Source organism: Streptomyces sp. NPDC001544 (genome assembly GCF_042894285.1).
In the GTDB taxonomy this organism is placed as follows: domain Bacteria; phylum Actinomycetota; class Actinomycetes; order Streptomycetales; family Streptomycetaceae; genus Streptomyces.
Genome location: NZ_JBIAVN010000005.1, coordinates 1 through 47097, shown reverse-complemented (window position 1 = coordinate 47097; position 47097 = coordinate 1). Strand labels below are relative to the sequence as shown.

General features: G+C 71.7%; 42 protein-coding genes and 1 pseudogene. 21 read left to right on the top strand and 22 right to left on the bottom strand.

Annotation, left to right across the window (positions count from 1 at the left end; translation table 11 throughout):
- Window positions 1-116 precede the first annotated feature (116 nt).
- Window positions 117-782, bottom strand: coding sequence for a CBS domain-containing protein (locus ACFY0F_RS15255; RefSeq protein ID WP_388793308.1), 666 nt, complete (start codon window positions 780-782; stop codon window positions 117-119).
- A gap of 16 nt (window positions 783-798) precedes the next feature.
- A complete protein-coding gene (locus ACFY0F_RS15250; RefSeq protein ID WP_388793306.1) occupies window positions 799-1257 on the bottom strand; it encodes a cyclic nucleotide-binding domain-containing protein in 459 nt (152 codons plus the stop codon).
- A 274-nt stretch (window positions 1258-1531) separates the two neighbouring features.
- Here ACFY0F_RS15250 and ACFY0F_RS15245 point away from each other — a divergent pair, with 274 nt between their 5' ends.
- Together ACFY0F_RS15245 and ACFY0F_RS15240 are read left to right on the top strand one after the other, a co-directional pair.
- Entirely contained in the window at window positions 1532-2410 is an 879-nt protein-coding gene (locus ACFY0F_RS15245) for a universal stress protein (protein WP_388793304.1), read from the top strand.
- Window positions 2411-2492: 82 nt separating this feature from the next.
- A complete protein-coding gene (locus ACFY0F_RS15240) occupies window positions 2493-3185 on the top strand; it encodes a helix-turn-helix domain-containing protein (RefSeq protein ID WP_388793302.1) in 693 nt (230 codons plus the stop codon).
- 422 nt (window positions 3186-3607) lie between these two features.
- Here the strand turns inward: ACFY0F_RS15240 and ACFY0F_RS15235 are convergent, their stop codons facing one another.
- Window positions 3608-4060 carry a universal stress protein gene (locus ACFY0F_RS15235; protein WP_388793300.1) on the bottom strand — a complete coding sequence of 151 codons (453 nt, stop codon included), beginning with the start codon at window positions 4058-4060 and terminating at the stop codon, window positions 3608-3610.
- A gap of 259 nt (window positions 4061-4319) precedes the next feature.
- Here ACFY0F_RS15235 and ACFY0F_RS15230 point away from each other — a divergent pair, with 259 nt between their 5' ends.
- The 4 genes from ACFY0F_RS15230 to ACFY0F_RS15215 all read left to right on the top strand — a co-directional run bounded on the left by ACFY0F_RS15230 (window position 4320) and on the right by ACFY0F_RS15215 (window position 11049).
- Window positions 4320-5219 carry a universal stress protein gene (locus ACFY0F_RS15230; RefSeq protein ID WP_388793298.1) on the top strand — a complete coding sequence of 300 codons (900 nt, stop codon included), beginning with the start codon at window positions 4320-4322 and terminating at the stop codon, window positions 5217-5219.
- Window positions 5220-5292: 73 nt separating this feature from the next.
- The gene (locus tag ACFY0F_RS15225; RefSeq protein ID WP_388793296.1) at window positions 5293-6201 is read left to right on the top strand and encodes a carbamate kinase; all 909 of its coding nucleotides are present in this window, start codon (window positions 5293-5295) and stop codon (window positions 6199-6201) included.
- A 311-nt stretch (window positions 6202-6512) separates the two neighbouring features.
- Window positions 6513-8942 (top strand): SpoIIE family protein phosphatase, encoded by a 2430-nt coding sequence (locus ACFY0F_RS15220; protein WP_388793295.1) that lies wholly within the window; start codon window positions 6513-6515, stop codon window positions 8940-8942.
- Window positions 8943-8982: 40 nt separating this feature from the next.
- Window positions 8983-11049, top strand: coding sequence for a SpoIIE family protein phosphatase (locus tag ACFY0F_RS15215; RefSeq protein WP_388793293.1), 2067 nt, complete (start codon window positions 8983-8985; stop codon window positions 11047-11049).
- Here ACFY0F_RS15215 and ACFY0F_RS15210 read toward each other — a convergent pair.
- Window positions 11046-11441, bottom strand: coding sequence for an SRPBCC family protein (locus ACFY0F_RS15210; protein WP_388793291.1), 396 nt, complete (start codon window positions 11439-11441; stop codon window positions 11046-11048). The genes ACFY0F_RS15215 and ACFY0F_RS15210 overlap by 4 nt on opposite strands.
- A gap of 85 nt (window positions 11442-11526) precedes the next feature.
- A complete protein-coding gene (locus tag ACFY0F_RS15205) occupies window positions 11527-12642 on the bottom strand; it encodes an AI-2E family transporter (protein ID WP_388793289.1) in 1116 nt (371 codons plus the stop codon).
- Window positions 12643-12819: 177 nt separating this feature from the next.
- On the opposite strand from ACFY0F_RS15205, the gene ACFY0F_RS15200 reads away from it, so the two are divergent.
- From ACFY0F_RS15200 to ACFY0F_RS15190, 3 genes are all read left to right on the top strand, one after another.
- Window positions 12820-13596, top strand: a complete 777-nt coding sequence (locus ACFY0F_RS15200; RefSeq protein ID WP_388793287.1) for a hypothetical protein — start codon at window positions 12820-12822, stop codon at window positions 13594-13596.
- 80 nt (window positions 13597-13676) lie between these two features.
- Window positions 13677-15071 carry a protein kinase gene (locus tag ACFY0F_RS15195; RefSeq protein WP_388793285.1) on the top strand — a complete coding sequence of 465 codons (1395 nt, stop codon included), beginning with the start codon at window positions 13677-13679 and terminating at the stop codon, window positions 15069-15071.
- A gap of 82 nt (window positions 15072-15153) precedes the next feature.
- A complete protein-coding gene (locus tag ACFY0F_RS15190; RefSeq protein ID WP_388793284.1) occupies window positions 15154-16044 on the top strand; it encodes an SDR family oxidoreductase in 891 nt (296 codons plus the stop codon).
- Between the two features lie 355 nt (window positions 16045-16399).
- Here the strand turns inward: ACFY0F_RS15190 and ACFY0F_RS15185 are convergent, their stop codons facing one another.
- The 3 genes from ACFY0F_RS15185 to pip all read right to left on the bottom strand — a co-directional run bounded on the left by ACFY0F_RS15185 (window position 16400) and on the right by pip (window position 20806).
- Window positions 16400-17878, bottom strand: a complete 1479-nt coding sequence (locus tag ACFY0F_RS15185) for a glutamate--cysteine ligase (protein ID WP_388793282.1) — start codon at window positions 17876-17878, stop codon at window positions 16400-16402.
- A gap of 177 nt (window positions 17879-18055) precedes the next feature.
- A complete protein-coding gene (locus ACFY0F_RS15180; RefSeq protein ID WP_388793280.1) occupies window positions 18056-19633 on the bottom strand; it encodes a carbohydrate-binding protein in 1578 nt (525 codons plus the stop codon).
- Window positions 19634-19825: 192 nt separating this feature from the next.
- On the bottom strand, window positions 19826-20806 hold the full coding sequence (pip, locus tag ACFY0F_RS15175; protein WP_388793278.1) for a prolyl aminopeptidase: 981 nt from the start codon (window positions 20804-20806) through the stop codon (window positions 19826-19828).
- Between the two features lie 208 nt (window positions 20807-21014).
- On the opposite strand from pip, the gene ACFY0F_RS15170 reads away from it, so the two are divergent.
- Entirely contained in the window at window positions 21015-21965 is a 951-nt protein-coding gene (locus ACFY0F_RS15170; protein ID WP_388793276.1) for a hypothetical protein, read from the top strand.
- A 648-nt stretch (window positions 21966-22613) separates the two neighbouring features.
- Here the strand turns inward: ACFY0F_RS15170 and ACFY0F_RS15165 are convergent.
- Together ACFY0F_RS15165 and ACFY0F_RS15160 are read right to left on the bottom strand one after the other, a co-directional pair.
- Window positions 22614-24146, bottom strand: coding sequence for a CHAD domain-containing protein (locus ACFY0F_RS15165; protein ID WP_388793274.1), 1533 nt, complete (start codon window positions 24144-24146; stop codon window positions 22614-22616).
- Window positions 24147-24200: 54 nt separating this feature from the next.
- Window positions 24201-24599 (bottom strand): DUF4440 domain-containing protein, encoded by a 399-nt coding sequence (locus tag ACFY0F_RS15160; RefSeq protein WP_388793272.1) that lies wholly within the window; start codon window positions 24597-24599, stop codon window positions 24201-24203.
- 104 nt (window positions 24600-24703) lie between these two features.
- On the opposite strand from ACFY0F_RS15160, the gene ACFY0F_RS15155 reads away from it, so the two are divergent.
- Window positions 24704-25549: an RNA polymerase sigma factor SigF gene (locus ACFY0F_RS15155; protein WP_388794046.1), complete on the top strand. Its 846-nt coding sequence runs from the start codon at window positions 24704-24706 to the stop codon at window positions 25547-25549.
- A gap of 89 nt (window positions 25550-25638) precedes the next feature.
- Here the strand turns inward: ACFY0F_RS15155 and ACFY0F_RS15150 are convergent, their stop codons facing one another.
- Complete coding sequence (locus ACFY0F_RS15150) at window positions 25639-25785, bottom strand: hypothetical protein (protein WP_388793270.1); 147 nt, start codon at window positions 25783-25785, stop codon at window positions 25639-25641.
- A 371-nt stretch (window positions 25786-26156) separates the two neighbouring features.
- Between ACFY0F_RS15150 and ACFY0F_RS15145 the strand changes: the two genes are divergently transcribed.
- Window positions 26157-27002 carry an SGNH/GDSL hydrolase family protein gene (locus ACFY0F_RS15145; RefSeq protein WP_388793268.1) on the top strand — a complete coding sequence of 282 codons (846 nt, stop codon included), beginning with the start codon at window positions 26157-26159 and terminating at the stop codon, window positions 27000-27002.
- A 19-nt stretch (window positions 27003-27021) separates the two neighbouring features.
- Here the strand turns inward: ACFY0F_RS15145 and ACFY0F_RS15140 are convergent, their stop codons facing one another.
- Window positions 27022-27474, bottom strand: coding sequence for an SRPBCC family protein (locus tag ACFY0F_RS15140; protein WP_388793266.1), 453 nt, complete (start codon window positions 27472-27474; stop codon window positions 27022-27024).
- 200 nt (window positions 27475-27674) lie between these two features.
- Here ACFY0F_RS15140 and ACFY0F_RS15135 point away from each other — a divergent pair, with 200 nt between their 5' ends.
- Window positions 27675-27845, top strand: coding sequence for a hydrophobic protein (locus tag ACFY0F_RS15135; RefSeq protein WP_388793265.1), 171 nt, complete (start codon window positions 27675-27677; stop codon window positions 27843-27845).
- Between the two features lie 90 nt (window positions 27846-27935).
- Here the strand turns inward: ACFY0F_RS15135 and ACFY0F_RS15130 are convergent, their stop codons facing one another.
- Window positions 27936-28727, bottom strand: coding sequence for a polysaccharide deacetylase family protein (locus tag ACFY0F_RS15130; protein WP_388793263.1), 792 nt, complete (start codon window positions 28725-28727; stop codon window positions 27936-27938).
- Between the two features lie 228 nt (window positions 28728-28955).
- Between ACFY0F_RS15130 and ACFY0F_RS15125 the strand changes: the two genes are divergently transcribed.
- Window positions 28956-29750 (top strand): SAM-dependent methyltransferase, encoded by a 795-nt coding sequence (locus ACFY0F_RS15125; RefSeq protein ID WP_388793261.1) that lies wholly within the window; start codon window positions 28956-28958, stop codon window positions 29748-29750.
- Between the two features lie 88 nt (window positions 29751-29838).
- Here the strand turns inward: ACFY0F_RS15125 and ACFY0F_RS15120 are convergent, their stop codons facing one another.
- From ACFY0F_RS15120 to ACFY0F_RS15095, 6 genes are all read right to left on the bottom strand, one after another.
- Window positions 29839-31443: an MFS transporter gene (locus ACFY0F_RS15120; RefSeq protein ID WP_388793259.1), complete on the bottom strand. Its 1605-nt coding sequence runs from the start codon at window positions 31441-31443 to the stop codon at window positions 29839-29841.
- 231 nt (window positions 31444-31674) lie between these two features.
- A complete protein-coding gene (locus ACFY0F_RS15115; RefSeq protein WP_388793257.1) occupies window positions 31675-32526 on the bottom strand; it encodes a PaaX family transcriptional regulator C-terminal domain-containing protein in 852 nt (283 codons plus the stop codon).
- 9 nt (window positions 32527-32535) lie between these two features.
- Window positions 32536-33165, bottom strand: coding sequence for a flavin reductase family protein (locus tag ACFY0F_RS15110; RefSeq protein ID WP_388793255.1), 630 nt, complete (start codon window positions 33163-33165; stop codon window positions 32536-32538).
- Window positions 33166-33174: 9 nt separating this feature from the next.
- On the bottom strand, window positions 33175-34377 hold the full coding sequence (locus ACFY0F_RS15105) for a PP2C family protein-serine/threonine phosphatase (RefSeq protein WP_388793253.1): 1203 nt from the start codon (window positions 34375-34377) through the stop codon (window positions 33175-33177).
- A gap of 189 nt (window positions 34378-34566) precedes the next feature.
- Window positions 34567-36180, bottom strand: coding sequence for a cation acetate symporter (locus tag ACFY0F_RS15100; RefSeq protein ID WP_388793251.1), 1614 nt, complete (start codon window positions 36178-36180; stop codon window positions 34567-34569).
- Window positions 36177-36551, bottom strand: a complete 375-nt coding sequence (locus tag ACFY0F_RS15095) for a DUF485 domain-containing protein (protein ID WP_388793249.1) — start codon at window positions 36549-36551, stop codon at window positions 36177-36179. The genes ACFY0F_RS15100 and ACFY0F_RS15095 overlap by 4 nt, the downstream gene beginning before the upstream one ends.
- A 181-nt stretch (window positions 36552-36732) precedes the next feature.
- Here ACFY0F_RS15095 and ACFY0F_RS15090 point away from each other — a divergent pair, with 181 nt between their 5' ends.
- The 4 genes and pseudogenes from ACFY0F_RS15090 (at window position 36733) to ACFY0F_RS15075 (ending at window position 40471) form a co-directional block, all read left to right on the top strand.
- Window positions 36733-36999: a DUF6400 family protein gene (locus ACFY0F_RS15090; RefSeq protein WP_388793247.1), complete on the top strand. Its 267-nt coding sequence runs from the start codon at window positions 36733-36735 to the stop codon at window positions 36997-36999.
- On the top strand, window positions 36986-37213 hold the full coding sequence (locus ACFY0F_RS15085; RefSeq protein ID WP_388793245.1) for a hypothetical protein: 228 nt from the start codon (window positions 36986-36988) through the stop codon (window positions 37211-37213). Before ACFY0F_RS15090 ends, ACFY0F_RS15085 begins: the two co-directional genes overlap by 14 nt.
- A 34-nt stretch (window positions 37214-37247) precedes the next feature.
- Window positions 37248-37799 (top strand): annotated as a pseudogene (locus ACFY0F_RS15080) (DUF2071 domain-containing protein).
- Between the two features lie 353 nt (window positions 37800-38152).
- Window positions 38153-40471 (top strand): Tat pathway signal sequence domain protein, encoded by a 2319-nt coding sequence (locus ACFY0F_RS15075; protein WP_388793244.1) that lies wholly within the window; start codon window positions 38153-38155, stop codon window positions 40469-40471.
- 120 nt (window positions 40472-40591) lie between these two features.
- Here the strand turns inward: ACFY0F_RS15075 and ACFY0F_RS15070 are convergent, their stop codons facing one another.
- Window positions 40592-40789, bottom strand: a complete 198-nt coding sequence (locus tag ACFY0F_RS15070) for a hypothetical protein (protein WP_388793242.1) — start codon at window positions 40787-40789, stop codon at window positions 40592-40594.
- Window positions 40790-41124: 335 nt separating this feature from the next.
- Window positions 41125-42483 (bottom strand): PP2C family protein-serine/threonine phosphatase, encoded by a 1359-nt coding sequence (locus tag ACFY0F_RS15065; protein WP_388793240.1) that lies wholly within the window; start codon window positions 42481-42483, stop codon window positions 41125-41127.
- Between the two features lie 173 nt (window positions 42484-42656).
- Here ACFY0F_RS15065 and ACFY0F_RS15060 point away from each other — a divergent pair, with 173 nt between their 5' ends.
- On the top strand, window positions 42657-43469 hold the full coding sequence (locus ACFY0F_RS15060) for an SAM-dependent methyltransferase (protein WP_388793239.1): 813 nt from the start codon (window positions 42657-42659) through the stop codon (window positions 43467-43469).
- A gap of 66 nt (window positions 43470-43535) precedes the next feature.
- The gene (locus tag ACFY0F_RS15055; protein ID WP_388793237.1) at window positions 43536-44315 is read left to right on the top strand and encodes an SDR family NAD(P)-dependent oxidoreductase; all 780 of its coding nucleotides are present in this window, start codon (window positions 43536-43538) and stop codon (window positions 44313-44315) included.
- Window positions 44316-44347: 32 nt separating this feature from the next.
- On the opposite strand, the gene ACFY0F_RS15050 is transcribed toward ACFY0F_RS15055, so the two are convergent.
- The gene (locus ACFY0F_RS15050) at window positions 44348-44635 is read right to left on the bottom strand and encodes a DUF1905 domain-containing protein (protein ID WP_388793235.1); all 288 of its coding nucleotides are present in this window, start codon (window positions 44633-44635) and stop codon (window positions 44348-44350) included.
- Window positions 44636-44815: 180 nt separating this feature from the next.
- Here ACFY0F_RS15050 and ACFY0F_RS15045 point away from each other — a divergent pair, with 180 nt between their 5' ends.
- A complete protein-coding gene (locus ACFY0F_RS15045) occupies window positions 44816-47008 on the top strand; it encodes an MMPL family transporter (protein WP_388793233.1) in 2193 nt (730 codons plus the stop codon).
- The last annotated feature ends 89 nt before the right edge of the window (window positions 47009-47097 follow it).

Below are 47097 nucleotides of genomic sequence, written 5' to 3'. Positions count from 1 at the left end.
TGGCCCCCGCCCGGCGGGACCCGTACGGGGGGGCCCGGGCCCCCCCCCCCCCCGCCCCCCCCGGGGGGGGGGGGGGGGGGGGGCGGGGCGCCCCCCCCCCCCCACCACCAGCCGGATCAGCGTGGATCGCTGCGTATCGAACCGGCGGTCAGGTCGCACTCGACATCGACCACGCCCTCGACGGCACGCACCATGCGGGCGGCCACCGGTACCAGCGAGGTGTCCCGGATGCGGCCGGTGAGGGTGACGACGCCGTCGTGGACCCCCACCAGGATCGGCTCGACGGGGGCGGGGAAGAGACGGTCGACGATCTCGTGGCGCACCTCGTCGGCGATCTCCTCCTCACCGCGCAAAAACACCTTCAGCAGGTCGCCGCGGCTGACGACCCCTTCGAGCAGGCCCTGGTCGTTGATGACGGGCAACCGCTTGACCTTGCGTCGAGCCATGATGCGGGCGGCCTCGGCGAGCGGTGCGTCCGCGTGCACGGTGACGGCGGGGGCCGACATCAGCTCGCCCGCGCTGAGCGCTCCGGCCTTCGCGAGGTCGTCGAGACGTTGTCGCTGGGTGAACCGGTCCGGGTCGCTGTCCCGGAACTCCTCCTTGGGCAGCAGGTCGGCCTCGGAGACGACGCCGACCACGCGGCCCTCACCCTCCAGCACGGGCAGGGCGCTGACCTTCCACTCGTCCATGAGCTGGACGATGTCCTTGAACGGGGCGTCGCGTCCCACGGCCACGACGGTGTGGGTCATCACGTCGCTGACGGTGTAGGGGCTGCTGGGCATGGTCTCCTCCCGGGTGTCAGGACCGGCTGCCACTGCCGTAGGGGGCGTAGAGGTCGAGGAGCCGGATGCGTGCGGCGTGCAGACGGTGGGCGACCACGCGGCCGACCCATGCGGCGATGGCGCGGCCGAACTCGGGGTCGCTCACGCACTCCGCCCGAACGGCGTCGGCGTCGAACTCCCAGGCACGCACCGGGCTGGTGGCCTCGGCACCGAGCTGCCAGATGCAGGGCGGGAAGTGCCAGGACCAGCCGACGAGTTCGTTGTGGCCGAGGGACTCGATGACGGCGGCGCGGCGCCCGGGTACCCGCAGATCCAGGGCGACGGTCCCGGTCCGGATGATCCAGAACCGGTCGGCGCGCCGGCCTTCCTCGAACAGGCGGGTGCCGATGGGGAAGGAGACCTCGTGGGCGAAGCGCATCAGCCGATCGCGCTGATCGGCCGGGAGGGCCGCGGCCAGGGTGGTGGTGGAGGTCATCGCTCCGGCTCCTTTCGTCGTCACCGCCGGACGGCGGAGGGCTGCTGACTCCAGCCTCCGCAGGAGCGGCGCCCGGCACCACGGGCCGCCCGGTCCTCACGCGGGGGCCGATCGGCCCACACCGGCGAAGCCCGCGCCCGGCCCGCCCGGCCCATGGGCTGAGTGGGCCCGAACCGGGCCGGGTGGCCCTCACCACCGGACCCGGGCACGTGCGACGGTGGGACTGGGAGCCCGTGCTGCCTGCCCGGCGGCCCGACGGAAGGTGGTGAGCCCGATGACGGAACTGCCCCTGGTCGTGGGTGTCGACGGATCGGAGTCCAGCCTGACGGCGATCGACTGGGCGGTGGACGAGGCCGCCCGCCACGGCCTGCCGCTGCGCCTGGTGTACGCCTCCCTGTGGGAGCGCTACGAAGGGGTGATGCCGTCGGATAACCGGGAGCGCCCCTCCGAGCAGGTGATGGCCGAGCACGTCGTCGCCTCGGCGGCGGAGCGGGCCCGGCTGCGCGACCCGGACGTGAAGACCGCCACGGACATCCTCCCCGAGGAAGCGGTGGACGCCCTGCTGCACGAGAGCGAGTACGCCTTCGCCGTGGTGACGGGAGCACGTGGCCGGGGCGAGATCAAGGGGCTGTTGCTCGGCTCGACCGGTCTGGGCGTCGCCGCGCACGCCCACTGCCCGGTGATCGTCGTCCGCGGGGACCGGGCGGGGCTGGCCGGCACGCACGAACGGGTGCTGCTCGGCGCCGGGGATCCGGACACCGCGGGTGAGGCAGTGCGCTTCGCCTTCCAGGAGGCCGAGGCACGCGGATGCGTACTCGACGTCGTACGAGCCTGGCGCAGCCCCGCGCACGAGGCCGCCGCCCACCCCCTGCTGACCGGGACCCCCGCGCACCAGCACGAGCAGCGGGCCTCCGCCCAGCTCGACAGGCTCCTCGACGACGCGGCGGCAGCGGCTCCCGGCCTCCGCGTGCGCCGCACCACGGTGGAGGGAACGGCCCGCAAGGTGCTCGTGGACCGCTCGGCCGCCGCCGACCTGGTCGTCATCGGCGCCCGCCGCCGGCCGGGCCGCTTCGGACTGCAGCTCGGCCGGGTGGCGCACACGCTGCTGCACCACGCCCAGTGCCCGGTCGCGGTGGTGCCGCAGCGGTCGTGACCGGGCCTTCGGCGAGCCGGGGCCGGGAGGACCGGCCCTGGTGAACACATCGAACATTCCGGGACGAGAGGAGTGAGCGGTCATGGCGGAACGGACAGCACGGGAAGAGACGACGGCGACCGCGGCGGACCGGCCTCCCCAGGGCGACCTCGGACGCCGTATCGAGCGGCGGCGCAGGGAACTGGGTCTCACCCGGGAGGAAGTGGCCTTCCGGGCGGGCATGGCCCCCGGCTACCTCGCGCATCTGGAGGAGCACAGCACCGCCGCACCGGATTCCGGGACCCTGCTCAGGCTGGCCGGGGCGCTGCGGACCAGTCTCACGGAGCTCGGCGGCGGTCACATCGACCTGCCGCCCGGGATCGGACACGCCGCGCGCGCCCCACGTCTGAGCGAACTGGGTGAGCAGGAGTGCCGTCGGCTGCTGTCGACACACGGCGTGGGCAGGCTCGCGGTCTCCACCGAGGAGGCGCCTGTCGTCGTACCCGTCAACTACAGCGTCGTCGACGACGCCATCGTCTTCCGCACCCAGCCCGGTTCGGTCTCCATCCGGGGGCTCGGCCACGAGGTGGCCTTCGAGGTCGACCGCGTCGACGACGCGCTGAGCCAGGGCTGGAGCGTCCTGGTGCGCGGACCCGCCGAGACGGTGACCGACCCGGAGACCGTCCGCCGCCTCGCCGAGCGGGTCTACACCACGCCGTGGGCCGGAGGGGAGCGTGATGTCTGGGTGCGCATCGAGATCACCGCCCTCACGGGCCGCCGCATCGACGTGTGGTGACCCACCCACGACGGACACGGCCGGCGTCCTCGCAAGGGGCCGGGTGGATCCCCCGGAAGGACCGCCCGGCCCTCGTGCCGACGGCCGGACGGTGGTTCCATGGTGGTGGCGGAAAGGACCGCCACCAGACGCGGGGAAGCGGCCACGCACCGCGCACCGCGCAATCCGGATCCGCGAGAAGCGGATGGTCCTTTCCGCCTTCTTCGTGCACGAGAGCTTCTGCGCATGACGAGAGCTTCTTCGTGCACGGGAGCTTCTTCGCACACGGGAGGGAGCGGTACCGCGGGGGATGGGTACCGCTCCCAGGTCCACTGTCGAACAGGCCGTCCCCGCGCACCAGTGCCGATGGTCCCTTCGCGAGGGCCGAACGCCTGCCCTTTCGGGCCCGGCGCCCACGACGGTGTGTGCCCGCACGGGTGGGATCAGTGCGCGGGCTCGTGCGCCTGGCGTACCACGACGACCGGGCAGGCCGCGTGCTGGGCGCAGCGCTGGCTGACCGAGCCCAGCATCGCCCGGGCGAACCTGCCCCGTCCACGGCCGCCGACCACGAGGACCTCCGCGCCCTCGGAGGCCCGGATGAGCACTTCCGAGGGATCGCCTTCCACCAGGCACTCCTCCAGGTCGACGGGGCGCTCCTCGGGGAAGACGGCGCGCAGCTCCTGCGCGAACCGCTCCCGCGCCTGCTGCAGATCGAAGTCGGGATCGATCGCGGGCCCGCTCCAGCCCACGTCCGACGGCGTGTCCCAGACGTGGACCGCCTCCACGGCCCCGCCGACCAGCTGGGCGTACCGCGCCGCCCAGCGCAGCGCCGCATACGACGACGGAGAACCGTCCACGCCCACTACCACCCGGGGTACCGGCTCAGGGGGTTGCATGGCCACCTCGCTCAGCAGTCGTTGTCCGTATGTCCACGCTGCCCGCGCCCCCGGGTCCGCGCCAGCCGGGAGCGCCGCGCGGGACGGGCCCGTCGGCGCCGGGCGGTCCGCACATGTCCCTCGGGGGCGTCGACGCCTGCGCCGGGCAGGTACCGGGCGTCCCGGCCGTGGGGGCCGGTCGGCCCCTGGGCGTACGCGTCCACCAGGCGCACGCTCGAGGTAGGAGGGCTGACCGGCCCGGGCACGGGAGGGACACGTCATGGTCCGGAACATCACGGCGGGAGTCGACGGATCCCCCGAAGGCCTCGCGGCCGCACACTGGGCCGCCCATGAGGCGCTGCGCCAGGGCGCCGCGCTGAGCCTCGTGCACGCCTGGCACCGGCATGTGCGTCCGGCGCCGTACGTACCCCTGGACAGCACCGAGCACGACTGGGCCGAGCGCCTTCTGCGGGAGGCGGTCGACAGCGTCCGCGCCGCGCACCCCACGCTGACCGTCGCAGGCCGCCTGATCTGCGACTCCGCGGTCTCCGCGCTGCTCTCGGCGGCCGCGGGGGCCGAACTGCTGGTCCTCGGGTCACAAGGCCTGGGCACCACCGCGGGATTCGTCACCGGCTCGGTGTCCCAGCGGGTGGTGGGCCGCGCCGCCTGCCCCGTGGTGCTGGTGCGCGCCGGGCGGAGCGCCGCCGACGAGCATCTGCCCGCCGTGGACGGTGTGGCGCCGGACGAGATCCCCGAGACGCCCTACCGTGCCGTCGTCCTCGGCCTGGACGTCACCCACCCCTGCGACGACCTGATCGCCTTCGCCTTCGACGCCGCCCACCGCCGGGACACCGAGCTGCGGGTGATCCACGTCTTCAAGGCGGCGCCCGCCGAGGGCGTCTCGCCTGCCGCCCCCGGTCCCGAGCGGCTCGCCGACCGGGAACACGCGGTCGTCGCGGCTCTGCGCCCCTGGGCCGAGAAGTATCCGGGTGTCCCCGTGACCGAGACCGTCGTCGAGGGCCGGGCGGCCGGCGAACTGGCGCGTGCCGCCACCGGCGCCGGGCTCGTCGTGGTGGGCCGCCGCACCGGCGCGGGCAGACTCGGGGCCCACACCGGTCCCGTCGCCCATGCCGTTTTGCATCACGTCGGCTGCCCGGTGGCCGTCGTACCGCACGCCTGAGCCGATCTCCGCCCGTCGGCGGCCGGCCTCGCGGACGCCTCCGGCGGGTCCCGCACCCAAAGGACCGACACCCATGCGCATCGTCATCACCCTCGGCGGCAACGCCCTGCTGTGGAGGGGAGAAGGCCCCGACGCGGAGCTGCAGCGGGCGAACGTCGTCCGGGTGGCCACCGCGCTCGCTCCGCTCGCCCACGACCACGACCTCGTCCTCACCCACGGCAACGGGCCGCAGCTCGGTCTGCTCGCCGGGGAGAGCGCGGCCGACCCCGCGCTGAGCGCCCCGTACCCGCTGGACCTGCTCGGCGCCCAAACGCAGGGCCTGATCGGCTCGCTCCTGGCCCGCGCGCTGCGGGACGCGCTGCCGGGCCGCCGGGTCGCCGCACTGGTCACCCACACCCTCGTCCGCGGCGACGACCCGGCGTTCGACCGGCCCACGAAGCCCGTCGGCCGGCCCCGGCCCCGCAGGCCGGCACAGTCGCTCGCCCGCGGGCGCGGCCGGCAGGACACCGGGGACCCGGGCACCGGACGCCGTCTCGTCCCCTCGCCCGCTCCGGAGCGGATCCTGGAGACGGAGAGCATCCGGGAACTGCTGGCGACCGGCACCCTCGTCGTCTGCTCGGGCGGCGGCGGCATCCCCGTGACCGCGGAGGGGGGCCTCCTGCACGGTACCGAGGCGATCGTCGACAAGGACCTCGCGGCGGCCCTGCTCGCCGAGGACGTGAAGGCCGACTTCCTGCTCATCCTCACCGACGTGCCCAACGTCTACGCCCACTACGGCACCCCGGACCAGCGCCCCCTCCTGGACGTGACCCCCGCGGGGCTGCGCGAGGGGCGGTACGCCGAGGGCTCGATGGGGCCCAAGACGGAGGCGGCCGCCCGCTTCGTGGAGCACACCGGCGGCCTGGCCGCGATCGGCTGCCTGGACGCGGCGTACGAGATCGTCCACGGCAGGTCCGGCACCCTCGTCCGCCCCGACATGTAGTCACCGGGCGTCCCTCCGGCCGAAGTCGGGCCGAAGGACCGCGCCGCCCGGAGCCGGGCGGCACCGGCCGGTGCCCTGTCCGGCACTCCCGGCGATCATCCGCCGCGACGGGCATCGGCGAGGGCACAAGGCTCCGGGAGAGGACGCCGTGACGACCGCGCCGGTGGCGCCCGGCAGCCGGACCGCCGAAGCCCGGCGGCACCTCGCCGCGGGCCGGGCGCCCACCGGACGCGACGCGCACCGGCGCGGCGTGGCCCGACCCTCGGTGCGACAATGGGCTCGTGGGGACCCGCCCTGGATGGGACGTGCATATGGGCGTCAGCCGCGCTCTCGGCAGTGCAGATCCGGCCGATCCGTTCGACATCGAGTCCGCGGCCGTGGTGATCACCGATGCCGACCGGCTCATCGTCTCCTGGAGCCCGGGAGCCGAGCGCCTGATCGGCTACCGGGCCCGCGACGTGGTCGGACGTCCCGCGGAGTCCGTCGTCGCGGGCGGGGACCTCTCCGCCGCCGTCTCGGGCCTGCGCCGGACGGAACGCGGCTGGACCGGTGTGCTCGCCGCCCGGCACCGCGCCGGTCACGCCGTCGACCTCTCGGTCCGGACCTGCCCCCTCCTCGGCGCCGACGGGCACCACGGCTGGCTGATCGTCGCGTGCGACGTCAGGGAACGCAGGGAGTTCGAGTTCTTCGAGGCGGTCGCGCGAGGTCTGCTCCAGCGGTCGCCCATGGGCATCGCCGTACTCGACACCGACTTGCGCTGGAAATGGTCCAACCGGGCGCTGGCCGACATGGACGAGGACCGGCCGGCCGAGCAGGAGCCGCCCGGCAGCGGGTCCGACCACGGCGGACCGACGCCCGTGGTGAACCGTCACGCCAGGCGCGCTCTCGTCACCGGACAGCCCCAGGTGACCCTGGACCACGCGCCACCCCGCCACGGCATCCCCCCTCGGAGCCGGGAGCGGGACTTCAGGCTGCGTTCCTTCTTCCCGGTGCGGGACCCCGCGGGGCAGACGCTCGGCATCTGCCTCGTCGCTCTCCACGCCACCGGCCAGGACTCGGCACGCGACCGGCTCACCCTGCTCAACGAGGCCAGCGAACACATCGGGACCACCCTGGACCTCGACCGGACGCTGCAGGAGCTGGCGGAGGTCGCGGTGCCGCGGATCGCCGACTTCGTGGCGATCGACCTCCTGGACGAGGTACGGGCGGAGGCGGACCCGCCCGGGGGACGCCAGCCGGGCGAGGCGATGCTGCACCGGGCCGCCCATCTGTCGATCCAGGAGGACCACCCCGAAGTGGTCGTGGACGTCGGCGCCGCCCCGCACTATCCGGCCCGGTCCCCGCAGAAACGCTGCCTGGCCACCGGCAAGCCCATCCGCGAACTCGTCAGCGCCACGACACCCTGGCTCATCGACGACACCCAGCGCTGGACGAAACTCATCCGGCTCGGCGTGCACACACACCTGGTCGTCCCGCTGCGCGCCCGCGGCATCACCATGGGCGTGGTGACACTGCTGCGCTGGAAGCACCCCGAGCCGTTCGACGAGGACGATCTGCTCCTCGTCGAGGAACTGGTGGCGCGGGCCGCCGTCTGCGTCGACAACGCGCGGCGCTTCGCCAGGCAGCACCAAGCCGCGCTCACCCTGCAGACCAGCCTGCTGCCACCCGATCTGCCCCGGCACAACGCGGTCGAGGTCGCCTACCGGTACCTTCCCGCCGACACCGAGGCCGGGGTGGGCGGCGACTGGTTCGACGTCATCCCACTCTCCGGGGCCCGGGTCGCCCTGGTCGTGGGCGACGTGGTCGGTCACGGGCTGCACGCCGCGGCCAGCATGGGACGGCTGCGCGCCGCCGTCCAGACCCTGGCCGATCTGGACCTGCCCCCGGACGAACTGCTCACCCACGTCGACGACCTGGTCGTCCGCCTGTCCGACGAGGCCGAGGCCGCCGCGCAGGGCCCGCTCGTCATCGGGGCGACCTGCGTGTACGCCGTCTACGACCCGGTCGCCCGCACCATCGTGGTGGCTCGCGCCGGGCACCCCAGTCCGGCGATCGCCCACCTCAGGGAACCGGTGGAGTTCCCCGACATCCCCGCCGGCCCGCCCCTGGGACTCGGTGGCCTCCCGTTCGAGTCGGCCGAGATCGCGGTGGAGGAGGGGAGCGTCATCGCGCTCTACACCGACGGGCTGATCGAGGCGTCGGACCGGGACGTCGACGTCGGCATGGAGCGTCTGTGCTTCACCCTGGCCCACCCCGACCGGCCGCTCGAGGAACTGTGCGACACCATGGTCCGCACCCTGCTGCCGGAACGCCCACGCGACGACGTCGCCTTCCTCATCGCACGCACCCACGCGCTCAGCCCCGACCGCGTCGTCTCCTGGGACGTCCCGGCGGACCCCTCGGCGGTGCACGGGGCCCGGAACAACGCAGTCCGTCAGCTGGCCCTATGGGGTCTGGACGAGATCGCGTTCACCACGGAGCTGATCGTCAGCGAACTGGTCACCAACGCCATCAAGCACGCGTACGGGCCGATCAGTCTCCGGCTCATCCACGAAAGCGCCCTGATCTGCGAGGTCTCGGACGCCAGCCACACCTCCCCGCACCTGCGCGGCGCCCGCATCACCGACGAGGGAGGGCGGGGCCTGTTCCTCGTCGCCCAGATCGCCCAGCGCTGGGGCACCCGCCACACGTCCGACGGCAAGACCATCTGGACGGAGCAACAACTGCCCGACGGTGCCTGAACCCCGCCGGACGCCGATCCCGCGGAAGGGAGGGACCGGGATGACAGCGCAGTCCTCCCAGCCCGGCCGTGACACGTCCGAGCCCGAGGCCGTCCGGCCCACCGGGCTGCTGGACATGCTGAGCGTCGCCGCGGTGGTCCTGGACACCGACGGGCACATCGTCTTCTGGACCCCGCAGGCGCAGGAGCTGTTCGGCTATGCCGCGGACGAGGCGCTGGGGCAGTACGCCGCGCGGCTGCTGATCCGCCCCGAACACCTCAAGTCCGTACTGAGCCTGTTCGCGGACGTGCTGGAGACCGGCCGCAGCTGGGCGGGTGCCTTCCCCGTCCGGCACAAGGACGGCGGCAGCCGCCTGATGGAGTTCCGCACCATGCGGCTGCTGAACGACCTGGGGGACGTCTTCGCCCTCGGCATCGCGGCCGAACACACCGTGCTGCAGCGCGTCGAGACCGACCTGGCCCTGTGCGACCGGCTGATCAGGCAGTCCCCGATCGGCCTGGCCCTGCTGGACCCCGAACTGCGCTACCTCCTGGTCAACCCCGCACTGGAACGCATCGACGGCATACCCGCCGAGGACCACATCGGCCGCCGCCTGCGCGAGACCCTGCCCTTCTCCGACGTGGGGACGATCGAGTCGGCGCTGCGCCAGGTGCTCACCACCGGCACCCCGCTGCTCGACCAGTACCACGTGGGCCGTCCCCCGACCGACCCCGACCAGGACCACGCCTGGTCCCTGTCCTTCTACCGTCTGGAGGACCCCGGCGGGCGGACCCTGGGCGCGGCCGCCTCCGTCGTCGACGTCACCGAGCGGCACCGCGCCGCCACCGAGGCCGACCGGGCCCGGCGCCGTCTGGCGCTCATCGCCGACGCGTCGACCCGCGTCGGCACCACACTGGAGGTCGAGGAGACCGCCCACGAACTGGCCGACATAGCCGTCCCCGACCTCGCCGACGTGGTCGCCGTGGACGTCCTGGACGAGGCTCTGGCCTGCCGCCGCACCCGCAAACCGGCCGGCGGCCCGGAACTCTTCCGCGCGCTCGCCCTCCGCGCGTCCCACCCCACCGTGGCCCTGCGCGCCGCGGACCCTCCGGGGGACCTGGCCGCCTACGACGGGGACCGGCTGGTCACCCTGTGCGTGCACACCGGCCGGCCCGTCATGGTGAAGCACGTCGAAGAGAAGGATCTGCCGCGCATCGCACGCGACGCGGAGGCCGCCACGCTCCTGGCCCGCGCCGGCGTCCACTCCTATCTCGCCGTACCGCTGGTCGCCCACGGCGAGGTGCTCGGCGCCCTCGACCTCAAACGCACCCTGAACCCGCTCCCGTTCGACGAGGACGACGTCGTCCTGGCCGGCGAGCTCGCCAGCCGCGCCGCCGTCGCCATCGACAACGCCCGCTGGTTCCAGAGCGTGCGCAACACCTCCCTCACCCTCCAGCGCAGCCTGCTGCCCGACCACCCGCCGCACCACACCGGACTCGAACTCGCCTCCCGCTACCAGCCCGCCCAGGCCACCAGCGAGGTCGGCGGCGACTGGTACGACGTGATCCCGCTGGCCGACGACAAGACCGCGCTGGTCGTCGGCGACGTGATGGGCAACGGCATCGACGCGGCCGCCACCATGGGACGGCTGCGTACGGCCACCTGCGCCTACGCGGACCTGGACCTGGACCCCGACGCGGTGCTCCAGCACCTGGACAAGATCACCTGCGATCTGGAGCACTACATCGTCACCTGTCTGTACGCCGTGTACGACCCCAGGACGAGGCAGTGCCGCCTGGCGAACGCCGGACACATGCCTCCGGCGCTGGCCCGCCCCGGCCGGCCCGCCGTCCTGCTCGACCTGCCCGCCGGAGCCCCCCTCGGCGTTGGCGGCATCTCCTTCGAGACCACGACCACGCACCTGGACCCCGGCGACCTACTGGTCCTCTACACCGACGGCCTCGTCGAAACCCGTCACCACCCCATCGACGACCGCCTGAACGTGCTTCTCGGTTTCCTCGACGAACCGCACCGGCCCCTGGAGGAGACCTGCGACCTGCTGCTCTACGGCCTGCGCCACCCCGACGACCACGACGACGTCGCCCTCCTGGTGGCCCGCACCCGTTAGCCGGCCCGCACCTGCCGCTCCAGCCGTTCCAGGCTGTTGTCCAGGGCGTCGCGGGCCGCCCGCTCGCCCGGGTCGTGGCTGTCCTCGAAGAACGACAGGTGGACGGTGACCTCACTGGCTCCGCTGCCGATACCGGCGACCTGCAGCCAGCCGGCGTAGCCGCCCTGCTCGCGGGTGCCCCACTCGATGCGCATCTGATCGCGTTCGGTGCGCAGCAGCGCCGAGGTGTCCTGGTCCGAGCGGTCCTCGTGCACGGTGACGGCGGGCGGGTCCTCGGGCCGCACATGCAGGGCGTCCGGCAGCCAGGCGTCGAGCCGGTCGACGTCGGCGGCCCGGTCGAAGACCTGCTCGGGCTGTGCGGGCATCGTGCGTGAACGTTCGTACTCTGCCATGGCGGCACCGTTCCTCGGCTCGACTGCGTACCCCGCACGCGTGCCCCTTCCGGGCCGTCCGAAAAGTCCGGCTCCAATCCGGATCTCACGGCGGAGCCGTCCGCAGGGCGCGCACCACCGACCAGACGACCGAGACGAACGGGACGGCGACGACGGCGCCGATCACACCGGCGACGATGCTGCCCGCGATGACCGACACGGCGACGACGAGCGGGTGCAGGCTGACCGCCCAGCTCAGCACCAGCGGATGCAGTACATGGCCCTCCAACTGCCCGATGACGACGATGAGCACCAGCACGGCGGCGGCCGTGAGCGGACCACGCCCGGCCAGGGCGACCACCGTGGCCACGCCCAGCGCGATCGGTGAGCCCACCAGCGGCACGAACGTGGCGAAGAACTCCAGCAGGGTCAGCGGCAGCGCGAGGGGCACCCGCAGGACGAACAGGACGACACCGACGAGCACGGCGTTGGTGGCGGCCACGATGATGATGCCGCGGGTGTATCCGGCGAACGTCCGCCAGGCCGCGTGTCCCGCCAGGTCCCACCGCGGCCGGGCACCACTGGGCAGGAACTGGTCCCGGGCCCAGGCCCACAGGTTCTCGCCGGAGTGGATGAAGAAGAGGGAGGAGAAGAGCGCGAGCACCCCTGCGGTGACCACTTCGACGATCCGGCCGAGCCCGCTGACGGCGCTGCTGAGCAGTCTCGACCGGTGTGAGTTGACGTAGTCCACCACCTGGCCCTGCAGATCCGTCAGCTTGCCGGGGCTGATCCGGAACGGCGGTCGCCGCAGCCACAGTTCGATCCGGTGGACGCCGCCGCGGAACTCACCCGCCAGTTTCGTCGACTCGCCCGCCACCGCGTTGCCGACGAGGGCGAGCAGCGCGAACAGCAGCAGCATGCTGCCGACGACGGCGACGGCGACGCTCAGCGGCCGGGGGAGCGCCCGGTTCAGCAGGTCGGCGAGGGGCCGCAGCACCGAGGTGACCACGAGCGCGAGGAACAGGGACACGGCGATGAGCTGGAAGCGGCCGAGGACGGTGAAGACACCGTAGACGACGATGCCGACGACGATGAGCCGCCAGGCGTAGGCCGCGGCGACCCGCAGGGACGGCACCGTCCGCTCGGCCGGCGAGAGGAGCGCCGGGTCGGAGCGCGAACGCGGCGGTAGCCGCACGGAGTGCGCCGGGCGGCTGCCCAGCACCGTACGATCCGCCCGGCGCCCGCGGCCCCGCCCGGCCGTTCGCCCGCCCGTATCGGCCACGGTGCCTCCCGCCTCCCCTCCGTTTCTGACTACCGGTCATCTCTGAAGCACGGTAAGGGCAAGCCGGTCGGCCGACGCGACGCAACGCGCGAGGAACGCCTGCCCTATGCTGCGGCCGTGACTGTCAACGCGGCGCTCGCCGACATACTCGACCGTGAGGCCGCCGGGACCGAGGCGGACCAGTTGCTCGCCGCGCTGGTCGACCACGGAGTGTTCGTCCCCGTCCGGGAGAACGGCTCGGTGCTGTTCTTCCGCGGCGAGGACGGCGCCCCCGCCCTGCCCGGCTACACCGGCGAGGAGTGTTGTGCGCGGCGGCTGCCGCAGGCCGGCGCGGCGATCCACTGCGATGTGGTGCGCCTGCTGGACATCATCGAGCAGACCGGCGTCACGTCCCTGGTGCTCCACTCCGACCTGGGCTGGGCCGGCGTACCGGTACCACTGCTGTACCGGACCCTGCGCGGGCGCGGTCGGCGAGCCGCCGGCGAGGAGCTGCGGCTCACCTGGTCCACGCACCCCGTGGCGGTGGCCCTCCGGGACGCGCTGGCCCGCCGGGTGCGTGACTTCCCCGCCGTCCGCACGGCCTGGGTGTCGCAGGCGCGGTGGACCGCCACCGGCGTGGAACACCTGATGCTGCACATCGCGGTCGACGAGCAGCTCCCGTCGGCCTCCGCGCAGCGGCTGATGGAGACCCTGCTCGCCGATGAAGTGGTGCTCGGCGACGACGCCCCCAAGGTGGGGATGCTCGCGCTGAACACCGTCACGCACGCCGAGTCGATCGCCCAGTTGGAGACCCTGGCACTGGACACCGTGCGCCTCGACCACGCCACCGGTCGCGTCGAGGTGGTCTCGCGTGAGTTCGACGGCCCGCGACAGCGCGACGCCCGCCAGGGATAACGTCGCCCGTCCCGGGAACGCGGACGTCTCCGTCCGGATTCACCGGCCGGAGAACACAACCGTCCGTCAGGAGAGATCACATGCCAGTACGCCGATGGTCCGCGGGGCCCGAATCGCCCCTACGGGGCGCGGTGCTGGCCGGTCGTTACCGCGTGGACGCCCTGCTCGGCCGCGGCGGCGCCGCCGACGTCCACGAGGGCTTCGATCTGCAGTTGAGGCGGCCCGTGGCGGTGAAGGTGTTCCGAGTGGGCAGCGACACACAGACGGAGGAACGTTTCGCCGACGAGGCCCTGCTGCTGGCCCGGCTGCAGCACCCGGGGCTCGTCACCGTCCACGACTACGGACGGGACAGGGGCCGTCCCTTCCTGGTCATGCAGCTGCTCAAGGGCCCGACGCTGCGCGCCCGCACGGTTGCGGGGGTGCTGCCCCGGGCCGAAGTGTGCGCCGTCGGCGCGGCCGTGGCCGAAGCCCTCGCCCATGTGCACGCCGCCGGGGTGGTGCACCGCGACGTCAAACCGTCGAACATCCTCATGGACGAGGCGGGCACCCCCCATCTGACCGACTTCGGCATCTCACGGCTGATCGACGCCACCGCGCACACCGCCACGGGAGCGCTGGTCGGCACCGCGGCGTATCTGGCTCCGGAGCAGGTCATGGGCCGCGAGGTGGGGCCCGCCGCGGACGTCTACGCCCTGGGGCTGACCCTGCTGGAGTGCCTCAAAGGACGGCTGGAGTACGACGGTGCCCCGCTGGAGGCGGCGATCGCCCGACTGCACCGCACCCCGGTCGTGCCGGCCTGCGTCGACCGTGATCTCTCCCGTCTGCTGCAGGCCATGACCGCTCTCGACGAGAACGAGCGCCCCGGCGCCGAGGCGTGCGCCGAAGCGCTGGCCGCCCTGCGGCCGGGGCCGGGCGGGCTCGGCGCCGTCCTCCCGGCGGGTACGTACCGCGGTGTCCGGGCGGGCACCATGGATGTCCCCGCCTTCGCCGCCGGCCCCGAGCCGACGGGGACGATGGCGGCCCCGCGGCAGGTACCCGCCGCCCGGCGACGCGGTGGACGGCACCTGGCGACGGCCGGGGCCGCCCTGGCCGCGCTGCTCGGCGTCACCCTGACGGGATCGATCGGTGACCTGGCGGGCTCGGGCAGCACCACCGCCTCGGGCCCGGGCGGCCGCACACCGACCGCTCCCGCCACCGAGCCGTCGCACACCCCCTCGGCACCGGCGGACCGGACGCCACCACCGGTCCCGGGGACCCCGGCCGTGCAGCCGCCGACGGAAACGCCCGGCACCGCTCCGGCGGCGCCCACCACGGTCCTGATCGCGAAGGCGGGCCACGACCGAGGGACGGTGACGACCACGACGACGGTGGCCGACGCGCGAGAGAAGTCCGGGAAGCACAAGCCGCCGCCGAACCGCAAGAAGCCCAGGAAGCCCAAGACGCCGGGCACGGCCAAGCAGGGAAAGAAGCACTGAGAAATCCTGCCCGGGGCTTTCGGCGGACGCGATCCGGGAACCCGGTCGCCTGTCCCGACCGCCCGAGAGACAGGAGGCCGCCGTGACGGATGAGCACAACGCCCAGCAGGATCCGACCACACAGCACCCCCGCCCCGACTTCCCCTCCCAGGATCAGCCGCACCCCGGCTGGACCGGGCCGATGGACCCGCCGCCGGACCACGGCGAGGAGTCCTACCGCGGCTCGGGTCGTCTGGAGGGGCGGAAGACCCTCATCACGGGCGGGGACTCCGGTATCGGACGTGCCGTGGCGCTCGCCTTCGCGCGTGAGGGCGCCGACGTGCTGTTCACCTACCTCGAACAGGAGGAGGACGAGGCCCGTGAGACGTCCCGTCTGGTCGAGGACGCGGGCCGCAAGGCGGTCGCCGTCTCCTGCGACATCCGTGAGGAGGGCAACTGCCGGGCGCTCATCGAGCGGGCGGTCGCCGAGTTCGGACGCATCGACGTCCTGGTGAACAACGCCGCCTACCAGATGTCCCAGCCGGACGGCATCGAGGCGATCTCCACCGAGCAGTTCGACCGGGTCCTGCGGACCAACCTCTACGGGATGTTCTGGCTGACGAAGTTCGCCCTGCCGCACATCCCGAAGGGCGGCAGCATCATCAACACCACGTCGGTGCAGGCGTACAAGCCGAGCCCGCATCTGCTGGACTACGCGACGACGAAGGGCGCGATCGCCACCTTCACCCAGGGACTGGCCCAGCAGCTCGCGGATCGCGGGATCCGTGTGAACGCGGTCGCTCCCGGCCCGGTGTGGACGCCCCTGATCCCCGCGACGATGCCCGAGACGGCCGAGTTCGGCAAGCAGAGCCCGCTGGGCCGCCCGGCACAGCCGGCCGAACTCGCTCCGGCGTACGTCTATCTCGCCTCCCCCCAGGCGAGCTACATCACCGCGGAGATCCTCAACGCCACCGGCGGCACCCCGCTGCCCTGAGCCGGGAGCCGCCCGGGGTGGGGGCGGGCCCGCGGGCCCGTTCCTCCCAGGCGAAGTCCGCCTAAGGTGGCGATGATCGTGATCATCCGCAGCCGCCGGGAGACCGTCGCGGACGGGGTGTCCGCGAGGGTGGCGGGTGGAACGGGGGTCTGGGGCGCGTCGTCCCCGACGTTCATGGCGGCCTCCTCCTGGTCGTGTTCGGACGTCGGGTACCCGACGGGCCGCAAGCCAGGTTCTCACGGGTGCGCACTGCGACGGGCAGCGGTACATCGGGCGCACGGGTACGAGGCCTGCTCGACGGTCACGGACGACTCGGCGCCGAGCCCGGTGATTCGGGCCGTGGGCAGGCCGCTGTTCAGTCGACCGGCCAGGTGTGGGCAGGCGCGTTGAGATGCATGTAGTCGATGTACTGCCGGGTCATCCGCCGCAGGGCCTCATGGCGGCCGGTGTGGGTGGCGGCGTCGATCCGGTGGAACATCTCCTTCTGCCAGACCGCCCCGTTGCGGACGTTGACACACCGCTGCTCGATGATCCCGAGCAGTGGCTCCCGCCACGCCTCGTCCATGCCGGAGCGCATCAGTCCGCGGTGCGCCAGCGGCAGCAGACGCCGCAGGACGAGCTCGGACGCCGGCACCTCGCCCATCCCGGGCCAGTACAGCCGGGCCTCGATGCCGTGCCGCGCCGCCGCGTGCAGGTTGTCCTCGGCGGCCGCGAACGACATCCGCGACCACACCGGCCGTTCCTCCTCCACCAGCGCGCGGGTGAGCCCGAAGTAGAAGGCGCCGTTGGCGAGGGTGTCGGCGACGGTCGGGCCGGCGGGAAGCACACGGTTCTCCACCCTCAGGTGCGGCTTGTCGTGGGCGATGGCGTAGACGGGACGGTTCCAGCGGTAGATGGTGCCGTTGTGCAGCGTCAGCTCGGCCAGTTCGGGGACGTCGCCGCGGTCCAGCGTCTCGCCGGGGTCCTCCTCCTCGCACAGGGGCAGCAACGCGGGGAAGTACCGCACGTTCTCCTCGAAGAGGTCGAAGACGCTGTTGATCCACCGCTCGCCGAACCAGACCCGGGGCCGTACCCCCTGCACCTTGATCTCCTGCGGACGGGTGTCGGTGGCCTGTTCGAACAGCGGGATGCGGGTCTCGTGCCACAGCTCCTTGCCGAACAGGAACGGTGCGTTGGCCGCCAGCGCCACCTGGATGCCGGCGATCGCCTGGGCCGCGTTCCAGTAGTCCGCGAACTCCTCGGGGGAGACCTGGAGGTGGAACTGGGTGCTGGTGCACGCGGCCTCGGGGGTGATCGTGTCCGCGTAGGTCCGCAGCCGGTCGACGCCGTCCACCTCGATCAGCAGGTCCTCGCCCCGGGCCGCGAAGATCTGGTCGTTGAGCAGCCGGTAACGCGGGTTCTCCGACAGGGCGGCCTCGCCCATGTCCTCGTGTCTGAGGGTGGGAAGGATGCCGATCATGATCAGCCGGGCGCCCACCGACCGGGCGCGTTGCTCCGCGAGGTTCAGCGCGGCGCGGATCTCGGACTCCCAGGCGTCGGGCCCGCCCGCCGTCAGCCGACGGGGCGGGATGTTGATCTCCAGATTGAACCGGCCCAGCTCGGTGGCCCAGGCGGGATCCGCGATCGCCTCGAGCACGTCGACGTTGCGCATCGCCGGTTCCGCCCGGTCGTCGACCAGGTTCAGCTCGATCTCCAGGCCCACCTGGGGCCGCTCGGACTCGAACCGTGACTCGCGCAGCATCTGCGCGAACGCGTCGAGGCACTCCTGCATCTTGGCCCGGTACCGGCGGCGGTCCTCTCGGGTGAAGACCAGCGCCGGGACGTCGCGTCCCATCGGCCCTCCCGGCTTTCCCCCTCGGACACCTCTCCATCCAGCGTCGCACCAGCGGGCGCCCCGGACCAGGCGGGCCGCGCGGCAATCCGCCGGCGCGGCGGCCACCACGGTGTCGGAGACGCTGCCGCCGCCTTCCCCGGCGGCCCGCCCGGGTCTCCAGGGCGGGCCGCCCGCGGGCTACGGCGTCACCGGAGTGCCGCCGAAGGTCACCACCAGGTGGCCGTCCGCGGCGAAGGACCAGCCGAGGGCACCGCCGTAGGAGGAGCACCGGGAGCCGTTCGAGCCGGTCCAGAACTGGTTCGAACTGTCGGCGTCGCCGATGGTCTTGTCGTTGGACCCGCTGACACCGAACCGGCACGAGGTGTTGTTCCGGAACACCGAAGTGCCCGCGTCGAACGAGAAGTTGCGCTGGGCGTTGTCGATGCCCACGTTGTTCGAGACGGTGATCCTCCCCGGGTTGCTGTTGTAGGTGAACCCGTGATGACCGTTGTGGTAGGCGATGCTGTGCTGGACGACGTGGTCGACCGCGATGTCGTCGCCGCCGAGCTTGTATCCGTTGCGGTCGCCGTTCTTGTTCACGGTGCCGTCGGTGAGGGTGCCGTTGTTGTAGGAGAGGGAGTACTCGATCGTCACCGGGCCGATCGCACCCGTGTCCTTCTTGGTGAAGAGGTCCCAGCCGTCGTCGATGTTGTTGTGGGAGACGTCGTAGCGGAAGACGTTCCCGGTGCCGGTGGTGAGCTTGGCCGCGAAGCCGTCGGCGTCCTCGCCGTCGGAGTCGGCGTTGTCATGGGACTCGGAGCTCAGGATCAGGTTGTCGGACGGCCACTGGCTGCTCGGAGTGCTGGAGGCGATCCGGCCGAGCTGCAGTCCCGTGTCGCGGTTGTACGCCGTCACCGTGCGCTCGATGACGTTGTTGCTGCCGCCGACGTAGATCCCGTTGTCACCGGCGTGCTCGACGGTGAGGCCGTAGACGTGCCAGTACGAGGCCATCAGCTGGAGCCCGCGGTGGGCGGGACTCTCGCTCTGGGCCGAGAAGTTCAGCACCGGAATCTCGCCAGGGTAGGCGGACAGGGTGGTGCGGGCGCCGGAGGTGCCGTCGGTGCCGGCCGGGACGGTGACCGTCGAGGAGTAGTTGTACGTGCCGCCGCGCAGGTAGATCGTCCCACCGGGCGCGACCCGGCTGATCGCCGAAGTGAGGGTGGTCGGCGCGGACTGCGTCCCGGCCGCGCCGTCGGTACCGTTCGGCGCCACGTACAGCGCGCCGCTCGTCGGCGGGGTCGTGGCGCCGCTCGTCTCCACGTCGAGGTAGTCGATGTTGGGCAGGCCGCCCGAGGCCGTCGGGTTCAGGCGGATGGTGTTGCTGCCCGCCTTGAGTGACACGGTCAGGGTCTTGGTGGCCCAGGTCGACCAGGCGCCCGTGGCCTCGAAGGACGGGCTCTGCACGGTGGATCCGTTGACGACGAGGTCGACGGGGCGCGCGGCGGTGGCACCGTTGGCGAAGCGGACGTTCAGGGCCGCCGTGCCGGCGGTGGCGGCGTTCACGGTGAACTGCGCGTAGGCACCGGTCGCGTTGGTCCCGTTGCAGAATCCACTGCCGGAGTATCCGGCCCAGTCGGAGTCGACGGTGCCGGTGCAGACGGACGGTGAGCTCTCGGCCTCGTAACGCGCTGACGCGGCCTGCGCGGTGGTGCCGGACAGCGCTGTGAGGGTGCCGGCCAGCAGGCCGACGGACGCGATGACTGGTCTGAGGTGCATCGTTCGTCTCCAGGTTGTGTGCGGCAACATGGGTCTGTTCGAGTGCGTGAACGCGTCCTGCGGCCGGATGCCCCGTTACTCCGGGCAGAAAGCGCTTTCCGGAGACGTTAGGGAGACGTCATGCGCGCGTCAATAGACCTGCACGTGATGTGGGTTCATGATGATGAACAGCGGGCTGGGGTGGCGCAGGGCTTACCGACCGGGGGCGGGCCGCCGGCGGGCGTACCGGTCCGTCGCCGCCACCAGGGCGTCCACCACACCTGGTGCGCCCATCGTGTGCCCGACCTCGTCCACCACGACCAACTCGCTGCCGGGCCACGCGTGATGGAGGCGCCACACGGTGCCGAGCAGGTTGCCGAAGTCGAGGCTGCCCTGGACCAGGGTGCTGGGGATGCCCCCGAGGAGGTGGGCGTCCCTGAGGACCACCCCTTCGTGGTTGCCCGCGCCGAGGAAGTGGTCGTTGCCCCAGTAGTGGGTGACGGTCCGCGCGAAGCCCGTGCGGAACAGGGGGCCCGCGAAGCGCGCGACCGAGCGCGGCGGCGCCGGGATCGTCGCCGTCTCCCAGTCCGTCCAGGACCGCGCCGCGCGGGCCCGCACCACCGGGTCGGAGGACTCGATCAGCCGGTTGTACGCGGCCGCGAGGTTGCCGTCGCGTTCCCCCTCCGGCAGCTCGGCCAGAAACCTCTCGAACGCCTCGGGAAAGATCCGGCCGAGCCCTCTGGTCAGCAGGGCGACCTCGGCGTTCGATCCGGTGCCGACCGCCGCGAGGATGAGTTCGGACACGGCCCACGGATGCGTCTGCGCGTACCGCAACCCGAGGACGGACCCCCATGACACGCCCCACACCAGCCACCGCTCGATTCCCAGGTGCCGGCGGAGCAGCTCCAGGTCGGCGAGGAGATGGGCCGTCGTGTTGACGCTCATGTCGGTGTCGTACGCGCCGGCATGGGGAGTGGACCGCCCGCAACCGCGCTGGTCCAGGAGCACGATGCGGTAGGCCGCCGGGTCGCAGTACCGTCTGAACGCCGCGTCGCACCCGGAGCCCGGGCCGCCGTGCAGCATGAGCGCGGGCTTGCCGTGCGGGTTCCCGCAGACCTCCCAGTGGACGCGCTTGCCGTCACCGACGTCGAGCATGCCGCTGTCGTACGGCTCGATCTCCGGGTAGAGGCCCATGGGAACCCTCATGGTGAGTCAGCGGCTGGAGCCGGTCCGGGGGAGCAGGCCCAGCCGCCACGTCGGATTCGGGCCATGGCGCAGGTACTGCGGCTTGCCGGAGCTGCTCGTCGGCGTCTGATCACAGCCCGCGCGGATCATGTGCTCGTGTCGTCCCGCGCCGCTTCCTGACTGTCCGTTACGATCGGTTTCCGACCAGGCGCCCGGCGTGCCGACGGAGGGCGAACCGGCCGTGATCGACCGTGAACGCGTCATCAGAACGCTGACGTTCTGGCTGCGCCCCGCTTTCCTTCTGCGCGTGGTCTACCGCTTCCAGCGGATCGTCGGGTTCGATCGTTCGATGGCCCTGGCCTCCAGCGCCCTGACCGCCCTGATCCCGCTCGGGATCCTCGTCGGCGCCGTCTTCGGCAACGCCCTGGGCCAGGACATCGCGGACGGGATCATCGGGTGGTACGGCCTCACCGGTGACGGCGCCGAAGCGGTACGGGATCTTTTCTCCCCGGCCGGGGGCGAGTCCCAGAGCATCGGCGCCATCGGGGCCGTGTTCCTGGTCATCTCCGCTCTCAGCTTCGCGCGCGCGGCACAGCGGCTGTTCGAGCAGGCCTGGGAGCTCAGGCCGCTCGGTGTGCGCAACACGCGCAACGGCCTGGGGTGGCTCCTGTCCGTCAGCGGCTACATGGCGGTCAGCGGGTGGATCTACGCGGCCCTGTCCGGCGGTCGGCTCGGTCTGGCGGCCGCGGTGTGCGAGGTGCCGGTGACCGCCGGCTTCCTCGTCTGGAGCGGCTGGATCCTCTCGGCGAAGCGGATCGGCGGCAGGGCCCTGCTGTCCTTCGCCGCCGTCGCGGCGGTGCTGATCGCCGTGTATTCGCTGGGGACCTCCGTCTACCTGCCGCACCTGTTCAACACCTACGCCGCGCGGTACGGAACCGTCGGCGCCGTCTTCGCCATGATCTCGGCGCTCTTCGGGGCCATGCTCGTCATCGTGGCGTCGGCGGCGGCGGGACGGGAGGTCCGCGACGAGCTCGCCCGCATCCGGCAGGGGGCCAGACCGTCGCAGAACGAGATCCGCCGGGAGTGGGACAACGTGGTCCAGCACACCCGGTCACGCTGGCAGAGCGCACGCGACCAGCTTCCCCGCCCCCGCCCCCGGCACCAGTGACCTGGGCCGTCCGATGGCATCCGGCCACTGCTGCACCTCGCGCGGCACACGGGTCCGAGGCTCGCCCTCGGCCTCGGGGGCGGTGGCCCCGGGGCGGGTCGCGGGTCGGCTTCGGCTCGGGCATCGGCGCTCCGGCCCTCAGGGGGCGCCGACGGTCACTGCTGTGCCTTGCCTGGGGCGCTTTCGGGGCGCGCGTCCGGTTTCGGGCCGATGGGCCGGGCGGCGTTCGGGGCCGCTGTGTCGTGGGCGGGAACACGTCCGAGGGCGCCCGGTCCGGGGCCGCCGGCGTCGGCTCCGGACCGCCTCCGGTGGGCGCAGTGCCTTGCGGGGACGTGTTCGAGTGGCCCGGCCCGGCCCGGGCGCCTCGTGACCCCGGTTCTCAGGGCGTGTCCGGTGGGCGCAGTGCCTTGCGTGGGCGTGTTGGCGTGGCCCGGTTCGGTCCGGGCGCCCTGTGGTCCTGGTTCTCAGGGCGTGTCCGGTGGGCGCAGTGCCTTGCGTGGGCGCGTTCGCGTGGCCCGGCTCGGCCCGGGCGCCCTGTGGTCCCGGTTCCCAGGGTGCGTCCGGTGGGCGCAGTGCCTTGCGTGGGCGTGTTTGCGAGGCTCGGCTGGTCCGGGCGCCCTGTGGTCCCGGTTCCCAGGGTGCGTCCGGTCAGCGCAGTGCCTTGCGCAGGCGCGCTTTGGAGGCTCGGCGCCAGATCTCCGGCAGCTCCTGCTCCCGCGCATGCGCTGTGGCCCGCTCCTGACCGTGCAGCAGTCCCCAGGTGAAACCGGGCTCGCCCGCCGCGTGGGCCGCGACGGCCAGCCGGCGCAGCGCGTCCCGGGCCACGGCGCTGTCGTGGTGATCGCCGCACACCTTCTGCACGGCCTTGACGCGCCTGCCGAGACGCCGGGCCGGCTTGCCGAGGGCGGGGCCGGCCGTCTCGGCGGCGTAGCGCAACCGCTTCGCGGCCTTGCGGGCCTGGTGCAGGGCGGCGTCGCGGTCCGGCCCGGCAGGGAGCGCCAGAGCGCGGTCCATCCGCTGCCGCAGTCGCTCGAACTCCTTCACAAGCGCCTTGGCCATCATCTTCTTCGGTTTGCGGGCGGCCTTGGCGCGCAGCGGCGGACGGTCGCTCAGCTCACCGAGCCGCTCCAGCAGCGCGAGGTAACGTGCCGAGGCCAGTGCGTCGAGGGTCCGATGGCGGGCCGTGTCCGCTCCCGCCACGTCCCAGGCCCGCAGCCGCGCGGCGACCGGACCGAGGACGAGCTCGTCGGGCAGCTCCCGGACGCCCGTGTCCAGGCGCTCGGCCAGCACCTCGTGGTCGCGCTCCGCACCCAGCTCACCGGCCAGCCACCGCAGCTCCCCGCGGAGCGGGTCGACCGTCTCGCGGTCCAGGACGGAGCGGTGGACGCGCAGAGCGGCGCGCAGCCGGCGGCACGCGACGCGCATCCGGTGCACCGAGTCGGGCGTGCCACGACGCACCGCCGGGTCCAGATCCACCAGTGCCCGCACCTGCGCAACCAGATACCTGGACACGTGCTCGCCGGCCGAACCGCGGACGGCCTCCGTGCGCGGCTCCCGATCGGTGTACCCCGCCGGCGCCGTCTCGGTCAGTGCGCGGGCGAGCTTGGACGGCGCGGACGCACGGTCCACGCCGTTCTCGCGCAGCACCTTCTCCACGTCGTCCAGGAGAGCGGGGTCGCCGCCCTCGGAGAGCTCCACCTCCATCTCCGTCCACACGGCGTGCCCGCCCCCCTCGATGAGGGAGTCGGCTCGGACGGTGTCCATGCAGATCTCGGCCAGCACGCCGCCCTCGGCGTCGGCGAGCTCACGCACGGAACGGGTGGTGCGGATCCGTACCACCGGACGCAGCGGCGCGCCGCGCGTCCGGGACAGCACCAGCTCGCGCAGTTCCTCCGGCACCTCGTCGGCCGGCGGACAGCGGATCTCCTCGCGGCTGTCACCGGCCAGGGGCAGCTTGAGATGCCACCCGGCGTCCGTGCCGCCCGTCCTGTGCCGCAGTGTCGCCGAGCTGCGGGCAAGCCGCAGGTCGGTGGTGTCGTAGTAGACGGCGTCCAGGTCCTGGATTCCGCGGTCGATCAGCGACGCGGCGCTGTTCACACCAGCCAGGGCGGACAGCCACGACATGTCGTCCGCAGCCGGTGCCGCGTACTTGCGTTCGATCTCTCGTGTCGACTGGCCCATACCCTCCGCGTTGACGCGATCGACCACGTCAAACCCGAGGGCCCAGCACAGGGCTCACGGATGGTCGTACCAGGCGACCGCCGAGATCCGCCAGCCCGCCGAGGTGCGGACGAGCTGCAGGGACTTGGTGCCCCCACCCTCGAACGCCGCACCGTCCAGCCGTCCGGACTTGCGGTACGTACTGAACCGCGAGGCGACGTCGCCCGCGATCCTCGTCTCCTCGGACGTCTCCCACTCGCGGAACTCGGCCAGACGGCCCTCGGCCAGCAGACGCCGGCGAGGCTCGATGAACTCGTCGACGGTGTACACCGCGAATTCCGGGCCGGTCTTGACGATCACACCGGTCGGCAGCATCAGCCGGCGTATCCGGGCCACGTCGGCCGTCCGGCCGCCCCGGTTGTCGAAGGCGGCGAAGAAATCGGCGGTCACCAGGTCGATCTCGGGCTTGGACATGGCACGAGTCTAAAATCCGGTGCATATCCGGTGCGGGTCCGGGTAGCCGCGGCTCATTGGCAGTACGCACACACGTCGGACACTTCGGCATGGGGAGGGGCATGATGACGGCCGCGACGGTCAGGAACACCGGTCGGCAGACAGTGGTCGAGGTGCCGGAGGTCGCCGATCCGTCGGCCGTGGCGCCCAAGGACGCCCGTGAGCTCTCCCGGCTCTTCTTCGACCGGCTGGCGGTCCTCGAGGAGGGCACGCGCGAGTACCAGCACGTGCGCAACACGCTGATCGAGATGAACATGTCCCTCGTCCGCTACGCGGCGGGCCGGTTCCGCAGCCGCGGGCCGGAGGAGATGGAGGACATCGTCCAGGTCGGCATGATCGGACTGATCAAGGCGATCGACCGGTTCGAGCTGTCCCGCGAGGTGGAGTTCACCTCCTTCGCCGTGCCCTACATCGTCGGCGAGATCAAGCGGTTCTTCCGCGACACCTCCTGGGCCGTGCACGTGCCCCGGCGGCTGCAGGAGGCCCGGGTGCAGTTGGCGAAGGCCACCGAGGAACTGCGCAGCCGCATGGGCCGTACGCCCACCGCCAAGGAGCTGGCGGAGCTGATGAGCCTCACGGAGGACGAGGTGATCGAGGCCCGGCTGGCCTCGAACGGGTACAGCGCCTCCTCCCTGGACGCCGCGATCAACAGCAGCGAGGACGGCGAGAGCGTGCTGGCCGACTTCATCGGCGCGGAGGACGCGACGCTGGGGCTCGTGGAGGACTTCAACTCGCTGGCTCCGCTCATCGCCGCGCTGAGCGAGCGCGAGCGGCAGATACTGCACTGGCGCTTCGTCGAGGAACTGACCCAGGCCGAGATCGGCGCCCGCCTCGGCTGCTCCCAGATGCACGTCTCCCGCCTGCTCTCCCGCACGTTGGCCCGACTGCGCGAAGGGCTGCTCGGGTCGTAGGGCCGTCCGCCGGACGTCGGGCCGGTCTCCGCGGGAATCGTCCCGCCGGAGACCGGCCCGTTCTCGTTCCGCGCCGGCCGTGGCCTGCGTCAGCCACGGCTCCGCAGTTTGCCCAGCAGCCGCTGGGCCTGGGCCCGTCGCCGGGGGTCGGCCGCCGCACGGCGTACCTGCTCGGCCGTCCGCCGCCCCTGGGGGCTCCTGGCGAATTCCTTGATGCGCTCCAGCACGCCCGGCATGACTTCTCCTTCTCGTACTGCGGACTTTGCCTTTCCGTGAACCTCGATTACCCCGCGAAGGGGCGCGTAGCCCCGTCACTCCTCACGTGCGGCATCGAAGAAGTGCCGTCGGCAGCGTTGACGCGGTGTCCCGCCGGCCGCACATTACGAATCGGTAGGACCGTGCGGTCACCCCGCGCACCGTTCTCCGCGGTCGTCGGCGTGCGCGCTCTGTCCCCACGGCACGGCCGTCGGCACTTTCCCTGCTCGAACCGCTGAACTCTCGCCACCAGCACGCCCGTCGGCACGCCCTTCGGGTATCGCCGTGCCCGCACCAGCCGCGTCCGTTTCCGAGAAGAGAGCACACGCCGATGCATCCCCTTCGTAATGTCATGACCGCGACAATAGCGGCCGTGGGTGCCGTCGCACTCAGTCTCGCGGGCCCCGCCGCACACGCAGCCGCACCTCTGGAGTACGCCGCCCTCGGCGACAGCTACAGCGCCGGTTCCGGCGTTCTGCCGGTGGACCTCACCAATCTGCTGTGCCTGCGCTCCACGGCGAACTACCCGCACGTCATCGCCGCCCGGACCGGCGCCGCCCTGACGGACGTCAGTTGCGGTGCCGCGCAGACCAAGGACTTCACCGGGGCCCAGTACCCCGGAGTACCGCCGCAGCTCGACGCCGTCGGGCCGGACACCGACCTGGTGACACTGACGATCGGTGGAAACGACAACGGCACCTTCATCAACGCCGTGCTCGCCTGCGGTTCTGCGGGGGTCCTCAGCGGCGGACAGGGCAGCCCCTGCAAGGACCAGCACGGCAGCTCGTTCGACGAGCAGATCGACGAGGACACCTATCCCGCGCTGCGGACCGCACTGCGCAACGTCCGGGCCAAGGCGCCGAACGCCCGTGTGGCGGTACTGGGTTACCCGTGGATCGTGCCCGCCGACGCCGACCCCTCCTGCTACGCCAAGCTGCCGGTCGCCTTCGGCGACGTGCCCTACCTGCGCGGCATCCAGGCGCACCTCAACGCCGTCGTCGAGCGAGCGGCCGAGGAGACCGGTGCCACCTTCGTGGACTTCTCCCGGGCGTCCGAAGGCCACGACGCCTGCAAGCCGCTCGGCACCCGGTGGATCGAACCGCTCCTGTTCGGCACCAGCATCGTCCCCGTCCACCCCAACGCCCTCGGCGAGTCGAGGATGGCTCAGCAGACCCTGAGCATCCTCGGACTCGGCTGACTCCGATGGGCCCTCAGGTTCAGACCTCTCCGCGCCACGCACCGGTCTCCAGGCCGCCGCGCTCTTCGATGAACCCCTTGAACCGCTTGAGGTCGCCGGTGACCTGCCGCTTGACGAAGCCGAGCTTGTCACCGACGGTCTCGGCCACCCCCTCGGGGGCCACCTCCATCTGCAGCATGACCTTGGTGCGGTCCTCGCCCAGCCGGTGGAAGGTGACCACGCCGGCCTGCCTGGCCTCGCCGCCCACGGTGGTCCAGGCGACGCGTTCGTCGGGGATCTGCTCCGTGATCTCCGCGTCGAACTCCCGCTGCACACCGCCGACCTTGGTGACCCAGTGGGTCAGCGTGTCGCTGCGCTGCTCGATGCGCTCCACACCGTCCATGAACTCGGGGAAGGTCTCGAACTGCGTCCACTGGTTGTAAGCGGTGCGGACCGGGACGTCGACCTCGATGGACTCTTCGACCTGGGACACGATGGTGTTCCTCCTTCGACTGTCGTGGACCGACCGGGTTCCTGGCTGCGCGCCGGATATGCCTGCCGATCGAAACGGGCATCCCGTCACTTCCGTGAGGGAACTCCACCCGGTGCCCGCCGAATCGGTGAAGAAACCCGGTAAATCGACTGTGTGTTCACCCCATTGCCGGGCACCAGGAGCGGCGGAGGTTGATAAACATGGTTCCCCTGCTACTCGTTCTGCTGCTGGCTCTGATCCTCTTCGGTGCGGGTTTCGCACTGAAGGCACTGTGGTGGATCGCGGTGGTCGTGCTGGTCGTCTGGCTGCTCGGCTTCGTCGTCCGCACCGCGGACACCGGTGGCCGCAAGGGCCGCTGGTACCGATGGTGACCCTGCGCATCAGCGCATCCCGACCGTGGGCCCCGGAAACGTCCGGGGCCCACGGTCTGTCGTGTGACGGCCGGTCAGCCGGTCGACCGGTCAGCGCACGGGAAAACCGAAGGAGCGACCCTGCCGCTTCAGCCAGGGCAGGATCTCGCGCAGAGCGGCGACGGTCTGGGAGCGGTCGCCGCCCGCGTCGTGGAACAGCAGAGTCGGACCGTTGGACATCTCGTTCCTGACGGTGGTGACGATCGCGTCCGTGCCGGGACGTTCGAAGTCCTTGGAGTCGACGTTCCAGCCCAGCGGCCGCATGCCGTGCGAGGCGGCGAGGTTGCGGCTGTAGGGGGTGAAAGCGCCGCCGGGGGCCCGGTAGTACATCGGCCGGACACCACCGGAGGCCTCGGTGATCATGCGGTCGGCGGCCAGGATCTCCTGCGACTGGTAGGCCTCGGACTTGGTGTCCATGGTGGTGTCGTGGGACACCGTGTGGTCGCACAGCCGGTGACCGGCCGCGACCACCGCCTTGACCAGATCCGGGTGCGCCTGGGCCTGTGTGCCCACCATGCAGAACGTGGCCTTCACACCGTTGTCCTTGAGTACCTGCAGGACCTGCGGAGTCCACGTCGGGTCCGGGCCGTCGTCGACGGTGATGTTCACACCGTGCGCGCCGCGGTCGGAGGCATGGGCGATGTCCACGGACACCCGCGCCGCCACGCTGCCGCGGGGCACCGCGTGCGTCGATGCGTGATGCGACACGCCCGCGCGCGGCTCCTGCGCACCGACCGACCCGGCCTGCGCGGTCCACGCGGAGGTGGCGGCGGCCAGCGCCGTCACACCGACCGCCGCCGCGAACACCCGACCGTGCCATCCCCGTGCGCCACGCCGTCCCATGTCGTACCCGTCCTCGCCATCCGCGCCTTCATCCGTGCACCCGTCAGGACGGAGGAAACGCACCGAGGGATGCGCCTGTTACCAACCACGGACAATTCCGGGCGCCTTCGGCTGCACGCCGACCGACCGTACCGCGAACTGCGCCCGTCCGCCGACAAGTTGATGTGGGAAACTCCCAGGACCCGTCAGCGGTCAGGACCGTGGTGGGTCCGCCGAGAGGAGCGCAGTGTGACACAGGACGGCTTGAGTGCCGAGATCGACACCAGCAGGCCGCACCCCGCACGGATCTACGACTACCTGCTGGGCGGCAAGGACAACTACGAGGTGGACCGCAGGGCGGGCGAGGAACTCGCCGCCGCGGCCCCTGAGGCGCGCAGCGGCGTGCGGGCCAACCGCGCCTTCCTGCGCCGAGCCGTCCGGTACGTGGTGGGCAGCGGCGTGCGCCAGATCCTCGATGTCGGCACCGGGCTGCCCACCTCACCGAACGTCCACGAGGCCGCCCAGGAGGTGGCGCCCGACGTACGCGTGGCGTACGTCGACAACGACCCGATCGTGAGCGCGCACGCCAACGCGCTGCTCAGCCGCTCCGGCTCGACCAGCGTCGTTCTCGCCGATCTGCGTGACCCGCAGCGCATCGTGGACCATCCCGGCATCCGCCGGGTCATCGACTTCGAGCAGCCGGTCGCCCTGCTGCTCGTCGCCGTCCTCCACTTCCTCACCGACGCGGAGAAGCCGCAGCAGATCGTCGCCACCCTGCGCGAGGCACTGCCGGCCGGCAGCTTCCTGGTGCTCTCGCACGCCACGGGCGACTTCGCCGACCGCAGCGGAGCCCAGGCCGTCTACAACAACGCCACCGCCACCCTGAACCTGCGGACCCGCACCGAGGTCGAGCGCTTCTTCGACGGGTTCGACCTGGTCGAGCCCGGTCTCGCCCAGGTTCCGTTCTGGCGCCCCGACACACCGCCGCCTGCCCGGTCCGGCGAGATCGGCTTCTACGGCGGCGTGGCTCGCAAGAGCCGCTGAACCACATGACCGCGTTCCCGGGGGCAGGCCCTGGGAACGCGGTCGCGTCCGGTGCCGAGTCGCGTCGGCCGCCCCGGCGTGGCCGTCCTCAGACCGCCGCGGGCCGCTCCTGAGCGGCGATGCCGGCCGCGGCCTGTTCGTCGCCCTTGCCGCGCAGGGCGATCAGGGACAGCAGGCAGCAGGCCAGGGCGGCGATGCCGCAGACCACGTAGCCGATCGCGTAGCCGTTGCCGAGGGCGTCCAGGGCGATGGGGGACGCTCCCCCGGGAGGAGAGGCCGGGGGGACCGAGTTGACCGCGAGCGGTCCGCCTTCGGCCGCGACCTGGCCGGCGGCCGCCTTGACCTGGGCGCTCAGGCCGGAGGCGGCCAGCTTCTGGTGGAACTCGTCGGCCGCGCGGCTCAGGGCGATCGCCCCGATGACGGCCGGGCCGAGCGTGAAGCCGAAGTCGCGCAGCAGGCTCGTGGAGGCGCTGGCCATGCCGGCGTAGTGGACGGGGACCGTGTTGACGGCGGTCACGGTGATCGAGGAGACGGTGAGCGCGAAGCCGATGCCGACCAGACCGAGGGGAAGGACGAGTGAGGTCAGGGCGCGGTCGGCGACCGGCATCGTGGCGGCGATGAAGTCGCCCACGGCCATCAGCGCCAGACCGGAGCCGAGCACCCAGCGCGCGCTGACACGCTCCAGCAGCCGGGCGATCACCGGCAGCAGCAGGAACGTCCAGGCGTTGAGGAGGACGAAGGCGAACGAGCCGCGCAGCGGGCTCTGGTGCTGGATGGGACCGAGCCGGATGCTGGTCGCGTAGGCGGTGCCGAGGTAGCTGAACATGCCGACCACGGCCACGAACGACGCCACCGCGAACGCGCGGTTGGTGAACAGGTCGAGGCGCAGCAGTGGCGAGTCCGAGCGCAGCTCGGCCACGATGAACAGAGAGACGAAGACGGCGGCGACCACATACGCGATGACCACCGGAGTGGCGGTCCAGCCGTCCGACGGGCCCTGGATCACCGCGTACAGCAGGGCGAACAGGCCGACACCGATGGTCACCTGCCCCGCGAGGTCGAGCGAACGGCCCTGAGGGGCGCTGGAGTTCTGCGCGAGGAACTGGCTGAGCAGGGTGCTGACGACAGCGAGCCCGGTCACCACGACGAACGCCCAGCGCCAGGAGCCGTAGTTCCCGGTCACCCCGCCGAGGACGGGGGCTACGATACCGCCGCCGGACAGGCACGCGGCCCAGATGGCGATCGTACGGGCCCGGTCACGAGCGGTGTGGGTGCCCGCCGCGATGACCGCGAGCGATGTGGGGAACAGCGCGGCCGCGCCCAGACCGGCGATCGCCTGGCCCACCCAGAGCATGTGGATGCCGTTGCCGGCGGCGGCCAGGGCCTCGCCGACGACCAGCAGTGCTCCGCCGCCGACCAGCAGATGCTTGCGTCCGAAGAGGTCGCCGAGGACGCCGAAGGTCAGTTCCAGGACGGTGACGGGCAGCAGGAACGCGTCGGATATCCAGGTGAGCTGGGAGCCGACCGGGTGCAGGTCCTCCTGGAAGAGCCCGTTGAGGGTGGCCGGCATGGCCAGGGCGACCTGGGCCAGCAGGACGGCGAAGCAGCCGGCCACGAGGGTGCCGACGGGCAGGCCGCCGGATGCCGGCCGGGCGGCGGTGGAGTCGACTTGGGTGCGCGTTTCAGTGGACACGTGGGCTCCCCTTTGAGCGGCGGAGATGCGAGGTGTGCGCGACGTGCGCGAGAGCTGTGGGGACGACGGCGCCGAGAACGCGATGAATGTAGGGCAGTTTTTCGACCACGGTCAATAGAGTGCCCAATGTCGATCGCGATGTGCGCTCGATCCGGTCGATGCGGTCCGTGCGCGGGCATGCCGAAGCGGGCCCGCGCCGGAACTCGGCCGCGGGCCCGGATGCCGTCCGGCTCACTCCGGCGGGGCGCCGGGGGTGATCATGTCGAGGGTGCCGGCGGCCTGCCGCCGGGCCGGTTCCTCGTACCGTCGCGCCAGCGTCTGGAACAAGTGCTCCGCCCGGCCCGCCGGCCAGTCCTCGGGCAGGTGCTCGGCGGGCAGATGCGGGTCCTGGCGTACCTGCTCCAGCCAGTCCGTGTGCAGCAACAACTGCCGAACGAGCGCGCCCGTGTCGTCGGCGACGTCCGGTACCTCGGCGTCCATGCCCCACCGGGTGAGGAACTCCTCGTAGCCCTTGGCGATGGCCTCGACGTCGAACGCCGTCAGAAGCACGGTGCGTGCCTCGGTCGGGGCCCCGGCCACGGCGCCCTGGAACACCCGCAGATAGGGGTCCAGGCCGAGGCCCGCCACCACCTCGGGCACATCCACCGTTCCCGGTGCCACCCAGAGTCCGTTCTGCAGCGGGCCGAACCCGTTCCACACCAGCCGGGAGCGCAGATCGTGCCGCTCACTGCGCCAGGCCTCGGGCAGCGAGAAACCCACCAGGGTCCAGGTGCCGTCCCAGGTCCGGTTGACCGCTCCCGTCCGCCAGATCCGGTCGTGTCCTTCCCGCAGCACACCGACGGCCCGTGGAGTCAGACCGAAGTACGTCTTGCGGCCCCGCCGGTGCCGCTCCAGCAGACCGCGTTTGACCATGCGGGTGAGCGTGGACCGCACGGCCTCCTCGGTGATCCCGGCCTGCGCGAAGACGTCGATCAGGCTGCTGGACGACAGGGCGATGTCCCGGCCGAGGACGTGGATGCCGAAGAAGCTGAGCATCAGCGACTGCGGCCGGGGAGCACTGCCTGCCTGATCGAAGCTGGTCACGGGCCAAGACTAGTCAGCGTGGGACCGCATCCGGTCGGGGGACCAGTCCCGGTGGGGTATGCGCGCCAGTTCGTGGATCTCTCCGACCGTGCCCCACTCGTTCCCGCCCAGCCGGGCCAGGGGGCGCAGCAGCCCGATGTCCGGGCGGCCGTCCACCAGTACGGTGTCACTCACCGCGGCGTGCACGACCCGGCCGAACACCACCGTCGAGTTGCCCAGCCCGAGCGTCGCGTGCAGCGTGCACTCGAGCACCACCGGGGACGCTGCCACCCGGGGCGGCCGCACCCGCAGTGACGGTTCCTGTTCGATGCCCACGGCGTCGAACTCGCCCTCGTCGGCGGGAAAGTCGGTCGCGGTGGCGTTGATCTGCTCGAAGAGCGGCTCGGGAGCGAAGTTGACCACGAACTCACCGGTCGCCTCCACGTTGCGCAGTGAGTCCTTGCGCCCGACGGAGGTGAACTGGACGACCGGCGGGTCGGTGGAGGCGACGGTGAAGAACGAGTGGGGTGCCAGGTTGGCCGTCCGGCCGTCCGCCGTGAGGGTCGAGACCCAGGCGATCGGCCGGGGCACGATCACCGCCGTGAGCAGACGGTAGAACGAACCAGGGTCCATGGATTCCGGTGAGTGGTCGACGCGCATGACAGCACGCTATCCGTCGTCCCCGTAGAACCCTCCGGCGGGCGGTGCGGGCGGTTCCTCGGGGAGCAGCCGGGCGGTGAGTGCGGCGATGTCGTCCTGCAGGCGGTCCTGGCTGTGGACGAGCAGGTCGTGGTGGAGCCGCTGCAGGAGTTCACGGGGTGGCAGCGGGCCCCAGGAGTGCAGCCGCTCGAGCAGGGGGTAGAACGAGCCGGCCGGGTCGCGGGTCTCCGTGATGCCGTCCGTGTACAGCAGGAGCTGGTCGCCGGGGCGGAACGGGTAGGTGTCGACCTGGTACGGGTCCGGGACGAGCATGCCCAGGTTCAGGGGCGGAGCGGACCGCCCCCGGTCCAGTTCCCGTACCTCGCCGGTGCGGATGAGCAGTGGGGGCGGGTGGCCGCAGTTGACGACGCGGACATGGTGGCCGTCGGCGGGGATCTCGGCGAACACCGCGGTGACGAACCGTTCGTCCTTCTCGCTCCCGGCGAGCTGTGCCGCCCTGCGGATCATGCTCGTCTCCACGTGGTGCGCCAGGGAGGGCAGGTCGGGTTCGTCATGGGCCGCCTCGCGGAAGGCGCCCAGCAGGGCGGCCGCGGTCTCCACGGCGAGCAGCCCCTTGCCGCGCACGTCGCCGATGAGGAGCCGGACACCGTGGGCGGTGGGGAGGGCCTCGTAGAGGTCCCCGCCGATCCGCGCCTCCGCGGTGGCGGAGAGGTAGAGGCTGTCCAGCAGCAGGTCGCCGATCCGGTGCGGAACGGGCCTGAGCAGCACGCGCTGGGCGATGTCGGCCACGAAGCGCACGTCGGCGAGGGTGCGCTCCCGGCGGGTGCGGTGCACGGCGAGGATGGTGCCGAGGCTGCCCACCAGGACGGTGCACACGTAGGCGGCCACGTAGTGGCGGTCCCACAGGTAGCCGACGGAGCGGCCCGCACAGCACGGAGTGCCGGCCAGCAAGGCTTCGAAGAGGACGGCGAACACCGTGGTGCCGGCGACGGTCACGGGCCCGTGGGCGAAGGCGGTCACCAGGGGCAGGGCGATGAGTACGAAGCTCACCGGCCAGTCGACGGGCGTGATCGGTTCGAGCAGCAGAACGGCGATGACGTACAGGACCGGAAGCCAGCGCATCCACGCCGGGGGAGCGGGCGGCCGGGTCCGCGCCGTGCTGCCCGCCGGTGACTCGAAGCGGTCCGCGTGGGAGCCGCGGCCGTGCCTCACCCCGCGCTCCCACGTGCGCGCACGCCCGGGTCGGCGGGCGGACGACATGCCTGACGGCTCGGCTCATGCGGCCTGCGCACAAGGGACTCCTGGCAGGGCGATCTCGACAAGAGGTCCAGCCTGCCGTGCCGGGGTCCGGCGCACCGGGGATTGCTCCACCGGGCGGCATGGCGAAGCGGCTTCTCGGGGCTACTGCCGGAGTCTGCGCCGCGGACCGGCGAGGATCAGCGGTTCGACGGCCTCGTACCGGGCGCGTGCCTCCTGCCGGGCGCGCCGCCCCGGCAGCATCGTGCCGAGCCAGCCGAGCGCGAAACCGAGCGGAATGGACACCAGGCCGGTAGTGGTGAACGGGAACCAGTTGAAGTCGGCGTCGGGGAACGCCGCCGTGGGGGAGCCGGAGACCAGGTTGGTGCCCGGCATCAGCACCAGTACCGCCGTCGAGCCGCCGATGAGGGTGCACAGCAGGCCTGCGCGGGTGAAGCGGCGCCAGAACAGGCTGTAGACCAGTGCCGGTGCGATGGCCGAGGCCGCCAGGCAGAACGAGAGGGTCGCCAGCGGTTGCAGGCTGCGGTGCTGGACGAGTGCGGCGAGCAGGATCACCGGAGCTCCGACCGCGACAGCCGACACCCGCGCGACGGTCGACTCGGCGACCGGGGTCATGCCCGAGCGACGGGACGCGATCACGTCGTGCGCCAGGGAGTTGGCGCAGGAGAGCGTCATGCTGGCGACCGAGGCGAGCAGGGTGAGGAAGATGGCGGTGGTGACCGCGGTGAACAGCAGGGTCTCCGGGCGGGACACGTGCGCGCCGAAGACGGCCCGCGACGCCAGCAGGTAGGCCGTGTTGCCCCGTGGGTCCTGGGCGGCGATCCCGGAGCGGCCCACCAACGCCGTCGCCCCCACCCCGATCACCGTGATGACGAGGACGAACAGGGCCACGGACGACACCGCCCAGGACATCGACCGCCGTACCTGGCGCGCGCTGTCGGCGGTGTACATGCGCATGGTGACATGAGGGAGGCAGGCGCCGCCGAGCACGATGGCGAACTGGGTGGTCACCATGTCCAGCCGGGGATGCGGACCACCGGCGAACTGCAGACCGCTGCGCATGAAGGCCCCGCCGGCCCCGCTGCGCTCGGCGGCCGCGCCGAACAGGGCGGAGGGGCTGAAATCGAAGGTGCGCAGCACGAGCACGGCGATGACGACGCCGGATCCCAGCAGCGCCACCATCTTCAGGATGTGCAGCAGCGCCGTACCCCGCATACCGCCGATGGCCGCGTACACGATCATCAAGGCACCCGCTCCGACGATGCAGCCGGTCTTCAGGGCCGTGCTGGAGAAACCCAGGATGAAGGCCAGCAGCTGTCCGGTGCTGGCCAGCTGGACCAGCATCATCGGCACCAGTGAGGCGATGGTGACGAGACAGGCCGCGACCCGTACCGGCCGTCCGGGCATGCGCCGCGCCAGTGCGTCCCCCATGGTGAACCGGCCCGTGTTGCGCAGCGGTTCGGCCAGCAGGAACATCAGGACCAGAAGCGACAGCAGGGTGCTGACGGCGAGCACGACGCCGTCGTAGCCGCACAGTGCGATGACCCCGCCGATGGTCAGCACGGTCGCCGCGGAGATGTAGTCGCCCGCGATCGCGAGCCCGTTGCGCAAGGGGGACAGCGACCGGTAACCGGTGTAGAACTCGTCCAGGTCGTCCTGGTCCGGGCCGGTGAGCACGCACAGCAGCAGTGTCACGGTGACGGCGGCGCAGAAGGCGACCAGCGACCATGCCTCTGCGGTCCTGCCGAAGCCGGTCACGGGAGCCGCTCCCGTCCGGCCGCGGCGGCCCACGGGGCGTGCCGGGTGACCCGGAAGGCCATGGGATCCACATAGCGCCGTGCGGTGCGTTCGTACAGCAGCACGGCGAGCCAGGTGACGGGAACGTGGGAGAGCGCCAGGACGAGGCCGGCCGGCAGTCCGCCGAGGAGCGGGCGGGCCATGAGCCCGGGGCAGCCGGCGGACAGGACCAGGAAGGCCGTGAAATAGCCGAGTGCCAGCAGGGTGGTCACCCGGCGCTGTAATCGATACCTGCGTCGCAGCCGCCGAAGGTCGCCGTGGTGCGGCTGGGCATGGGCATCGGCGTGGGGCATCCGGAACTCCAGGTGGGGGAGCGGCTCGGGTCCTCGCACGCTATTCGTCCCTGCGTACGACTAGGAGTGTTTTTCCGGAAGTGCCTGGTAGAAAGCGTGTACGACGGGATTCCCCCTTGTTTCCTTTGTGTCCTGGGAGGCTTCAGTGCCCCGCGAGGCCCCTGTGACTTCCCCCACCTGCTCTTGCCCGGGACCGGGAAGGCTTCCTACGTTCGGTCGCATGTCCTCCGCAGACCGACCCGGTCCCCCCGCACCGGTCGCACCGGTCGAATTCGCCGTCGACCTGAGCGCGCACGAGATGCTCCGGCGCACCCATGTCATGTCCGCCCTCGGTACCGGCTGGGACCCCGCGGCGGCGCTGCGCGGCGAGGAGGAGGCGTACGAGCTGCTGTACTCCGGCCTGAGCGAGGAGCAGCAGCGCCTGTACGACGAACTGGTGTCGGCCGGTGTGCTCCCGGCGCGAGGGGGCGGCCATGCTGCCGCTTGATCCGCAGGCCGACATCGGGCGGCGGGCCTGGGTGGACTGCCCGAACTGCGACGACTGGCGCGGGTGCGCCGCCTGCGAGCAGGGACGTACCTGCACTACGCACTGGCGCTACCTGCTGTCGAACACCGGCAGCCTGCTCCATCTGCAGTGCCCGTCGTGCACCCACATCTGGTCCCACGAGACCTGGTTCGGCGCCACCCGCTCCGACGGGTAGCCGTCGCCGCCGACGCCTCTGCCGTCCTGGCGCCGTGCAGCAGCCGACCCCCATCACTCCGGACGCCCCGGCGGCCGTACGCGCCCCGCTCCTCACCCAGCAGTGGCTCGACCTGCGCTTCGTCCACTGGGCCGTCGCACCGTAAGCCGTGGCCGGGCTGCTGCCCGGCGGAACCGTTCCCGACGTGTGCGACGGGGTCACGTACGTGGGACTCGTCGCCTTCCGGATGCGCAGGGTCGGATGGCTCGGGTTGCCCTACCTCTGGTCCGGATGAGGGTCCGCACCGCCGGTGACACCGTGACCTGCACGAGCTCCCGCCGGTGGCCCGGCCCGCGTGGCGCGCGCAGCCGGATCACCGTGTGCAGGGGTGAACGCATCGCGCGGCCCACGGAGCTGGAGCCATCTGCCCGACCACCATCCCCGCCGGCCTCTGTACCGCGCCGAGCTGCTCGGCTGCGAGGAGAACCTGCTCGCGGCCGCGGGCCTGCCCACACCTCGTGAGGCGCCGGTCAGCGTTCTGTACTCCCCGGGCGTCCCGGTCCGCCTGGGCGGCCCACTCCGCCCGGCAGGTATCCCCACCCCTTGAGCGGAGGGCAGCACGCTCCGGGGCAGTCGCCCGCAGAACGAAACCCCTGCCGGGTCGTTGACAACGTACGGCAGGTACCCCGAGCTCGGGGTCGACTCGGCAGGGGGCAGGGTGGATCGGCTCGTGGGGAGAGTGGCGTCAATCACCCGGTCCGACTTCGTGGTCCCTGTGTGGCCGGTGGGTCGTCGAACCGTCGGCGCAGGGCGGTGGCCGTTTCGGGGGCGATCCGGCTCGAGGGGTGAGGACCACGTCCATACACCCGATCTATCTCGCCGTGTTGACGAGTATCAGTCGCATCTCTACGTTGCATCACGGTATAGCTCCGATGAATCACCGAGCCGCCGGGAGGCATCGTGCCCAGCCCGTCCAGACGTACCGTCCTCACCACCGGTTCCGCCCTGGGCGGCGCGCTGCTCGCCTCAGGCCTGCCCACGCCGGCTGCGGCGGCCGACCGTGCCGAGCCCGCCGCGCACCCCTCGGACCCGTGGCGCACTGTCCTGGACGACGCCGATCTGGTCTGGGAGCGGATGCCGGCCACCTGGTACGAGGGCCCGTTCCTCGGCAACGGCTTCCTCGGATCGGGGATCTACGCCGAGCCCAACGCCGCGTCGAAGGCCGTACGCTTCAACATCCAGCACTCCGAAGTCCAGGACCACCGCCCGGAGTTCGGCTCGCTCTTCGGTCTGGCCCGGCTGCCGATCGGGTACTTCACCCTGGAGCCGGTGGGCACGATCACCGGCCTCGACTGGCGGCTCGCGCTGCACGACGCCGAGCTGACCGGCACGCTCACCACCGACAAGGGCACTCTGGCCCTGCGCGCCCTGGTGCACAACGACCGCTCGGTACTCGCCGTGGAGGTCACGCCCAGCGAGGGCGAGCGCGGGTTCCGGTGGGTGTTCCATCCCGCGGACGCCATCAGTCCGCGTGCCGCCTTCAAACCGCTGCCGGACGGCTACCAGGGCAACCCGCCCGCCGAGGTCGCCGACCACGACGGTGTGACCACCGCCGTGCAACCGCTGCTGGCGGGCGGACAGCACGTCACCGCGTGGCGGGAGCGCAGCAGCGGCCGGACACGGACGCTGTACGCGCACGTCGCGCACTCCTATCCGCACACCACGGCCCTGGGCCGGGCCCTGAAGGTGATCCGCGGCACCGCCCGACTCTCCTACTCCGCGCTGGCGGTGACCCACCGCGCCTGGTGGCAATCCTACTACCGCAAGAGCTTCCTTTCCGTGCCCGACGCCCGGATCCAGCGCTTCTACTGGATCCAGCTCTACAAGGCCGCCTCGGCCGCCCGCCGCGACGCCCCCGTGATGGCGACGAGCGGCCCCTGGCTGGAACCCACCCCGTGGCCCAACACGTGGTGGAACCTCAACGCCCAACTGGAGTACTGGCTCGTCCACGGCTCCAACCACCTCGAACTCGACGCGATCACCCGGGCGCTCGGCGAGTTCAGGGACAACCTCGCCAAGGAGGTCGCGCAGCCCTACCGCGCCGACTCGCTCGGCATCCCCCGCACCACCGACCCCCACCTGGTCAACGGCGCGGCCGGCACGCTCACGGGCTACGGTGTCGGCATCCCCGGCCAGGACCCGCCGACCCCCGAAGTCGGCAACCTCACCTGGGCGCTGCACAACGTCTGGCTCAGCTACCGGCACACCATGGACGAGTCGATCCTGCGGGACGTCCTCTTCCCGCTGCTGCGCAAGGCGATCAACTACTACCTGCACTTCCTCGAGCCCGGCCCGGACGGCAGACTGCACCTGCCCGCCACCTTCTCCCCGGAGTACGGCGGCGACTCGCGCGACTGCAACTACGACCTCATGCTCCTGACCTGGGGCTGCCGTACGCTCCTCGAATCCGCCCAACTCCTCGGCGTCGACGACCCGCTGACCCCCCGCTGGCGCGAAGTGCTGGCCAGACGGGCGCCCTATCCGACGGACGGGAACGGCTTCATGATCGGCGCCGACATCCCCTTCGCCAAGTCCCACCGTCACTACTCGCATCTGCTCGCGGTCTACCCGCTGTACGAGGTGACCGGCCGCACCCCCGACGAACGCGCCCTGATCGAGCGGTCCCTGGCGCACTGGGTGGGCTTCGAGGGCGCCCTGCAGGGCTACACCTTCACCGGCGCCGCCTCGATGTCGGCGCTGCTGGGCAAGGGCGAGGACGCGCTGAAGTACCTCGGTGAGCTGATGACCCGCTTCATCCGGCCGAACACCATGTACCAGGAGTCCGGCCCGGTCATCGAGACCCCGCTGTCGGCGGCCCAGTCCCTGCACGACATGGTCTGCCAGTCCTGGGGCGGGATCATCAGGGTCTTCCCGGCGCTGCCCCACGCCTGGGCCGACCTGACCGTTCATCAGTTCCGTACCGAGGGTGCCTTCCTGCTGAGCGCGGTCCGCCGGGGCGGCACCACTCGCTGGGTGCGACTGGTCAGCGAGGCGGGCGCGTCCTGCGTCGTACGGCACGGGATCGCGGGGCCGGTCGACGTACGGGACGGGCGGGGCCGCCCCCTGCGGCACGCCGACGCCGGCGACGGTGCCCTTGGGATCGCCCTGCGCAAGGGGGAGTCGGCGCTGATCACGGCGAGGGGCGACCGGCCCGACCTGACCGTCGCACCCGTGAGCCCGAACGAGGACGCGCCCCGCTGGGGCCTGCCCCTCATCTGACCGCCGTCGCCGCTCGAACCGGACAGGCCCCGAACCGGACAGGCCCCGAACCGGACAGGCCCCGAACCGGACAGGCCCCGGATCGGATGATCCGGGGCCCGTGGAGGCGAGACGTCGCCGTCAGCCGGCGGAGGCGTTGAGGAACCCGCCGGCAGCGACACCCTCGGGCGAGGCGACGGCCAGAACATCGGCGCAGAGGTCGGCAATGGGCGTCTCGACATGCAGACCGCCGGAGCCGCCGGCCGCCATACCACCGGAGACGTTGTCCAGGTCGGCGTCGGAGATCACGGCCGTTTCCACCCGGGGGGCGAGGTTCATGAGGTGCTGTTCCCTTCGCATAGGCACTTCTTCCGTGGCTCGGTCCACCGTTCGGGTCCCGGTGACGGGATCGGCTCCGGTGACCTGCGCCACGCGAAGGATCAAAGCACGCCCACCACGGGACGGCGAGTCGCGCGGGGCGCGAACGGCACGCGCGGCGCTTTCCGTCTTCACCGGAGTGAGGGGGCGGTGACCGTGCCCGCCGACTCCTTCACACGGCCTGCGACGGGGGTGCATGAGCGAGCGCGGCCACCGGCCCACGGGTGGGACACTTCCACGCGAATCCACCTCCCGTCGAGAAGGCCCTGAGGGCTGTTCAGGCGCCCAGTGGCCGGTCAGGGAGCGGTGTGCAGGTTTGCCGGATGTTCTGAAACCGGCTGCAACGCGGCGAGCAGCAGCGTCCGGTCGTCCCTCCCGGCCGGGGTGCTCGGGGTGTGCAGCAGTCGCCGGCACAGCGCGTGCAGCGACTCCTGGCTGTGTGCGGTCGTGGTCGTGGCCGAGTCCAGGGCGAGCGCGAGCCGGGCGATCCCCTGGTCGATGTCCGTCTGACGGGACTCGACCAGGCCGTCGCTGTAGAGGACGAGCAACGCCGGCTCCGGCACGTGCAGCACCGTGGCCTCGTAGGTGCCCGCCCCGAGTCCCAGGGGCAGGCCGGCACTGGTGAGCGTGACGGGGGTGGAGCGCCCGTCCGGGCCACGGATCAGTGGGGGAGGGTGCCCGGCGCCGACCAGCGTGCACAGGCGCCGCCGAGCGTCCCACTCGGCGTAGACACAGGTCGCGAACGACGCCCCCGGGGTGTCACAGGCAAGCGCGTCGAGCCGGCGCATGAGGTCCACCGGTGGCATGTCGAGCCCCGCCAGGGCGCGGACGGCGGTGCGCAGCTGGATCATGGCGACCGCCGCCTCCGGGCCATGGCCCATCGCGTCCCCGACGACGAGGCTGATCCGCCCTCCCGGCCGGGGCAGGACGTCGAACCAGTCACCGCCGATGATGTCGCCGTCTCCAGCCGGCAGATAGCCGTGGGCGATCCGGCAGCCCGGGAACTCCGGTGCGGCGGCGGGCAGCAGGCTGGCGCGGATGGCCAGTGCCGTGCGGCGCTCCCGCTCGTAGCGGCGCGCGTTGTCCAGTGCCACACAGGCGCGCGCCGCCAGCCGCTCCACGGCCCCGGCGTCCTCGGCCGTGAACGGAGCCCGCGCCGGCCCTCGCGTGCAGGCGATGAATCCGACGGCGACGTCCGCCAGATGCAGCGGAGCCACCAGGAAGGAGACCGTGTTCAGCAGGTTCTCGATACGGCCCTCGTCGTCCGTGAGTGAGCCGAGCCGCTCCGAGGTGTGCGTGTCGACGGCGTCGAGCAGTTGGGTGCGCCGGGTGGCGAGAGCGCGCGCGTACGGGGTCTCGCGGGGAAAGACGATCACTTCCCCGAGCGGCAGCAGCGGCTCCCAGTCGTCGGCGGTGTCCGAACCCACGCGTATCGCGAGGCGGCGGGCCTCGAACTGCGGCGGATCCGCGGACACCGAGCTGTTCTCCCCCTGCAGCCACCGCTCCAGCAGGTAGACCGACGCCGCGTCGCAGAACCCCGGTGCCAGCGCCCGCACGACATGACCACCGGTCAGCCGTAGATCGAGCTCCGAGCCGATGTCCTCGGCCGCCGAGGAGAAGAAGGACCGCCGGGGGGAGGGCCCTGCGGGGGACACATCGGTGGATACGGCCGAGGGCGTCTCGTGGGGGTGTCCACGCGCTTCGTTCCGCAGGGTCGTGCCTTTCCGGATGGGGCCGCGTCGTGCGTGGCCGAGGACAGGCACCTCGCCACACCGTCGATCCACTATATGATGGTGAGTCAAGATCGCCTAGTGACAGGGGAGTTGTGGTGTCCACTGTTGAGGATCTCCCGGAGGGGATCGATCCGGACAAGGCGAGTGTCGCCCGCATGTACGACGCCATGCTGGGCGGGCAGCACAACTTCGCCATAGACCGGGAGGCGCTTGCCGCCTTCACGGCCATCGACCCCCAGGTCCGGATGCTCGCGCGGGCCAACCGCGCCTTCCTGGGCCGGGCCGTCCGCTTCCTCCTCGAGGCCGGAGTGCGTCAGTTCATAGACCTGGGCTCCGGCATACCCACCCAGGGCAACGTCCACGAGGTGGCGCAGGCGGTCAGGCCCGGGGCCCGGGTCGTCTATGTCGACAACGACCCCGTGGCCGTGGCGCACAGCGCGTCACTGCTGGCCGACAACCCGGACGCCGACATCGTCAACGCCGACATCCGCCGGCCTGCCGACATACTGTCCGCTCCGCAGGTGCGGGGGCTCATCGACTTCGATCAGCCCGTGGCCGTGCTGATGATCACGATCCTGCACTTCGTGTCGCCCGAGGAGGATCCGGCGGGCATCGTGGCCGCCTTCCGTGACGCACTGCCCGGTGAGGGCTGGCTGGCGATGACCCATGCCACGAACCAGGACCGCCCTCGGACGGCGGCGGCCGTGGGGCAGCTGTACCGCTCGCGGGCCAGCTCTCCGGTGACGGCCCGGTCCCGCGACGAGATCCTCGGCCTCTTCGACGGCTTCCGTCTCGTCGAGCCGGGCCTGGTCCACGTACCCCTGTGGCGCCCGGGACCGGAGGACCACGTCCCCGACGACCCGTCCGAGTACTGGGTGTACGCGGGCGTCGGCCGCAGGACGCCGTAGCCCGCCGAACAACGTGGATGCGGTCGCGGCATGCTGGGGCCGCGGTGTGTCGTCTAGGGTGCGGGAATGACGTCGCGGACCTACCTCTCCGAACTGTTCTCGCTCGACGGGCTGGTCGCCGCGGTGACCGGCGGCAGCTCCGGCATCGGCCGGGCCATCGCCGGGGCACTCGCCCACGCCGGAGCGAGCGTGGTGGTCGTGGCGCGCAAGGAGGCGGAACTGGCCTCCGCCGTCGACGAGTTGGCGGCGGACGGCTGCCGGGCTGCCTGGGTCGGCGCCGATCTGAGCACCCGCGACGGCGTGCGCGCGGCCGCCGAGGAGATGACCTCGGCGTTCGGGGAGCCGGACATCCTCGTCAACTCCGCGGGGATCAATCTGCGGCCCTCGCTGGGCGAGCTGGGGGAGGAGGTGTGGGACGCCACTATGGCGGTGAACCTGGAGGCGCCCTTCCTGCTGGGGCAGCGGTTCGGGCCCGGCATGGCCGAACGGGGCTTCGGGCGGATCATCCACATCACCTCCCAGCAGGCGCACCGGGCCTTCGTCCAAAGCGGCGCCTACGGCGTCTCCAAGGGCGCGTTGGAGTCGCTCGCCCGCTCCCAGGCCGAGGCCTGGTCTCCGTACGGCGTCACCTGCAACACCCTCGTGCCGGGGTTCGTCATGACGCCGCTGAACACCCACCTGTCGTCCGACCCCGAGAAGGTGACGGCGCTGGCGGCCCGCACCCTGGTCGGGCGCAACGGCTTCGCCGAGGACTTCGCCGGCGCCGCGGTGTTCCTGGCCGGCCGCGCCTCCGCCTATGTCACCGGTCAGTCGATCTTCGTCGACGGCGGTTTCTCCGTGCACTGAAGTGCATTGAAGTGCGCTGAAGTGCCGTGTAGTCAGAGGCGGACGGTCATCTCCACCGTCACGTCGTCGCCCGCCGACAGGCCCTGCGGTGTGCGGACGGCCGTTTTCAGCGGCAGCAGATAGCGGCCGTCCCTGGGGAAGAGCGATGTGGTGAAGACGCTCCCGCCGATCCGGGCCTCGACGGGAATCACCCCCCAGCCGTAGGTGGCCGCCACGGCCACCTCGCGGACGTCGGCGGACTGCTCGTCCGGCACGGTGACGAAGAAGTACGGCGACGGACCACGCCATTCGATCACCCGCCCGGTGAAGGACAGTTCCACGAGATCAGCCCCAACTCCGCCGAGATCAAATCCAGTTCAGCGTACACGTGACGGCCGGTACGATCGGATCTCAAGACAACCATTCGATCGGCCCGATGAGTTGAGGGCCGGTCGGGGTCGCCGATGCCGGGGTCCGCTCCCCGGGCTGCGGTGATCTTCCTACCCAGGAGGACCCCCCGCATGTTCCGAAGCATAGGGAACGCAGTCGTCCGACATCCCGTCTGGACGATCGTGGCATGGCTGATCGCGGCGGTGGCGATCGTCGCGACCGCGCCGAGCCTTCCCTCGAACAGCGACGAGAGCAGTTTCCTGCCCAAGAGTTACGAGTCGATCAAAGCGGCGCAGCTGCAGGAGAAGGCGTTCCCCAGCGCCTTCACCCCGTCCGCGATCGCGCTGTACCACCGCACCGACGGCGCCGAGCTGACCGCCGCCGACAAGAAGGACGTCGCCCGGATCACCTCCGAACTGGGCAAGAAGCACATCGACCAGGTGCAGAAGGTCGTCCCCGGCCAGCCGTCCAAGGACGGCAGGTACGCCCTGACCCTGGTCCAGATGGACAGCAAGAACGCCGGCCAGCCCAAACAGGCCGACGCCGCCAAGGTGTTGCGCGACGACGTCAAGCAACTGGCCAAGGGCACGCACCTGGACGTCAAACTCGGCGGCTCCGCCGCGCAGGCCCTCGACCAGCAGGACTCGTCCAAGCGCGGCCAGGCGCTGATCGGCATCGGCACCTTCGTGATCATCCTGGTCACCCTGTTGATCATCTTCCGGGCGCCGATCCTGGCTGTGCTGCCCCTGGTCCTGATCGGTCTGGTGGCCGCCATCGCCAACGGGCTGATCGCATACGCCACGAAGCTGTTCGACCTCCAGGCCAACAGTTCGATCTCGTCGATCCTGATCGTCGTGCTCTTCGGTGTCGGTACGGACTACTTCCTCTTCCTGATGTTCCGTTACCGTGAACGGCTGCGTGCCGGCGACGACCACAAGCAGGCCATGGTCAACGCGGTGGGGCGGGTCGGCGAGGCCATCGCCTCGGCCGCCGGAGCGGTCATCATCGCCTTCCTCGCGCTGGTGCTGTCCACGCTGGGCTTCCTCAAGCAGATGGGCCCGGCACTCGCCATCGCGGTCGCGGCCACCCTGGTCGCGGGCCTGACGCTGATCCCGGCCGTCGTCTCACTCATCGGGCCCAAGGTGTTCTGGCCCTCCAAGTCCTGGCAACGCGAGCCGGAGGGCGCCCGTTTCGCCGCCCTCGGCCGTGGTGTGCAGCGCCGCCCGGCGCTGACCGCCGTGGTCTCCGGCCTCGTCCTCATCGTGCTGTCCCTCGGTACGTTCGGCTACAAGGCGACCTTCGATCTGGCGTCGGGCTCCATGCCCAAGACCAAGGAGTCCATGGTCGTCCAGGACGAGATGCAGAAGGCGTACTCGGCGGGCGCCGCCGCGCCCACCGACGTCTACCTGTCCAGCACCGACGGCAAGCCGCTGGACAAGTCCGCCTTCGACGCGTTCGCGAACAAACTCGGCGCGGTGGACGGCGTGGCGAGCGCCCGCATGACCCAGGTGAATCAGGCCGGCACCACCGCGGACTTCACCGTCACCCTCAAGTACGAGGCGTCGACGGACAAGGCGATCGACGCCGTGGGCAGGGTGCGCGACGTCGCACACTCCGACGCCCCCGATGGCACCGAGGCCCTCGTCGGCGGCATGTCCTCGATCTACAAGGACATCAACGCCGCGGTCAACCACGACTACCGGACGGTCTTCCCCGTCGCCGCCGCCCTGATCATGGTCATCCTGGGCCTGCTGCTGCGCAGCGTGGTCGCCCCCCTGTACCTGATGGCCTCGGTGGGCCTCGGCTTCGGCGCCACCCTCGGCGCCACCGTGTGGATCTTCCAGGAAGGACAGGGACACTCGGGTCTGATGTTCATGCTCCCGGTGATCATGTACTTGTTCGTGGTCGCCATCGGCACCGACTACAACATCCTGATGATCGCCCGGCTCCGCGAGGAGGCCCGCGAGGGCCGTGAACCGCGGGAGGCGGCCGGCATGGCGCTCCGGCACGCCGGACCCACCGTGGCCGCAGCGGGCTTCATCCTGGCGGCGACCTTCGCCACGATGATGCTGGCGGGCAACTCGCTCCTCACGGAGATGGGCTTCGCCGTCTCCTCCGGCATCGCGGTCGCCGCGTTCGTCATGGCGATGTTCTTCACCCCGAGCCTCACCGCACTCATCGGCCACGCGGCCTGGTGGCCCGGACACGGCGACCGGGCCGAGGAAGCGGCGCCCGGCACAGCCGCCGCGTCCACCGGTTCCGGACGGCTGCCCGGTGAGGACAGGGACGGCACCGCCCACGATCCGTCGGTGCGCCGGGGCTAGGGCCTGTCCGGCGGATCAGGTCGCAGGGCACGGGCGGTGCCTCATCGGCGCTGGTGAGCGGGGCGAATGGGGGTGCCCCCGCGCGAGCT

Excerpts from the sequence above, each read along its gene's own strand:
- ACFY0F_RS15240 (WP_388793302.1), top strand. The coding sequence starts at position 2,493 with ATGGCGGAACGGACAGCACGGGAAGAGACGACGGCGACCGCGGCGGAC.
- ACFY0F_RS15180 (WP_388793280.1), bottom strand. The coding sequence starts at position 19,633 with ATGCACCTCAGACCAGTCATCGCGTCCGTCGGCCTGCTGGCCGGCACC.
- ACFY0F_RS15210 (WP_388793291.1), bottom strand. The coding sequence starts at position 11,441 with ATGGCAGAGTACGAACGTTCACGCACGATGCCCGCACAGCCCGAGCAG.
- ACFY0F_RS15150 (WP_388793270.1), bottom strand. The coding sequence starts at position 25,785 with ATGCCGGGCGTGCTGGAGCGCATCAAGGAATTCGCCAGGAGCCCCCAG.
- ACFY0F_RS15225 (WP_388793296.1), top strand. The coding sequence starts at position 5,293 with ATGCGCATCGTCATCACCCTCGGCGGCAACGCCCTGCTGTGGAGGGGA.
- ACFY0F_RS15130 (WP_388793263.1), bottom strand. The coding sequence starts at position 28,727 with ATGGGACGGCGTGGCGCACGGGGATGGCACGGTCGGGTGTTCGCGGCG.
- ACFY0F_RS15215 (WP_388793293.1), top strand. The coding sequence starts at position 8,983 with ATGACAGCGCAGTCCTCCCAGCCCGGCCGTGACACGTCCGAGCCCGAG.
- ACFY0F_RS15070 (WP_388793242.1), bottom strand. The coding sequence starts at position 40,789 with ATGAACCTCGCCCCCCGGGTGGAAACGGCCGTGATCTCCGACGCCGAC.
- pip (WP_388793278.1), bottom strand. The coding sequence starts at position 20,806 with ATGGGCCTCTACCCGGAGATCGAGCCGTACGACAGCGGCATGCTCGAC.
- ACFY0F_RS15195 (WP_388793285.1), top strand. The coding sequence starts at position 13,677 with ATGCCAGTACGCCGATGGTCCGCGGGGCCCGAATCGCCCCTACGGGGC.
- ACFY0F_RS15110 (WP_388793255.1), bottom strand. The coding sequence starts at position 33,165 with ATGCGCGTCGACCACTCACCGGAATCCATGGACCCTGGTTCGTTCTAC.
- ACFY0F_RS15160 (WP_388793272.1), bottom strand. The coding sequence starts at position 24,599 with ATGTCCAAGCCCGAGATCGACCTGGTGACCGCCGATTTCTTCGCCGCC.
- ACFY0F_RS15250 (WP_388793306.1), bottom strand. The coding sequence starts at position 1,257 with ATGACCTCCACCACCACCCTGGCCGCGGCCCTCCCGGCCGATCAGCGC.
- ACFY0F_RS15245 (WP_388793304.1), top strand. The coding sequence starts at position 1,532 with ATGACGGAACTGCCCCTGGTCGTGGGTGTCGACGGATCGGAGTCCAGC.
- ACFY0F_RS15085 (WP_388793245.1), top strand. The coding sequence starts at position 36,986 with ATGCTGCCGCTTGATCCGCAGGCCGACATCGGGCGGCGGGCCTGGGTG.
- ACFY0F_RS15135 (WP_388793265.1), top strand. The coding sequence starts at position 27,675 with ATGGTTCCCCTGCTACTCGTTCTGCTGCTGGCTCTGATCCTCTTCGGT.
- ACFY0F_RS15055 (WP_388793237.1), top strand. The coding sequence starts at position 43,536 with ATGACGTCGCGGACCTACCTCTCCGAACTGTTCTCGCTCGACGGGCTG.
- ACFY0F_RS15155 (WP_388794046.1), top strand. The coding sequence starts at position 24,704 with ATGACGGCCGCGACGGTCAGGAACACCGGTCGGCAGACAGTGGTCGAG.
- ACFY0F_RS15045 (WP_388793233.1), top strand. The coding sequence starts at position 44,816 with ATGTTCCGAAGCATAGGGAACGCAGTCGTCCGACATCCCGTCTGGACG.
- ACFY0F_RS15165 (WP_388793274.1), bottom strand. The coding sequence starts at position 24,146 with ATGGGCCAGTCGACACGAGAGATCGAACGCAAGTACGCGGCACCGGCT.
- ACFY0F_RS15090 (WP_388793247.1), top strand. The coding sequence starts at position 36,733 with ATGTCCTCCGCAGACCGACCCGGTCCCCCCGCACCGGTCGCACCGGTC.
- ACFY0F_RS15230 (WP_388793298.1), top strand. The coding sequence starts at position 4,320 with ATGGTCCGGAACATCACGGCGGGAGTCGACGGATCCCCCGAAGGCCTC.
- ACFY0F_RS15185 (WP_388793282.1), bottom strand. The coding sequence starts at position 17,878 with ATGGGACGCGACGTCCCGGCGCTGGTCTTCACCCGAGAGGACCGCCGC.
- ACFY0F_RS15255 (WP_388793308.1), bottom strand. The coding sequence starts at position 782 with ATGCCCAGCAGCCCCTACACCGTCAGCGACGTGATGACCCACACCGTC.
- ACFY0F_RS15220 (WP_388793295.1), top strand. The coding sequence starts at position 6,513 with ATGGGCGTCAGCCGCGCTCTCGGCAGTGCAGATCCGGCCGATCCGTTC.
- ACFY0F_RS15145 (WP_388793268.1), top strand. The coding sequence starts at position 26,157 with ATGACCGCGACAATAGCGGCCGTGGGTGCCGTCGCACTCAGTCTCGCG.
- ACFY0F_RS15235 (WP_388793300.1), bottom strand. The coding sequence starts at position 4,060 with ATGCAACCCCCTGAGCCGGTACCCCGGGTGGTAGTGGGCGTGGACGGT.